The sequence below is a fragment of the Pseudomonas sp. WC2 genome, from assembly GCF_050586545.1.
Lineage (GTDB): Bacteria > Pseudomonadota > Gammaproteobacteria > Pseudomonadales > Pseudomonadaceae > Aquipseudomonas.
This window is the reverse complement of sequence record NZ_JBOBDR010000021.1, coordinates 56564-105913: the sequence shown is the minus strand read 5'-3', so window position 1 is coordinate 105913 and position 49350 is coordinate 56564. Positions and strand designations below refer to the sequence as shown.

Here is a 49350-nt window from a genome sequence, read left to right as displayed (position 1 = left end):
CGTTAATTTGCTTTTTCTATCGACTTGGTAAAAACCGTGGCTATATATAGACGCGAGGGCAGCGAATGCGCAGTATATTGCCCAACACTACAACAATGATCCTGTTCTTATCCTGGACGAAGCCACGCAATGAATGACCAACCCCGCTCTCTTGCCTCAATGCTGTTTCCGGTTGGCCTGCTATTAATAGCCATGGCATCGATCCAGTCCGGCGCCTCTCTGGCCAAAAGCATGTTCCCGGTCGTAGGTGCTCAGGGGACAACCACCCTGCGCCTGATCTTCGCAAGCGTGATCATGCTGCTCCTGTTGCGCCCATGGCGCGCCAAGCTCACCGCCAAATCCTTGCGCACCGTGATCGTCTACGGGATGGCACTGGGAGGCATGAACTTCCTCTTCTATATGTCGTTACGCACAGTTCCCTTGGGAATTGCCGTCGCTCTGGAGTTCACCGGCCCTTTGGCCGTAGCCATTTACTCGTCGCGTCGGGCCATCGATTTTCTCTGGATTGCTCTGGCCGCCGCCGGCCTGCTGCTGTTGATTCCAACCGGAGCCACAACTGCCGGAATCGATCTGCTGGGCGCCGGATATGCCTTGGGCGCTGGCGTCTGCTGGGCGTTCTATATTCTTTTCGGCCAGAAAGCCGGCGCTGACAACGGCGTCACCACCGCCGCATTGGGGGTGATGATCGCCGCTCTCTTCGTTGCTCCGATCGGTATCGTACATGCAGGCGCTGCGCTATTAACGCCGTCCCTGATCCCTGTAGCCATCGGCGTTGCCATTTTGTCTACCGCGCTGCCCTACACGCTGGAAATGGTCGCCCTCACCCGCCTGCCCGCAAGAACCTTCGGCACCTTGATGAGCATCGAACCCGCATTCGGTGCGCTGTCGGGCTTACTGTTCCTGCAGGAGTACCTCACATTGTCACAATGGATGGCGATCATGTGCATTATTCTGGCCTCCGTTGGCGCAACCCTGACCATGGGCAGTGCCGCCAAGCCTGCCATCCCGGCAGATTGAAACAGGATTTGACGAAGGTCTGGCAATTGGCGCTTTTTTAGGCCATGTTTAGGCCTCTAACTCAGTGCCAGACATGGATTTTTTCGCATACGGATATCAGAACGCTTCACGCGCGATCGAACACTTGCAGACCCGAGCGACAGACTCGCGGCTGCTATAAGGACGGTAATGAAACGATTTTTGATACTGGTCGCCATACTGGCAGTTGCGGGTTGTGCGGCAACCTCGGAAACACAGGTAAAACGCGGAAAGAAAGGGTTGCACATCAACTGTTCGGGACTTTCGTCCTCTTGGGACAAGTGCTACACCAGCGCTGCCAACGCCTGTGCTCCAAAAGGCTACAAGGTCATCGCCAAATCCGGCGACACCGTGGAAGAGCCGGGTGATTATCCGTTCGGCCTCAACCCTGCCGGCTACACCAGCCGAAGCATGATCGTCATCTGCAAATAGGTCAGCGCGGCTCGGCCAGCTGACGACTGATCTGTTCATGACTGGACTTCAGCACGGTGCGCTGAATGTCCAGTGTGGACAGCATTCGCGCTACCACCAATGCGCCGACGCATTGCGACAGAATCGACCACGCCAGGCTGTCGCTGCCCAGTATTCGTGCCCAACTCTCCTGAAGCCGACAGATCCACAACTGCGCCTGCTCGCGCACCTCAACGCCTGATCGGGCGATTTCTGCGCCCAGCGCCGGCAGCGCACAACCGACCTCCGGTTGCTCGACGTGAGCCATGCTCAAATAGTGCTTGAGACAACGCTCCAATCGCTCACGATCCTGCGCACCCTCCCCGCCCAACCGCTCAAGGCTTTGAGCCAACTCGCGCTCGACGATGGCTGTGAACAATTCATCCTTCGACGAAAAATGACTGTAGAACGCCGCGCCGCTCAGGCCGATAGCCTTCATCAAACCATCCACGCCGACCGTCGAAAAACCTGCTTTCTTGGCGGACAACGCACTGCTCTGCAGTAACTTCTCTCGGGTTTCAAGCTTGTGAGTGGCGGAATAGCGCATGCGGTTTGACCTCGTTTTGAGCGCCTTGACGTTGTGCAAATCCTAGCATAACGTTCGTTCACTTAACGATCGTTTAGCAAAGGGACCTACCCATGAATAACAAGAAGATCGTATTGGTTGTCGGTGCGGGAGATGCCACTGGTGGAGCGATTGCCAAACGCTTTGCCAAGGAAGGATTCGTCGCCTGCGTCACCCGACGCAGCGCCGATAAACTGCAACCATTGGTGGAAGCGATTCAAGCTGAAGGCGGCGAAGCCCATGGATTCGCCTGCGATGCCCGCAAAGAGAAAGACGTGATTGCATTGATCGAGGACATCGAAACCCGCCTCGGTCCGATCGAAGCCTTTGTGTTCAACATCGGCGCCAACGTGCCTTGCAGTATCCTAGAAGAAACCGCTCGCAAGTATTTCAAGATCTGGGAAATGGCCTGCTTCTCAGGTTTTCTCAATGCCCGAGAAGTGGCCAAACGCATGGTCACCCGCCAACGCGGCACTATTTTGTTCACCGGTGCTACCGCCGGGCTGCGCGGGGCCTCCGGTTTCGCCGCCTTCGCTGGCGCCAAACACGGTATTCGCGCACTGGCGCAAAGCATGGCGCGAGAGCTCGGCCCGTTGAACATCCACGTTGCCCATGTGGTGGTCGATGGCGCTATCGATACCGACTTTATCCGCAACAGTTTCCCCGAGAAGTACGCCACCAAGGATCAGGACGGGCTTCTCAACCCGGAACACATTGCCGAAAATTACTGGTATCTGCACAGCCAGCCACGGGATGCCTGGACGTTCGAGCTGGATCTGCGCCCCTGGAACGAACGCTGGTGAGCCCTCCCCCAAACAACAATAACGAGAGTGCGGCACGATGAAAAAAACCGTGGAGTTCTATTTTGATCTGGGCAGCCCCGCCACTTACCTTGCCTACACCCAGCTGCCAAAGATCTGCGCGCAAACCGATAGCAATCTGATCTACATCCCAATGCTACTGGGCGGCGTGTTCAAGGCGACCGGCAATGCATCTCCCGCGATGATCCCCGCCAAGGGTCGCTACATGTTTGAGGATCTGGACCGCTACGCAAAACGTTATGGCGTGCCGCTCAAATTCAATCCGCACTTTCCGATCAACACGCTAATGTTGATGCGTGCCGTCATGGGCATCCAATTGCGCCAGCCTGAGCGTTTCCGGGCCTTCATCGATTGTTTGTTCAATGCACTTTGGGTGGAGGGCCGCGCTCTGGATGAACCTGCTACCGTTGCGGCGGTGTTGATCGAGCACGGTTTCGATCCACAGGAAGTGCTGGCGCTGACCAACGACGAGTCAGTCAAAACCGCACTCAAGGACAATACCGAGACCGCGGTTAAGCGCGGTGTGTTTGGCGCACCGAGTATGTTCGTCGGCAGCCAGTTATTCTTCGGTCAGGATCGACTCGACTTCGTCGAAGAGGCGTTGCGCCAAGTCTAGTTGGAAGTCATCACTCGGGCGCTGCCAGCAGCGCCCGAGCGTCAATCACTTAAATAGCAGCAGTGCGGGTGTTCAACCACTCCAGCGCCGCGCCTTCCAGCAGCGGACTCAAACGCTCGCGCACTTCGGCGTGATAAGCGTTGAACCACTGTTTCTCTTCCTGAGTCAGCAACGCAGGCACCAGGCAACGGGTGTCGATCGGGCACAGGGTCAAGGTTTCAAACTTGAGGAACTCGCCAAACTCACTGCTGCCAGCCTCGCGGTTCATCGCCAGGTTCTCGATGCGCACGCCCCAACGGCCCGGACGATATGTCCCCGGTTCGATCGAGGTGATCATTCCCGCTAGCATCGCGGTTTGCGGCGCGGGCGCGGCCTGATAGGCAATCACCTGCGGGCCCTCGTGGACGTTGAGGAAATAGCCGACGCCATGACCGGTGCCGTGACCGTAATCCACGCTTTCTGCCCAGATCGGCGCGCGGGCAATTGCGTCGAGCAGCGGCGACAGAATGCCTTTCGGGAACTGTGCTCGCGACAACGCGATCACGCCTTTCAACACGCGGGTGCAGTCGCGTTTCTGCTCTTCGGTCGGCGTTCCGACTGGCACCATCCGCGTAATGTCAGTGGTGCCCCCCAGATACTGACCGCCCGAGTCGATCAGCAACAAACCGTCGCCCTCGATCACCGCGTGCTCTTCTTCCGTGGCGTGATAATGCGGCATCGCACCATTGGCGTTGAACGCAGCGATCGTGTTGAAACTCAGCGACACATAATCCGGACGACGTTCACGGGCCGCCGTGAGTTTCTCGTCGATGGTCAGCTCGGTAATGCGCTCACGCCCCCAGGCCGATTCCAGCCAGGCGAAAAATTCGCACAGCGCTGCACCGTCCTGCTCCATCGCTTTACGGATGTGCTGAGCGTCAGCTTCGCTTTTTTGCGCCTTGGCCAAGGTCGTCGGGTTCAGACCTTCGACCAGCTTCACGCCGCTGTCGAGGTTATCCAGCAAACCGCTGGTGACCCGCGCCGGATCCACCAGCAAACTCGAACCACTTGGCACTGCGCGCAGGGCTGCAGCGACTTCGCTGTAGTCACGCAGGGTAACGCCGTCGGCTTCCAGCACGGCACGCAGCTGCGCATCAACCTTGCTCAGTGCCACGAATAATGTGGCTTGCTGTTGATTGATCAACGCAAAGGAAACAAACACCGGGTTGAACGACACATCGCCGCCGCGCAGGTTGAACAGCCAGGCGATGTCGTCGAGGGTAGCGATGAAGTGCCAGTCAGCGCCGCGTGCCTGCAAGGTTTCGCGCAGTTTGGCGATTTTCTCGCCACGGCTGACGGTCGCCTGTGGCGGCAGATGCTGATAGATCGCTGCATTCGGCAGTGTCGGGCGGTCGCCCCAGACTTCCTGCAACAAATCGATATCCGTACGCAAACGAGCGCCACGCGCTTCAAGTTTGCTGCTTAGCGTGCGCGCCGAAGCCACCGCCATCACCGCCCCATCAACCGCCACCACACCACCTTCCGGTGTCTGTTCGGCGAGCCAGTCGAGCGGGCTCGGTTGACCCGGCTGCAGCTTGACCAGTTCGATGCCGCTGCCATTGAGTTCTTTGGTCGCCTGTTCCCAGTAACGACTGTCGGCCCAGACACCGGCGAAATCACCGGTGACAATCAAAGTGCCCACCGAACCGTGGAATCCCGACAGCCATTGCCGACCCTGCCAGTAACCCGGCAGATATTCCGACAAATGCGGGTCAGCAGACGGCACCAACAGTGCGTGAATGCCTTCGCGGCGCATCAGTTCGCGGGTATGCGCCAGGCGCTGGGGCACCGATCCTTCGGTCAAGGTCTGGGTACTCATCATGTCTCCTGCTAATCACTTGTTCGTTATTGTTCGTAGCCGTTAGGTCGGCGGTTTAAAGCCCTGTCGCCCAGAATGCCGGAGCACTGGCGCAGGCGGTCTTGATCAGTTCGCAAGCCTTTTCGATATCCTCGGCAGTGGTGAAACGGCCGAGGCTCAGGCGGATGGTGCGCCCGGCCAAATGCCCGTCATGGCCCAGGGCCAAGAGCACGTGAGACGGTGCGTTACTCGCAGAATTGCAGGCTGAGGTCGCGGAAAACGCGATCGAGTGGCTCAACGCGGCGCTGTTAAATTCGCCTTCGCTGAACGTCAGGCTCAAGGTGTGCGGAATGCGCTGACTGGCACTGCCGTTCAGGCGCACACCCGGCAGGCGCAACAGTTGTTCGAGCAGACGCTCGCGCAACGCGACGATGGCACCCTTCTCCTCAGCAAACGCGGCAGCGGCCAAGGCGAATGCTGCGCCCATCCCGGCAATCTGGTGCGTCGCCAATGTCCCGGAACGCAGGCCACCTTCGTGGCCGCCGCCGTGAATCTGCGCTTGCAGCTTTTGCTGCGCCCGAGGGCCGACGTACAACGCGCCGATGCCCTTGGGGCCGTAGAGTTTGTGTGCCGAGAACGACATCAGATCGACAGGCAATTGCGCCAGATCGATCGGCACCTTGCCGGCGCCCTGCGCCGCATCTACGTGAAACAGCGCCTCGCGATTGCGCACAACGTCGCCAATCGCCTGAATATCGTTGACCGTGCCCAGCTCATTGTTGACCAGCATCAGCGACACTAGAAAAGTGTCATCGCGCAGGGCTTCGCTGACTGCTTGCGGCGTGATCAGGCCTTCGGCGTCCGGTACCAGATAGGTCACGGCGATGCCGGCGTCCTGCAATTGGCGCGCGGTATCGAGGATGGCTTTGTGTTCGATCTGACTGGTAATGATGTGGCCGCCAGGGACGCCGCGCGCTTGGGCGACACCTTTGAGGGCGAGGTTGTTTGACTCGGTGGCACCGGAGGTCCAGACGATCTGTTCGGCCTGGGCACCCACCAGTTCGGCGACCTGTCGGCGGGCTTGCTCTACCGTTTGCCGGGCCTGCTGACCATAGACGTGGGAGCTGGACGCCGGATTGCCGAAGTTACCGTGAAAACCCAGACACTCGATCATCACTTGGATGACCCGCTCGTCCACCGGGGTGGTGGCGGCGTAATCGAAATACAACGGACGTGTGTTCATAAAAGACTCGCAGAGCGTGTTCCGGGATCAGGAGGCTCGTGTCTGCAAACGGCACAGCGCAGCCTTGTGAGCTGCGCGTCGGTTCGAGAGCGTCATCAATACCTGATCGGAGGCCGTTAAAGAAGAACAACTTCATTTAAAAGTGCGTAGGAACGCTCCTGAAGTCGAGCTTAACAGGCATCGGGCCGGTGGTTGAAGCAATGCGTCAGCGAAAGCTTTCGAGAAGTAACGGGTACAGCGAAATCACCAACAGCGCCGCCATGCCCCAGTTGAATACGCGCAACCAGCGCGGCTCCTTCAATACATTGCGCAACAACGTGCCGCAAGCGGCCCAGACGCCGACGCTCGGCAGGTTGATGATGGCGAACACGGCGGCAATGATCACCACATTGGTGAAATACCCCTGCATCGGCGTATAGGTGCTGATTGCACCAATGGCCATGATCCACGCTTTCGGATTGACCCACTGAAACGCCGCCGCACCGAGGTAACTGATGGGCTTGGCTTCGCCTTGAGCGCTGTCACCGACAGGCCCCGAGTGAGCGATTTTCCACGCCAGATACAAGAGATAGGCCGCGCCGACGTAGCGCAGAACCGTGTAGAGAAGCGGATAGGTCTGAAACACCGCGCCCAGTCCAAAGCCGACCGCCACGACCAGCACGAAGAACCCGCAAGTGATGCCCAGCATGTGTGGAATGGTGCGGTTAAAACCGAAGTTCACCCCCGATGCCAGCAACATGGTGTTGTTCGGCCCCGGTGTGATCGAGGTGACAAGGGCAAACAGGGCAAAGCCCAGCAACAAATCGAGCGAGAGGGTCATGGTGAGGCAATTCCGTCAGGGTCATTCAGGTGTTGACCCTATCCCACGGCGCCCGGCAAACCCACGGACAGTTGGGTAAAACTTCTGGCAGTACAGTTTCAAATCAGCTTGGGCGACCGTGCAGCTGTACGGCACGCTCAGCGCTCATTTCACCCTGCTTGTCGAAACCGAAAGTCTTCTGCGGTTGACCGAGCAATTGGGCTTTTTTCGCGTGGTATTCGTCGAAGGACAGACCACTGCGGTTCAGTGATTCCATCGCCAGTTCGCGAGATTCCTCATCGGTGTAAGGGCGCAGTTCTGGGGAAACATGACTGGCACATCCGGCCAGTACAGAAACAGCGAGCATCAGCGAAACAGTCAGTAAACGATTCATGGGAGCGTCCTGGCGAGCAGTGGTAGTCGATGGACAAAGGCTACGCCCGCGCGCGCTCGGGCAAAAATCACCGCTCTCAATAGTCGCTATCAAGAATTCAGCACCTCAGCCTGATATCTCCGAACGATCTATAAATATCGATTAACGTTCTTTTACGGAATAACAATCAGCCTTTATAAATCCACTCAGGCGCTCGGCACTGTTGCTCCAGCAACTGTTGCTGAGCCAACAGCGGTTCAACAAACCGCGTTGAAATTCACACAGCCGGTCATCTTCAGAGCGCTGAACCCCCCGTAAAACGGGCTCGCCGGGAATTGGTACAGCGCTTGCTCAAGCCCAGTGACTTACTCACTGCTCGCAGAGCAACTGTTGAAAAAGGAACTGATCATGTCGCGTCCCCTGAAAGTCGTCGCCCTGTCCGGTGGCACCTGGCGTCCGTCCCGCACGTTGGTGCTGACCCAAGCCTTGATCGCCGAGTTGGCCGGGCATCTGCCGATTGAGAGTCACTTGATCGAACTTGGCGACATCGCCCGTCCACTCGGCGGTGCCCTCTCACGTCAGGAGCTGAGCGCTGAAGTCGAATCCGAGTTGCAGGCCATCGAACAAGCCGACCTGCTGATCGTGGCCGCGCCGGTCTATCGCGGATCCTACCCGGGCCTGCTCAAGCACCTGTTCGATCTGATCGACCTCAACGCACTGATCGACACGCCGGTGCTACTGGCCGCCACCGGTGGCAGCGAACGCCATGCGCTGGTGCTCGATCACCAATTGCGACCGCTGTTCAGCTTCTTCCAGGCCGTGACGTTGCCGATTGGCGTGTACGCCACCGAGGCCGATTTCGCCGATTACCAGATCACCAGCGAAACCTTGAAAGCACGCATTCGCTTGGCCGCCGAACGGGCCGCGCCGCTGTTCGCCACGCAAATCAAACCTTTGCTGAAAATCGCCTGAGGAGCCGTTCATGGATGTTTTCTGGTTTCTGCCGACCCACGGTGACGGCCACTACCTGGGCACCACTCAAGGCGCGCGCCCGGTCACGCTCAACTATTTGAAACAAGTGGCCCAAGCCGCCGACAGCCTCGGCTATCACGGTGTGCTCATTCCCACCGGGCGCTCTTGTGAGGATTCCTGGGTGATCGCTTCGGCGCTGGTGCCATTGACCGAACGTCTGCGCTATCTGGTGGCGATCCGTCCGGGGATTATTTCGCCGACGGTGTCGGCACGCATGGCGGCGACGCTGGATCGCTTGTCCAACGGCCGCTTGCTGATCAACGTCGTCACCGGTGGCGACCCTGACGAAAACCGTGGCGACGGCAGCTTCCTCAGTCACAGCGAACGCTACGAAGTCACCGACGAATTCCTCAAGATCTGGCGCCGGGTGCTGCAAGGCGAGGCGGTGGATTTCGATGGCAAGCATCTGAAAGTGCAGAACGCCAAAGCGCTGTATCCGCCCGTGCAGAAACCTTACCCGCCGTTGTATTTCGGCGGCTCGTCCGATGCCGCCCATGACCTCGCCGCCGAGCAGGTCGACGTTTACCTGACGTGGGGCGAACCACCCGCGGCGGTCGCCGAAAAACTCGCCGATGTCCGTGAACGCGCCGCGCGGCACGGGCGCCAGGTCAAGTTCGGTATTCGCCTGCATGTGATCGTGCGCGAAACCGCCGAAGAGGCGTGGAAAGCCGCGGACAAGCTGATCGAACACATCAGCGACGACACCATCGAGGCGGCGCAGAAATCCTTTTCCCGCTTCGACTCCGAGGGCCAAAGGCGCATGGCAGCACTGCACGACGGTCGCCGTGACAACCTGGAAATCGCCCCCAATCTCTGGGCCGGCGTCGGCCTGGTACGTGGCGGTGCGGGCACGGCATTGGTTGGCGATCCTCAGCAAGTGGCCGCGCGGATCAAGGAGTACGCCGACCTCGGCATCGAGAGCTTCATCTTCTCCGGTTACCCGCATCTGGAAGAGGCTTACCGCTTCGCCGAGTTGGTCTTCCCGTTGTTGCCGGAGCCGTACGCGAGCCTGGCCGGGCGCGGCGTGACCAACCTCACCGGGCCGTTTGGCGAAATGATTGCCAACGATGTCCTGCCGACAAAGGTCACGGGCTAAACCGAATTCAGGAGTGTTGGTGTGACTGCCAAACCGCAAAATACCCTGTTATCTCCGCTGCAGACCGCGCGCCAACTGGCCGCCGAATTTGCCCTGACCGCCGTCGAACGTGACGAACGTGGCGGCACGCCGAAGGCCGAACGCGATGCCCTGCGCGACAGCGGCCTGCTGGCGCTGAGCATCCCCACGCGTTACGGCGGCCTCGGCGCGAGCTGGAGCGACACCCTGCAGATCGTGCGCGAGTTCGCCAAGGTCGACAGCTCCATCGCCCACGTCTTCGGTTTCCATCACTTGATGTTGGCCACCGTGCGCCTGTTTTCCCGCCCGGAACAATGGCAGCCGTGGTTCGAACAAACCGCCCGGCAGAACTGGTTCTGGGGCAACGCGCTGAACCCGCTCGACACCCGCACCGTGGTCAAGGATCTCGGTGGCTGGCGCGAATTTTCCGGCAAAAAGAGTTTCTGCTCCGGCGCCAGCGACTCACAAATGCTGATCGCCTCGGCGGTGGATGAAAGTGCTGGCGGCAAGCTGTTGATCGCGGCCATTCCCAGTGGCCGCAGCGGCATCACCCTGCACGACGACTGGAACAACATCGGCCAGCGCCAGACCGACAGCGGCAGCGCCACGTTTGAACGGGTGCGGGTCGAAGAATCGGAGCTGCTCCTTGACCCGGGTCCGTTGAGTACGCCGTTCGCCTGCCTGCGCCCGCTGATTGCGCAACTGACGTTCACGCATATGTTCCTCGGGATTGCCGAAGGTGCTTTCGAGGAGGCGCGGCAATACACCCTCAATGAGTCGCGGCTCTGGCATAAATCCACCGCGGGCACGGTGCGGGAAGATCCGTATGTGCTCGCGCATTTTGGTGAGTTCTGGGTTGCGCTGGAAGGCATTCGCTTGCTGGTCGAACGAGCGGCGGCGTTGCTCGATGAAGCGTGGGCCAAAGGCCCCAACCTCAGCGCCGAAGAACGCGGTCATGTCGCCACGGCGATTGCCACGGCAAAAGTCGCAGCCAGCCGTCAGGGCCTCGACATTTGCAGCCGCCTGTTCGAGGTCACCGGCGCGCGCTCGACCCACGCTTCACTGCGCCTCGACCGGCACTGGCGCAACCTGCGCACGCAAACCTTGCACGACCCACTGGATTACAAACTCCATGAGCTGGGCGACTGGGCGCTGAATCAGGCGCTGCCGGTGCCGACGTTCTATTCCTGATCCCCTCTTTTATAAGGACGAGCCCATGCAATTGCTGACCCTACCGCCCTCACCCGCGCTGGCGACGTCGATCCGCGCCACCGCGCAAGTGTTCGAAGACCCGAAATCCCAGGCACTGCTCGCGCATTTGCAACAGGTCGCGCCAAGCGAAGCCAGTGTGCTGATCATCGGTGAAACCGGCACTGGCAAGGAACTGGTAGCGCGGCATATTCACAACCTGAGCAATCGCCGGCATCGGCCCTTTATCGCCGTCAACTGCGGCGCGTTCTCCGAGTCCTTGGTTGAGGCGGAATTGTTTGGCCATGAAAAAGGTGCGTTTACCGGCGCCCTGAGCGCCAAGGCGGGCTGGTTCGAGGAAGCCGATGGCGGCACGCTGTTTCTCGATGAGATCGGTGACCTGCCGATCGCGATTCAGGTGAAGCTGTTGCGGGTGTTGCAGGAGCGCGAAGTGGTGCGCCTCGGTTCGCGCAAAAGCATTCCCATCGATGTGCGCGTGCTGGCCGCGACCAACGTGCAATTGGAGAAGGCGATCAATGCCGGCAATTTCCGCGAAGATCTCTACTACCGACTCAACGTGGTCAATCTGGAATTGAGCCCGCTGCGCGATCGTCCCGGCGATATTCTACCGCTGACCCGGCACTTCATCGAGGCTTACAGCCAGCGGCTGGGCTATGGCCGCGTCAGCATCAGCCCCGGTGCAGAGCACAAACTGCGCGGCTACAGTTGGCCGGGTAATATTCGCGAACTGGAAAATGTGATCCATCACACCCTGCTGATCTGCCGTAACGGCGTGATCGAGCGCGATGACCTGCGGCTGTCAAACTTGCGCATCGACCGCGCCGACGATCATCAGTCCAGTGCCGATGACTCACCGGAAGCGCTGCTGGAACAGGCCTTCCAGAAACTCTTCGCGCAACAGGCCGGCGCCCTCCATGAAAAAGTCGAGGACGCCTTGCTGCGCGCCGCTTACCGTTTCTGCCATTACAACCAGGTGCACACCGCTGCGCTGTTGGGCCTTAGCCGCAATGTCACCCGCACGCGCTTGATCAAGATCGGCGAACTGGCGGTGAACAAGCGGCGAATGACGGAAAATCTGCGAGGCGAGCGGCTGATTCAGTTGTCGATCTAACCGACCGGATTGAAGCGCAGCGCCTCGTCGTGACCGCGCAGTGATGCCCGAACGCAAAGCCGAGCGACTGCTCGTCGGCTGAAAATCCTGGCTGCGCGGACAGTTCTATAGTGATGCTTCCGGTCATCCGGTGAAGCCAAACTCATAGAACAAAAATCAGGGAGAACGTCATGAGCGTCAAACCCATTCCCGAGGGGTATCACAGCATTACCCCGTATCTCGGCATTCACAAAGCCGCCGAGGCCATCGATTTTTACAAGAAAGCCTTCGGCGCGACTGAAGTCATGCGCTTGTCCATGCCCGACGGCGGTATCGGCCATGCCGAACTGCGCATCGGCGACAGCGCGATCATGCTCGGCACGCCGTGCGATCAAGGACCGTTGAGCAATCCGGATCACGTGGTGTCGGTTGGTTTGCATCTGTATGTGACCGACGTCGACAAATCCTTTCAACGCGCACTGGATGCTGGCGCGACTACGGTGTCGGAGGTCAAGGATCAGTTTTACGGTGATCGCAGCGGTACATTGAAAGATCCCTATGGGCATCTGTGGTTTCTCGCCTCGCGCAAGGAGGATCTGACGGAAGAGCAGATCAAGCAGCGGGCGATGGAGATGTTTCAGCAGGGTTGAATTTTGCAGGGTCTGCGATGGCCTCTTCGCGAGCAAGCTCGCTCCCACAGGGATTTCGGCTGTGGTCACGATTTATGTCACACCACAAAACCCTGTGGGAGCGGGCTTGCCCGCGAAGGGGCCCTGACTGAAACGGCAAATCACACTTCATGAACCGGCCCGCCACGCTTTGCGCCTTGCCCCGAACGCCAGACCCTTTCAGGATGCCTCCCACAAGAACCCTGAAAAAGGATCAGCCTGATGTTTGCCGGATTCCTCAAAGACCAGCGTCACGTCAACGGCGTCGACATTACGTATCGCGTTGGCGGCAGCGGCCCGGCCCTGCTGTTGCTGCATGGCCACCCGCAAACCCACGTGATCTGGCACAAGATTGCCGAACAACTCGCCGAGCACTTCACCGTGGTCGCTGCCGACCTGCGCGGTTACGGTGACAGCAGTCGGCCGGCTGCGGATGAGCTGCACGTTAATTACTCCAAGCGCGAAATGGCCCGCGATGGCGTCGAACTGATGCAGTCGCTGGGCTTCGCGCAGTTCTCGATCCTCGCCCACGACCGTGGCGCACGGGTGGCGCACCGCCTCGCCCTCGATCATCCGCACGCCGTGCAGCGCATGATGTTGCTCGACATCGCGCCGACCCTGTCGATGTACGCGCAAACCAACGAAGCTTTCGCCCGCGCCTACTGGCACTGGTTCTTCCTGATCCGCCCAGCGCCGCTGCCGGAAACCCTGATTGAGGCCGATCCCGAAGCCTATCTGCGCAGCGTGATGGGCAGTCGCAGCGCCGGGCTCACGCCGTTCACTGATGAAGCCTTTGCAGAATACCTGCGCTGCCTGCAGCAACCGGGCAGCGCTCGCGGCATCTGCGAAGACTACCGCGCCAGTGCCGGCATTGATCTGGAGCACGACCGCGCCGACCTCGCCGCCAACCGCCATCTGCATCTGCCGCTGCGGGTTTTGTGGGGCGCAGAAGGTACGGTCGGCCGCTGTTTCGATCCGCTGAAGGAATGGCAGCACGTAGCGACCAACGTCAGCGGCCAGGCCCTGCCCGCTGGCCATTACATTGCCGAAGAAGTCCCCGAGCTGTTGCTGGCCGAAGCACTGGCATTTCTGCGCTGAACGGAGACGGCAGATGCCGATGCTATGCTGGCGGCTTCTGCCGCCAGTGCTTGTTTTGCCATGTCCCAGAAGAAAGACACCGTGCCTCTACCCGAAGACTTGCGTGTGCTGCTCACCGTGATCCGCAAGAACGGCTTTGCCGCCGCAGCGGATGAATTGGGCCTGTCGCCGGCGTACGTCAGCAAACGCATCCAGATTCTCGAAACCACGCTGGGCACGCGCCTGCTGCACCGCACCAGCCGCCGCGTTTCGCTCACCGAGGACGGTGAACGCGTGCAGCGCTGGGCGTTGCGCATTCTCGATGATTTCCAGCAACTGCACGACGAACTTTCCGACGCCCACGACAGCCCGCGTGGGCGTTTGCACATCTGCAGCAGTTTCGGATTCGGGCGTAATCACGTCGCGCCGGCGGTGTCGTTGCTGGCTGAGCGTTATCCCGATCTGGAGATCCGCCTGGACCTGTTTGACCGCGTGGTGGACATCATCAACGAAGGCTTCGATCTGGAGATCCGCGTCGGCGATGACATTCCCGGCCAACATATCGGTCGACGTCTGGTCAGTAACCGCCGGGTCTTGTGTGCCGCGCCGGGTTATCTGCAACGCCAGGGCACACCGCAAACCCTCGACGAACTGCAACAGCACGATTGCCTGGTGATCAAGGAGCGCGACAACGCGTTCGGCATCTGGAATCTGGATCGCGATGGCCGTCAGGAAAGCGTGCGGGTCAGCGGGCCGCTGTCATCGAACAACGGTGAGATCGTTCTGCAATGGGCGCTGGATGGGCGCGGCGTGTTGCTGCGCTCATTGTGGGACGTGAAACCGTTGCTGGAGCAAGGCCGCTTGGTGCAGGTGCTGGAAGATTACAGCCAGAGTGCGAATGTCTGGGCGGTGTACCCGACACGGCTGGCGCATTCGGGGAAGTTGCGCGCGTGTGTGGAGTTTTTGCAGGAGCATTTCAAAGGTCTTTCCCTTTAGCTCGCCCCCCCGATATCAAATGTGGGAGCGAGCCTGCTCGCGAATGCGTCCAGTCAGTCAATAATGGTCTCGACTGAACGACCGCTTTCGCGAGCAGGCTCGCTCCCACAAGGGATCAGCGGTGGGTCAGGAAAGCCAAGGGTTGTTGGCCAAGTGTTCGCGTTCGAAATTCTTGATCTGTTCGCGGCGCTGCAAGGTGCTGCCGATGGCGTCCAGTCCCAGCAACAATGCGGTTTTACGCAAGGTATCGATCTGAAAATCGACCACGCTGCCATCCGCGAGGCCAATCTGCTGCGCCTCGAGATCAATACTGATCCAAGCACTTTCAGGCTCGGCAACCAACCGCCCGATCCGCTGCACCTGCGCCTCTTCCAGGGTGATCAACAAAACGCCGTTGCGCTGGCAGTTATCGAAAAAAATCCCGGCGAAGCTGCTACCGATCAGTGCGCGGATGCCCATCTGCTGCAACCCCCAGACGGCGTGTTCACGGCTGGAGCCGCAGCCGAAATTCGGCCCGACCACGAGAAAACTCGCGCCCTGCCACGCGGGCTGATTGAGCACGAACTCCGGATTTGGCGTGCCGTCCGGCAAAAATCGCAGATCGAAAAACAAGCCGCGATCCAGGCCTTTCCTGTCGATGCCCTTGAGAAATTGTTTCGGCATGATCACATCGGTGTCGACGTTGGCCGCCAGCAACGGCGCGGCCTGACCGCTGACCTGGGTGAAGGGTTGCAGGCTCATGGGCGTACTCCAAAGTGACGGATATCGGTCAGGCGGCCATTGATGGCAGCCGCGGCGACCATCGCCGGGCTCATCAGGTGGGTACGTGCACCAGCGCCCTGACGGCCTTCGAAATTGCGGTTGGTGCTGGACGCGCAGCGGTCGCCGGGGGCCAGCACGTCATCGTTCATCGCCAGGCACATCGAACAGCCGGACTGGCGCCATTCAAACCCGGCATCGATGAAGATCTGCGCCAGCCCCTCAGCCTCGGCCTGAGCACGAACCTCGCTGGAGCCGGGGACGATCATCGCGCGCACATGCTCGGCCACGTGCTGACCGCGCACGACGCTGGCGGCATCGCGCAGGTCCTCGATCCGTGCGTTGGTGCAGGAACCGATAAAGGCATGGCTGATGACGATATCGCTGAGGGGCATGCCTGCTTCCAGGCCCATGTAATTGAGGGCGCGACGCATGTCCTGACGCAGAATCGGGTCGCTGATCGCTTGGGGATCGGGAACCGTGGCACCAATCGAAGACGCCTGATCAGGGCTGGTGCCCCACGTGACCATCGGCTCAAGAACAGTGGCATCCAGATTAATTTCGCGGTCGAACACGGCGCCGGGATCAGTGCGCAAATCACGCCATTTTTCCAGCCCGCGCTGCCACAACTCGCCTTCGGGCGCGCGGGGCTTGCCTTTGAGATAGGCGTATACCTTGTCGTCCGGCGCCATGAACGCGCCACGCGCACCGGCCTCGACCGCCATGTTACAGATGGTCATGCGCGCCTCGACGCTCAGCGCATCAATGGTCGAACCACAGAATTCAATCGCATAACCGGTGGCCCCAGAGGCGCCGATCTGGCCGATCAGCGCCATGATCACGTCTTTGGAGGTCAGGCCCGGCGCCAGTTCGCCGTCCACGGTCACGCGCATGCTTTTTAGCCGTTTGTAGACCAGCGTCTGCGAGGCCAACAGATGCTCGATCTCCGAGGTGCCGATGCCGAAACCAAAAGCGCCGAGCGCGCCGTAGGTGGTGGTGTGGCTGTCGCCGGCAGCAATGACCATGCCCGGTAAAATAAATCCCTGTTCCGGTGCGATGACATGTTCGATGCCTTGGCGCTTGTCGAGAATGTCCAGCAACTCAATGCCGAAGTCCCGGCAGTTCTCCGCCAGATACGACACCTGCCGCGCGCCCCCGGCATCGGGCATCGCGGCAACCCGCAGCGGCGCGGTCGGATTGACGTGGTCAACCACCGCCAACGCCGTCTGCGGGCGCCAGACATCACGCCCGGCCTCACGCAAACCGCTGAAGGCTTGGGGACTGGTGTATTCGTTGATCACCTGACGATCGATATAAAGCAGGACATGGCCCTGATCGTCGAGGCGGCAGACCGTGTGCGAATCGATGTGTTTGTCGTAGAGGGTTCGGGCGGTCATCAAAGCGCTCACTCAGGCATTTATTGTGATTTCCATGATAGGGAGCGCGGGCGGGCCATCAATTGGCAGAGAGTGATGGCGTCATCCATGAATCGTGTTTGATCTGCCGATGAGCGAAAACCTTGTGGGAGCGAGCCTGCTCGCGAAGGCGCCAGATCAGGCGACATCTTTGTTGGATGACACATCGCTTTCGCGAGCAGGCTCGCTCCCACAGGGGAATGTGTGGCGAACAGGAATTGCGAAACATTTGCTTTCATATCCTCTTTCGGGATTTTCAGCGCTCATTCGTCTTATAGAGATGCAGGCCGTTCGCGTAGGCAAAAGCCACGAGCGGCTTCTCGGGAACTCCCGTGCTGCGAAGCCCGTAGCCACGCGCCCTTTCACCGAAAACAAGACGCGCAATCATGTCGAAGAAATCCCGCTCCAAACTGTGGTTCCTCGTTCATAGCTGGCTCGCATTACCGATCTGGTTTTTCGTGCTGATCGTCTGTGTCACCGGCACATTGGCGGTGGTCAGCCAGGAAATCGTCTGGCTCGCCAACCCGCAAATGCGCGCCAGCCAGCCGTCGGACGATGCACCGTTGCTCAGCTTCGAGCAGGTGCTGGCCGCGATAAAGAAAGCCGAGCCGCAGACACTGGTTGAAAGCATCAGCCGCCCGGATGAGTCGCACTTCGCCCTCGATGTCAGCGTCAGTTATCCGGACGGGCGCTCGCAGACTGTCTACGTCAACCCGTACACCGGCGTCATTCAGGGCAGCGCGCCCGACTTCGACTTCAAGGCCTTCACCCGAGCCCTGCATGGTTGGTGGCTGGTGCCGTTCACCAACGGTTACAGCTGGGGCTGGTACCTGGTGTCATTCCTCGGTTTGCCGCTGCTTGCGTCCCTGGTGACCGGGCTGGTGGTCTATAAACGCTTCTGGAAAGGATTCTTCAGTCCGACCCTGCGTTTTCGCCATGGTGCACGGATTTTCTGGGGCGACTTCCATCGCCTGAGCGGCATCTGGTCGATCTGGTTCATCGCGGTGATTTCAATTACCGGCACCTGGTTTCTGATTCAGGCGTTCCTGTTCGACAACCAGGTGTCCATCTCGACCGAGCCGATCATTCCGGCGATGTCCCGCGAAAGCGTGCCAATGTCGGCCGATGCGTCGCCGCCGCCACGGCTCAGCCTGGATCGAGCGGTGGAGATCGCCGAGCAGAAAATCCCCGGTCTTGAAGTCAGCTTCGTCAGCATGCCCGGCAATGCCTACAGCCACCTGAGCGTCGGCGGTCGCGGCTGGTATCCGCTGATGTTCCAGACGGCCACGCTCAACCCGTTCAACGGCGACATGGCCGCGTCGCGACTGATCACCGATCGCTCTTCTCTGGAGTTCGTCACCGAATCCATGCGTCCGCTGCACACCGGCGACTTTGGTGGCCTGTGGATCAAGCTGATCTGGTTCTTCTTTGGTTTGCTGTTGAGCATGATGGTGCTCAGCGGTCTGTTGATCTGGACCAAACGCACCGCGCTGGCCACCGCCAATGCACTCAAGCGCGAGAACAAGAAAGCTCGCAGTGCCGCGGCACGACCGGCCCTCGCCCGTGAAACCTCGGAGGCTAATCTGTGAGCCAGTCCAGCACCGCCCCACAACCATCGCGCCTGAGCCGCTTCTGGCACAAATGGCGCTTCCACATCAATGTGCTGTTGTTGCTGATCCCGTTGGGCTTCATGCCCAAGTACTTCGCCGACGCCTCGCTGTTTCGCGGCGACAGCGGCTTGGGCGAGCGTGAAATTGGCGAAGTCCAGGTCGGGCCGTGGAGCGTGCGGCTCGCCGAATTACGTAACGAGGCGCCACGAAAGGACGGCCCCGCGGGCTACATGAAGAGTTTTAATGCCGCCCTCTGCGATGCCTGCATCGACAAAGTGAAAGCCACCTATCTGCGCATCGGCAAGCCGCGCAGCCTGCGTGCCGCCGGGGTGATCTTCTTCGGGACGCCGTATCGCATGGGCAGCCAACTGCCAGTGCCGGAGAAGACCAAACCCGACGCCGAACTGTGGATCACCATGGAAGGCTGGGACGGCAGCATGCACCAGGCCTCGATTCCTTTGAGCCAAGCCTCCCCCGCCACCATTGCCTGGCTGAACCAACAAGGAGCCAAACCATGATTCGCTCTCAACGCCCTCTCCGCCTGCGCCTGAGTGCCATCCTGCTGGTGCTGAGCGCCGCTTTCAGTGCCAGTGCCTTGGCACACAACCCGATGTGCGAATGCAAAGCCATCGATGCCGAACAGATCAAATGCACCGGCGGCTTCTCCGATGGCAGCGGCGCACCGGGGGTAACCCTTGATGTGATCGGCTATGACGAAACCATTCTGGTACCGGGCAAGCTCGGCAGCGATTCAACCCTGACCTTCAAGAAGCCGGGCGCCGAGTTTTATGTGTTGTTCGACGCAGGCCCGGGCCATGTGGTCGAAATCGACCAAGCGGATATCGAAGCCCCATGAGTACGCCAACCACGCAGATCGTGCGTCCGGCCGGTGCCGGCCATGAAACCCTCAATGTATTGCTGTTGTGTCTGTTGATTCTGGCGATTGCCGGGTCAGTCGTGGCCTGGCGAGGGGTTTCCCATGAGCCGGAGCCGGTGGCAACCAATCAACTCGACGCGCGCCGCGACCTCAGTGCTGCCGAGCAAGGCATCTATGCCGACCTGCGGGTAACCCTCGACGAAATCCGCGTGCTGCGCGAAGAACAACAAGCCGTGCCGACCCCGCAGAATCTGGCGGACGAAGGCTTTGCCCCGTTTGCCCAGGATGCGAGTTCGGTCAGCCGTGGCGGGCATGCCTGGCAGTTGTTGGCCGACACCGCATATTTCGGTCAAAGCCAAACCCCAGCCGTCGCCGGTTCGTTCGTGATGCTGCTCGGTGCCGATGACAAGGCTGCGCCGGACATCTGGCTCAACCGTGATGCGGCCATTCAAGCCCCGGCGCAATTCAGTGCTGACGCCCTGTCCGCTGCCGGCTGGAAACAGATCGTCGCGCAATACGATGCCGGCGTGACCCGCGAACATCGCCACTGATTCCTCGCCCCTTTTCGAGAGAAGACCGCTTGCCCATGTCTATTTCATCGCCTCGCCGTCCTTTGTTACGCCTGTTTCTGCTTGGCCTGTGCGCCAGCCTGCTGAGCCCACTGGCCAGTGCCGATCCGGCCAAACGCCTGCGCATCGGAATCACCCTGCATCCTTATTACAGCTATGTGGCGAACATCGTCGGTGACAAGGCCGAAGTGGTACCGCTGATTCCCGCCGGTTTCAACCCGCATGCCTACGAGCCGCGCGCCGAAGATATAAAACGCATCAGCGGGCTGGACGTGATCGTACTCAACGGCGTCGGCCATGACGATTTCGCCGACCGCATGATCGCCGCCAGCGAAACGCCAAACATCAAGACCATCGAAGCCAACGAAAACGTGCCACTGCTGGCCGCCACCGGGGTCGCCGCGCGCGGCGCCGGCAAAGTGGTCAACCCGCACACGTTCCTGTCGATCAGCGCCTCCATCGCCCAGGTCAACAACATCGCTCGCGAACTGGGCAAGCTCGACCCGGACAACGCCAAGACCTACACGCAGAACGCCCGCGCCTATGGCAAACGCCTGCGCCAGATGCGTGCTGATGCCCTGGCCAAACTGACTCAGGCGCCGAACGCCGAACTGCGCGTTGCCACGGTTCATGCGGCTTACGACTATCTACTGCGCGAATTCGGTCTCGAAGTGACGGCGGTGGTCGAACCCGCCCACGGTATCGAACCAAGCCCGAGTCAGTTGAAGAAGACCATCGACCAACTGCGCGAACTGGATGTGAAAGTGATCTTCTCGGAGATGGATTTCCCGTCGACTTACGTCGAAACCATTCAGCGTGAGTCCGGCGTGAAGCTCTACCCGCTGTCGCACATTTCCTACGGCGAATACACCGCCGACAAATACGAAAAAGAAATGACCGGCAACCTCAACACCGTGGTTCGGGCGATTCAGGAGTCGGGCGCATGACCTCCAAAGAAAACCTGATCGCTCAGAACGCCGAGCACCCTGTGGGAGCGAGCCTGCTCGCGAAAGCGCCGGGTCAGGCAACACCTTTATTGAATGACACACCGCATTCGCGAGCAGGCTCACTCCTACAGGTTACGGGGCCGACGCTGGATTTTGCGGGGATTTGTCTGACACTGGGCCGCACTACCATTCTCGACAAAGTCACCTTCCAGGTGCAGCCCGGCACCGTGCACGCACTGGTCGGCCCCAACGGTGGCGGCAAGAGTTCGCTGATCAAGACTTTGCTCGGGCAAATGCCGCATCAAGGCCAGCTCAGTCTGCAGTGGCCCGGCGAGCCCGGCACCATCGGCTACGTGCCGCAGGCGCTGGAATTTGATCGCGGCCTGCCGATGACCGTCGACGATTTCATGGCCGCGATGTGCCAACGCCGCCCCGCGTTCCTCGGTTTGAGCAAGAGTTACGCCGGCGCCATCGGCGGTGCGCTGGAACGCGTTGGCATGCAGGACAAGCGCAAGCGGCGCATGGGCGCGTTGTCCGGCGGCGAACGTCAGCGGGTTCTGCTAGCACAGGGTCTGATCCCTGCACCGCAACTGCTGGTGCTCGACGAGCCGATGTCGGCGCTCGACGAGGCCGGCATTCAAGTCTTCGAGCGGCTGCTCAATGACTGGCGCGCCGCGGGCATCACCGTGCTGTGGATCGAACACGATCTGGAAGCCGTCGGGCGCCTGGCCAATCGTGTCACCGGGCTTAATCGCCGAGTGTTGTTCGACGCGACGCCACAAGAGGCGCTGACTCCGGAACGTCTGCTGACCCTGTTTTCCACCCATCCACGGAGCGCTGCCTGATGAGTTACGAAGCCTTTCGTTTGATGGTGCAAGGCTGGGCCTCCTCCGGTTACTTGCCGGAAGCACTGGCCTATGGTTTCGTGGTCAATGCATTGCTCGCCGGATTGCTGATCGGCCCGGTACTCGGCGGCCTTGGCACGCTGGTGGTGGTCAAGCGCTTCGCATTTTTCTCCGAAGCGGTCGGCCACGCGGCGCTGACCGGTGTGGCCATCGGCATCCTGCTCGGCGAACCTTACACCGGGCCGTACGGCAGCCTCTTCGGCTATTGCCTGCTGTTCGGCATCCTGCTCAATTACCTGCGCAATCGCACCGGTCTGGCGCCCGATACGTTGATCGGCGTATTCCTCTCGGTATCGCTGGCATTGGGGGCGAGCCTGCTGCTGATTCTGGCCGGCAAGATCAACGTGCACATCCTCGAGAACGTGTTGTTCGGTTCGGTATTGACCGTCAACGGCAATGATCTGGCGGTGCTGGCCATCGTCGGTTCGCTGGTCATGGCGCTGGCCCTGCCGCTGTACAACCGCATCATGCTGGCCAGCTTCAACCCGCAATTGGCAGCCGTGCGCGGTGTGGCGGTGAAAACCCTGGATTATCTGTTCGTGATTCTGGTGACGCTGATTACCGTGGCGGCGGTAAAAGTCATTGGCGCCATTCTGGTCGGTGCGCTGCTGGTGATTCCCGCCGCCGCTGCGCGTCTGCTCAGCCAGTCACTGAAAGGTTTTTTCTGGTGTTCGGTATTGATCGCCACGGTCAGCACCTTGTGCGGCATTCTCGCGCCGATCGTGTTTGACCTGCCGATTCCGTCCGGCGCCGCAATCATTCTGGTCGCCGGTATCGGCTTCGCCCTCGCCGCCATCGCGCGCGGCGTCGTCCCCAGCCTCAAAGGGAACCTTGGATAAATGGCTTTTTCAATTCGCAAACTGACTCTGGCCATGGCCCTGTGCGGCGCAGTCTGCATGCCAGTGCTCGCCGCCGAAAGCGCTAAACCGCTGCGGGTGCTGGCCTCGTTGCCCATCACTTATGGTTTGGGCGAAGTGTTGCTCAAAGGCACCGATGTCAATCTCGAACGCGCCGCCCCGGCGAACCTGCCGGGCAGCCGTCAGAGCGCGTACTTCACCGGTCGTGGCGCGCCGGCCCTGAGCAAATTGGCGACTGACGCCGATGCCGTCATCGGCGTGCGCTCACTGTGGCCGGACGATCAGCTGTACCCGATCGCCCGCCGTAGCAATATCCGCATTGTCGAAGTCGACGCGGCGCGCCCGGTGGATGGCGCACTGCCAGGCATCGCCGTGCAACCGCAGCTGAAGGTCGATGGTTTGAACAGCCAGCCATGGCTTTCCAGTAACAACATGGGGCGGATGGCGGACGTGATCGCCGCGGATCTGGTGCGTCTGGCGCCCACCGCCAAGCCGAAGATCGAGGCTAACCTCGCCGCGTTGAAACAGCGCCTGCTCAAACTCAGCGCCGACAGCGAGGCGCGTCTGGCCAGTGCGGATAATCTGAGCGTAGTGAGCTTGAGCGATCACTTCGGTTATCTGATCGGCAGCCTCAATCTGGAACTGATCGGCGAGGATCCACGGCCGGATGCGGAGTGGACGGCTGAGGATTTGAAGAAGCTCACGGCGACGCTCAAGGACAATGATGTGGCGCTGGTGCTGCATCATCGCCAGCCTTCGGACGCGGTGAAAGCAGCGATTAACGAATCCGGCAGCCATCTGCTGGTGTTGAGCATCGATGCGGCGGATCCGGTGGCGGAGCTGGAGGGCAATGTGGATTTGTTGCTCAAGGGTTTGAGCGGGGCTTAGTTTCAGCCGAAACCGCGCTATCGTTCTTCGCGAGCAGGCTCGCTCCCACAGGGTTTGTGCACGACACATATCCAATGTGGGAGCGAGCCTGCTCGCGAAGAGGCCAGCCCGAACTACACAAATCCAAGGCAAGAAAAAACCCGCTGACTGTCACCAGTCCAGCGGGTTTGTTTTTGCCCGGGCGCTTACTGCGCGGCAACCTGCGCTTCCATTTTTTGGCGCAGGCTCAATGGACGCATGTCAGTCCAGACTTCCTCGATGTAGGCCAGGCATTCCTTTTTCAGGCCGCTCTTGCCCACGGTGCGCCAGCCTTCCGGCACAGCTTTGTAGTCTGGCCAGATCGAGTACTGCTCTTCGTGGTTGACCACGACCTGAAAGAGGATGTCCTCGCGGTCGAATACTGACGTCATGCTGGTTCTCCATCGGTGTAAGGGTGGGCTGCACAACAGTTGCAGCCGGGTATGTAGAAAGAACGTTTGGCGCGCTGAAAAATTTACAGCGCGGTCGTCGCGGCAACCAACGCGCGGCCGAAGATTTCGGCAACGCGGTCGATTTCGGCGGCGGTAATCACCAGCGGCGGCAGGAAGCGCACCACGGCGCCATGGCGACCGCCCAACTCCAGAATCAAGCCACGCTTGAGGCATTCGCGCTGTACCAGGGGCGCCAGACGGGCGAAGGCCGGTGGGTGACCGAGTGCATCCGGTGCGCCGTTCGGGTCGACCAACTCGACGCCGAGCATCAATCCACGACCGCGGATGTCACCGAGTTGCGGGAAGTCGCGTTGCAGGATGCGCAGGTGCTCGCTCAGGCGTTCGCCCATGGCGGCGGCGTGCTCGCAGACTTTGTGTTCAACCAGATAACGCATCACCGCAGAACCAGCGGCCATCGCCATCTGATTGCCACGGAAGGTGCCGGCGTGAGCGCCCGGTTGCCAAGTGTCGAGCCAGTCGCGATAAACCACCACGGCCAGCGGCAGACTGCCACCGATGGCTTTGGACAACACCACCACGTCCGGAACGATGCCGGCATGTTCAAAGGCAAACATCTTGCCGGTACGGGCGAAACCGCTCTGGATTTCGTCGACGATCAGCGCGACACCGGCCTTTTCGGTAATACGGCGCAAACCACGCAGCCACTCGATATCCGCCGGAATCACTCCACCTTCGCCCTGCACGGCTTCGACGATGACCGCCGCTGGCAATTGCACGCCGGCCTCGGGATCGTTGAGCAGGTTGTCCAGATAGCTCAGGTTGGCCTTGACGCCAGCCGCGCCGCCGAGACCGAACGGGCAACGATAGTCGTAGGGGAACGGCATGAACTGCACGCCGCTGCTGAGCAAGGCGCCCAATGGCTTTTTCGGTCCCAGGCTGCCCATCAGGCTCAGTGCGCCCTGACTCATGCCGTGATAACCGCCGGAGAACGACAGCACGGTGCTGCGCCCGGTTGCGGTGCGCACCAATTTCAACGCCGCTTCCACGGCATCGGTGCCGGTGGGGCCACAGAACTGGATCTTCGCTTCGGCAGCCAGCGCCGAGGGCAGCAAAGCAAACAGGTCTTGAACAAACTGATCCTTGACCGGCGTGGTCAGGTCCAGCGTGTGCAGCGGCAACTCATCGGCGAGCACTTGCTGGATCGCTTCGATCACCACCGGGTGATTGTGTCCGAGTGCCAGCGTGCCGGCACCGGCCAGGCAATCGATAAAGGTGCGCCCTTCGACGTCTTCAACGTACAGGCCTTTGGCGCGTTTGAGCGCCAGGGGAATGCGGCGCGGATAGCTTCGCGCGTTGGATTCCTGTTGCGCCTGACGCGCGAGCAATGGCGACTCGTTGAACTGATACAGGGTTTCGGCGGGCGCCGAGGTAACCCGGGCCGACGACTCTTCGATAAGGCTGGTGGCGACTGACATCTCTCGACCCCTCAATTCGCTATGGATAGTGACCAAAACAGCACCGGGCAGGTGCGCGTTCCGGTCACGGGGCGCACTTGCAGGTTTTCCTGTTCTGGAGACGCTTAAGCGAGGTGAGGATTTAGGCCCTTGATCGACTCGTTAACCGGCCGGCGCCAGCGGCTTGCTCATCGGCCGTGTTTGCAGGCCACTGTGCAGGAGCGGTAGCGCCGTTTCGCGGTAGCCCAGGTGTCGATAAAAAGCTTCGCCGGTGCGCGTGCTGTTGAGGTGGGCATGAGTCACGCCACAAATTCCCAGCCAACCTTCGAGGTCATCGATCAATGCTCGTCCGACACCGCGACGAAACCACTCGGGCTGAACATGGCAAAGCACAATATCGCCATCAGCACTGGCCATGCCGACGCCAACCGGTTTGTCTTGCAGCAGCGCGAGATTCAGGTACAAGCGCGAATCGGCGAGCCAGCGGCAGAGCTGATCGGCGTTGTGCTGCTCGACCCATTCGCTGACGCATTGTGCGTTGTTGCGGTGATCAAGCGCACAGCCGATGCGGATCGAACGTTCGATGATGCGGTTGATAATGCCGGCGTCGGCCACTGCGGCCGGACGAATGCTGACGCGTGCTTCCATGGCGCTGTCCCCTCAATCCATTGAGTCAAAGCAGCGCTGACCTTAACCGTGCGAGGGCTCGATGACTAATGGAGAGAAGTTACATTTGATGTGCCACGGCATCAGACAGCTTGCAACGGCATGGTCAACTCGACCCGCAGGCCATCCGGGCGGCTGTCGAAATGCAGCGCGCAGTCGCAACGCTGGACGATCGCCTGAACAATCGCCAGACCCAGACCGCACCCGGTGCTTTGGCCGTTGCGCCAGAAGCGCTGGGTCAAATGTTGCAGATCGTCCGGCGCAATGCCCGGGCCATGGTCGCGCACGATAAACCGCACGCGGTTGCCGATGGTTTCCAGGCTCAGCTCCACCGCGCAATCTTCAGGCGTATGGCGCAAGGCGTTATCGAGCAGGTTGCGCAACGCCGCAATCGACAGCACCGCCGGCATTTGCAACGGTGCTGCCGAAAGCTCGGTGGGCAGTTGCAATTTGATCCGCACTCGCTCGCCGCCGGTGGCATCCTGGATCGCCAGTCTGGCCACTTGTTCGGCACTGCATTGCGAGCCGTCATCGAACGACAGGCTACCCTCCACCCGCGCCAGCAACAGCAATTGCTCCAGTGTGCGATGCAACCGGTCGGCGCCCTCCTCGGCCCGCGCCAGCGATTGATCGCGGGCATTGCCGTCGGTCATCCGCGCCACTTGCAGGTGGGTCTTGATTGCGGTCAGCGGACTGCGCAGTTCGTGGGCGGCATCACCGGTCAGGCGCCGTTCGCGCTCGATGGTTTTGCCGATGCGCTGGAACAGCTGATTCTGCGTTTCCAGCAGTGGCTTTAGCTCGCTGGGGAATGACTGCAACTGCAACGGTTCAAGCGAATCAGCGTTGCGCCGCATCAAGGCCTCCCGCAGGCGATTGAGCGGCGCGAGGCCCTGGCCGATACCGAGCCACAACAGACACAGGCAACCCAATAGCGCCACGCCAACCGGCACCGACGCCGCCAGCAGAATCGACATGTTCAGCGCTTCGCGTTCGATCTGCCGGTCCGCCGTGGTGATACGCACATCGCCGCGCGCCAGGGTGAAGCTGCGCCATGGCGCACCGTCGATCATTTGATCATGAAAGCCCATTTTTTCGGCTTCCAGCGCTTGTTCGGGGTTGTTGTGGCTGCGGGCGAGAATCTCCCCGCGCAACGAACTGACCTGACAGGCCATTCCGCCGGGAATATTCAGTTGTTCAGCACTGAAATGCGTGCCTTCGCCTTTGCTCGGCAAAGTCGGCAACTGCTCCAGCAGCCCGGCCACCATCCGCGCCGAAGCGACCAGACGCTGGTCGAGGGAAAACATCATCTGATTGCGCAGATCGCTGAGCATCCAGGCCGCCGCCAGCGCCCAGATCAGCGCGAAAGCAGCGCCGAGGGTCAGGCTCAGACGCAATCGCAGACTCATCACTTGCCTTGATCTCCACCGTCGGCCGGGCCGAGGCGATAGCCCAGACCGCGCACGGTTTCCACGATGCCTTTGCCGAGTTTGCTGCGCAGGTGATGGATATGCACGTTCAGCGCGTTGCTTTCCAGTTCATCGCTGAAGCCGTAGACGCTGTCTTTGAGCTGTTCGGTCGACAGCACCCGCCCGCGATTGTGCAGCAACGCTTGCAGCAGCGACTGCTCACGTCGAGACAGGTCCACAGGTTTGCCGGCCAGGGTGGTTTCACGGCTGCTCGGGTCATAGGTCAACGCGCCGTGCTCGATCAGGTTGACGCTGCGTCCGGCGACTCGCCGCAACAGGGTTTGCAAGCGGGCAAACAGTTCACGCAGATCGAACGGTTTGAGCAGGTAATCGTCTGCACCCGCCTGCAAGCCGTCGACACGGTCGGTGACCGAATCGCGCGCAGTCAGGATCAGCACCGGAATTTCCAGCCCGCTCTGGCGCAACTGCTGCAACAACTTCAGACCGTCTTCGTCTGGCAAACCGAGGTCGAGCACCATCACGTCGAACTCGGCCACCTTGAGCATCGCCCGCGCCTTGGAGGCGGTGTTGACGTGCTCGACGGTCAAGCCCTGAGCCGTGAGACCGGCAACGATGCCGCTGGCAATCAGCTCGTCGTCTTCGCAAACCAGTACGTGCATGGGAGCTCCGCGTGAAAAAACCTGAGTCAAACAGGCGAGGATTAAGGCGTAATTATGGCAAGGGTATCGGTTGCCGCCTAGGGAAGCGTCGGGCCGTGCATTCCCAGAGATGCGCTGAACACTCTTAAATTGCAACAAAACTCAATCACCAGCATTCAAACTGACAAGCCCGATCAACCTGAAATATATATCAACGAAATCCGCGTACAAAAAACAAAAACAACAAACTAAGATCAACTCACCTCAATAACTACACCCCCAAGTTAGCCAGGATTGTAACTAAATAACGACTCACCAACTCAAAAAACAATGAAAGGAATCAAACATGAAAAAATTAAGAAACTTCGTCGCCCTCGACTGGCGAAAAGGTCCGGACTGCATGTATTTCATCTTTAAAGATGAAGATCGTTACTGCCGACTGGACCTGGCCGGCAACAAACTTGCTCCAGAACACCCGACCACCGTCGCCGGTCACTGGGGAGGTTTCGAACCCCATATCAAAAACTTGCGGTTCGGTTTTACCACGAGAGGTCTCCGATTCAACGTCACGGGTGATGCGCACATAAACTGGAACGAACTGGACGACATTCTCTGGTTGTTCTACACCGGCAAAGGTGTCCCGATGGTCTGCCTGTACGACCAGGGCAAAGACCGTGTGCATAGCAAAATGCCCCTTTCCCGATCCATCTGGTCGTCACTAGCGGGCCAGTTCAACAAAATCGTCGGGATCCTGTGGCTGGACAATCGAGACCCAAATGTCCTGAACAAGTTCTTCTCCTACCCCGACGTACTTGGCAACCTTCAGGATTACTTCCTGGTGATACTCGACAACGGAGAATGCCTCGACTTCAGGATGCCAATCCTGCAAGACATCCCTTTAACCAACTCTCAGATCGACATATTCGCGCAAAACAAAGGCAACATCATGACGGTCGTACAAAACGACCAACCGATGTTCCGTACCGAATACTATATTTTCTTGAAGGACGGTACGTATCTGGTCCTGGATGCAAAAACCTGGCAACAGACAAACCACCGCAAGATTGAAACAGACTTCCCATACCTCATGAAAAACGCCTGACCGGGTTCAACACAGTTGAGTTGGAATTCCAACTCAACAGTTGCTAGACCTCTATTTATACGGCTCTTAAATGAAAACACTCAATAATTTCGTCGCCGTTGAATGGCGCGCTTGTGGCGCATCAAACTTGAAGAATGACGCTTGCGAGGGCCATCAAGGCCGTGAGCAGGCGAATGCTGCATGCTATGACGATACGGTTTCATGCCTGTAGAGTGCGGTTAATCAGCGGTTAATCGCCAGCCACCACCATGCACCTCACTTGCACAGGGACAAGGCTCCTCCATGCGTCATTTTTTTCTACTATTTGCTCTGTTGATCTCCAGCCTGGCCCAGGCCGGCAACAATCCGTTCGAGACCAAACCCGAGTTTCTGCCGGTCGACAAGGCATTCGTGCTGACGTCCGAGCGTCTGGAATCCGGTGAGACCCAGCTGTTCTGGCAGATTTCCGATGGCTATTACCTCTATCAGAAACGTCTGAAGTTCGACGGGCTGCCGGCTGAACAGCAGCCGACGCTGCCCGCCGGTGAATCCCACAGCGATGAGTTTTTCGGTGAGCAACCGGTTTACCGGCAGGGTCTGGAAGTAAAAATCCCAGCCTCGGCCAGCGGCCAGATCAAAGTCAGCTACCAAGGCTGTGCCGATGCCGGCCTGTGCTATCCGCCGCAAACCCGAGTGATCGATCTCGGTGGCAAAGCGGCGGTGGCAGCAGGCACTGAAGCGCCGGATCAAGCCTTGGCCAGCAGCCTGCAACAACGTGCCTTGGGCTGGAGTTTGCTGGTGTTTTTCGGCCTGGGTCTGTTGTTGGCTTTCACGCCGTGCACCTTGCCGATGCTGCCGATTCTCGCCGGCATGGTGGTCGGCAGCGGCGCGACACCGCGTCGTGGTTTCGCGCTGGCGGGCAGTTATGTGATCTGCATGGCGCTGGTGTATGCCGCGATGGGGGTGATTGCTGCGCTGCTCGGCGCGAACCTGCAGGCCTGGTTGCAGAACCCTTGGCTGCTCGGCACCTTCGCTGCGATTTTCGTGGTGCTGGCGTTGCCGATGTTCGGCTTCTTTGAACTGCAACTGCCGGTGGCGCTGCGCGATCGTCTGGAACACGCCTCGCGCAGTCGCAGCGGTGGCAGCCTGATCGGCGCCGGTGTACTCGGTGCCTTGTCCGGTCTGCTCGTCGGCCCGTGCATGACCGCGCCGCTGGCCGGTGCGTTGCTGTACATCGCGCAGACCGGCAACGCGCTGCACGGCGGCTTGATTCTGTTTTCGCTGGGCATCGGCATCGGTGTGCCGTTGTTGCTGCTGGTGACGGTGGGCAATCGTTTCCTGCCCAAACCTGGCGCCTGGATGAACCTGCTCAAAGGCGTGTTCGGTTTCCTCTTCCTCGCCACTGCGCTGTTGATGCTGCGTCCGGTACTGGATCCGTCGTTGTGGCTGGGTCTGGGTGGCGCGCTGCTGCTGATCGCCGCTTACAGTGCCTGGAAACAATCCGAAGGTTTCGGCCGGGTGCCGCAGATGTTCGGTGCCGCGTCACTGTTGCTCGGTTTGTGGGGCAGCCTGCTGGTGATCGGCGCCGCTGGCGGCAGCGACGATCCTTATCAACCGCTGCAGGTTTACAGTGCCGGGCGCACCGTTGGCGCCGCGCCCACTGGCCATGACGCGTTCACCACGCTCAAGGAACCTGCCGCGCTGCAGCGTGAACTGGATGCGGCAAAAGCCCAGGGCCAATGGGTGCTGCTCGATTACTACGCGGACTGGTGTGTGTCGTGCAAAGTCATGGAGAAACAGGTGTTCGGCAAGGACCAGGTCATGCAGGCATTGAGCGACGTGCGCCTGCTCAGGCTCGATGTCACCGCCGACAATGCCGCCAGCCGTGAGCTGCTCAGCCGTTACAAAGTGCCGGGGCCGCCGAGTTTTGTCTGGATCGGTGGCGACGGCGAAGAGCGGCGCAGCCAGCGCATCACCGGTGAAGTCGACGCCGACACGTTCCTGCAACGCTGGACTGCCACTCGAGACGCCAATTAATGCTGACTTTCACCCTCGGCACTTTTGCCATCGCGCTTAACCATCTGCTGCTGATCAGTGCTTTGGCGCTGGCGACTTTTGTCGGCTGGCGGGTAGCCAAGCGCGGCGGCGATAACCCCGAGTCGGCGTTGTTCAGCCTGTTTCTGCTCGGCATGCTCGCAGCGCGCATCGCTTTCGTTGCGCTGTACTGGAGCCATTACCGCAATGATCCGTGGCAGATCGTCGACTTGCGCGACGGCGGTTTTCTCGCTTGGCCGGGGGTGGTCGTTCTGTTGCTGGCGGCGGTCTATCGCGGCTGGCGCCGACCGGGTTTGCGCCGGCCGCTCGGTGCGGGCGTGGCCAGTGGCGTGGTGTTCTGGTTGCTGGCGACGTTGTCACTGAATATCTACGAGCAAGGCACACGCTTGCCGGATATCGCCCTGCGCAATGCCGCAGGGGAAACCATCCAGCTCAGCGACTATCAGGGCGGCCCGTTGGTGATCAACCTGTGGGCCACCTGGTGCCCGCCGTGCCGCCGGGAAATGCCGGTACTGGAAAGCGCCCAACAGCAGCGTCCAGACCTGACCTTTCTGTTCGTCAATCAGGCGGAAAGCATGCAAAGCGTGGCGACCTTTCTCGAAACCCAGGGCCTGAGCCTGAACAACGTACTGTTTGATCGACGCGGCCAGCTCGGTCAGGCCGTGGGTTCCATGGCTTTGCCGACTACGCTGTTCTATAGCCCCGACGGTCGCTTGCTGGCCAGTCATCTTGGCGAGTTGTCCAACGCCAGCCTGGCGCGCGCTCTGGAAAATTTTGACGTACCGTCTTCAAATCCGAATCAGGCCATCGCACCGGCCACTTCTTCAAGGAAACTGCCATGCCCCGCCTCCGCCACCTGCTGACGCTGACTCTGGGCTCTGCCCTGCTGCACTTGCCGTCGGTGCAGGCCGCAGAAGAACTGCCTGCGGCGATCAAACAGATCGAAGCCAAAGGCGCGAAAATCGTCGGCCAGTTCGACGCCCCCGATGGCTTGCGCGGTTATGCCGCGCAGTATCAGAACCGCGGCATGGCGCTGTACCTGACCCCGGATGGCAAGCACGTCATTCTCGGCAATATGTACGATGCCGATGGCAAAGACCTGAGCAGCGAGCCGCTGCAAAAAATGGTTTACGCGCCGATGGCCAAGGAAGTCTGGGCCAAGTTCGATGCGAGCAACTGGATTCAGGACGGCAACAAGGATGCTCCGCGCACCGTGTACCTGTTCAGCGACCCGAACTGCCCGTACTGCAATATGTTCTGGGAACAGGCGCGCCCGTGGGTGAAATCCGGCAAGGTGCAACTGCGCCACATCATGGTCGGGATCATCCGCGAAGACAGCCCGGGCAAATCGGCCGCGCTGCTAGCGGCGAAAGATCCGGCCAAGGCGCTGGAAGATCACGAGAAGGCCGGCAAGGGCAGTTCGCTCAAAGCTTTGAAAGACATTCCGGTAGCGGTGCAGACCAAACTGGCGGCGAACATGCAGTTGATGGAAGACCTCGATTTGCAGGCAACACCGGCGATTTTCTATATGGATGACAAAGGCGAGTTGCAACAGCAACAAGGCGCGCCTTCGCCGGATAAGTTGGTGAAGATTCTCGGGCCTAAATAATTTTCGGTGCCTGGATTGGCCCCATCGCGAGCAGGCTCACTCCTACAGGGGAATGCATTCCAAATGTAGGAGTGAGCCTGCTCGCGATTGAACATCACTCGGTTTAACGGTTGCGCTCGCTGAGGAAGGTAAGCAACGCCTCCGTCACGAACTCGGGATTCTCCAGGTTGGAGATATGCCCCGCCTCCGGCACCAGCACCCACGGGCAACCGATCAACTCGGCCATCTCCTTAGCCTCTGACGGCGGACGCGGTTTGTCCTGATCGCCGCAGAGCACCAACATGGTAGCGGCATTCAGCTCGCCCAACCGTGGCAGCAAATCATCCCGGCCAAACGTGATGCGCCCCATCGGCACGATGCTTTCGCGTAGCTGATCGGCGGAGTACGCCGCCAGTTTCGCGCGAAAATCCTGATACAGCGCCGACTGCGGATCGATGCCCGGACGGAAGAAAATCGGTACGACGATGTCCAGCAACTGCTCGGAGATTTCGCCGGTTTCTTCGATCTGTTTAAACAACGAGAAGTAATACTGGCGGGTAGGCTCGGGTTCGACACCCGCGTAAGTGTCCATCAGCACCAGACCGTTGATCCGCTGCGGTGCCGACAGCGCCAGGCGCGCGCCCCACATGCCGCCGACCGATAGCCCAACCAGGCTGACCTGGTCGATGTCCAGGTGATCGAGCAATGCCTGCGCCTGGCGGGCGATGTCATCCAGTGATGAGGTGCGTTCAGGCAATCGCCCCGACTCGCCGTGGCCCCAGATGTCCAGCGCAATCACCCGGTAGTGCGGTGACAACGCCGCAATCTGCGGCGCCCACATGGCCTGATCCCACAAATAACTGCCGGCCAGCAAGACTGCCGGGCCAGTGCCTTGATCAATGTAATGCAGCGCTTGTCCGTCAACCGTGAAAAAGGGCATCGATTCACCTGCGCGGTAAAAAACAGAACCGGCAGACTGAGCTGCCGGTTTCTGATCGTCAACAATGGAAATGATGCCTTTTGTGTTGATGCTGATGCCGCCTTCGCGAGCAACCTTCGCTCCCACATCGGTTCTGCGTACACAGGACCAAATGTGGGAGCGAGCCTGCTCGCGAAGAGGCCAGTGCAGGCACTAAAGAATCAAAGGCCCTCCAGCTCCGCCATCAGATCATTCAACCGATCAACCTTCTCCTCGGTGATGTCACTCGCCGCCAGTCCGTCGATGTATTCGGCCAACTCCTCCACCGTACTGCACTCGAACATCGCGCGCAGCGGCACGTCGCGTTGCAGGGTTTTCTGCACCCGCGAGGCGATCTGCGTAGCCAGCAGCGAATGCCCGCCCAGCTCGAAGAAGTTGTCGCGTACACCGACCTGTTCGACCTTCAACACCTCAGCCCAAATGTCCGCCAGCGTCTGCTCAAGGTCATTGCGCGGGGCCAGATAATCCTGGCTCTGCAACTGGCCGATTTCCAGCGCCGGCAGGGCTTTGCGATCCAGTTTGCCGTTGGCATTCAGCGGCAGCTGATCGAGCCACAACCAGTGCAGCGGCACCATGTATTCCGGCAATTCGGCGCGCAGGCGCTGTTTGATCCGCTCCAGACGTTCGCTCGGGTTGAGTGCCGAATCTGCCGCAACCAGATAGCCGACCAGGTGCTTGCCGTTGACGCCTTCCTGCACCCCGACCGCGCCATCACGCACTTCGGGTTGTTCGTGCAGACGCGCTTCGATCTCACCCAATTCGATGCGGTAACCGCGAATCTTCACCTGATGGTCAACGCGGCCAACGTATTCCAGCACGCCGTCGCTACGTCGCCGCGCCAGGTCACCGGTGCGATACAGACGTTCACCCGGCGCACCGAACGGGTTCGGCACAAACACCGGCGCGGTGCGCAGCGGATCACTGACATAACCGCGACCGACGCCCGTCCCCGCCACGCACAACTCACCCACCGCACCCAACGGCACCAGTTCCAGCGCGCCATCGACCAGATAGAGCAAGTTGTTGTCGGTCGGCGTGCCGATCGGCAAGTAACTGCCGCGCGTCGAGGCCATGTCGACACGGAAGAACGCCACGTCATCCGAGCATTCCGCCGGGCCATAAGCGTTGACCAGACCGATATCCGGGTAACGCAGCAGCCACTGATGCGCCAGCTCCGGCGGCATCGCCTCACCGGTCGGCAACATCCAGCGCAGGCCATTGAGGCTCAGGCGCTCCGCGGCGAGCATGCCTTGAATCAGTGACGGCACACTCTCCAGCACGGTGATGCCCTGCGCCTGCACATGCACCAGCAAACCTTGCGGATCGTGGGCAATCGTATTCGGCACGATGTCCACCCGCGCACCGAACAACGGCGCGGCGAGGAACTGCCAGACCGAAATATCGAAGCTTTGCGAAGCGGTCTGCGCGATCACATCGGCGTCGCTCAGATTCAAGTACGGCACCTTGCTCAACTGATTGTTGAGCATGCCGCGCTGCTCGACCATCACGCCTTTCGGCAGGCCGGTCGAGCCCGAGGTGTAAATCACGTAAGCGAGGTTGTCCGGGCCGCTGTAAATGCCCACGTCCTGCGCCGAAAGCGCCGCCGCTTGAATCTCTTCCCACACCAGCAAACGCGGGCGATTGGCGCAGCTGAATTCATCCAGCAAAGTCTGCGCCTGTTCAAAGCAGGCTTTAGAGCAGACCAGCACCGGCGTGCGACTCAGTTCGATGATGCGTTGCAGACGCTGACTCGGCAGGCCCGGATCCAGCGGCAGATAACCCGCGCCAGCCTTGAAGCTGCCGATGATCATGCCAAGCAGATCCAGATTACGTTCGCCGAGCAGCGCCACCGGTTGATCCATCTGCACACCCGCAGCGACCAGCGCATGGCCGAGTCGGTTGGCGCTGTGGTTCAGCTCGGCATAGCTCAGTTGCTGATCAAGGCAAGTGGCGGCAATGCGTTGCGGATGCGCGGCAACCTGCGCCTCGAACAGCGCAACGTAGCTCTGCTCCAGCGGATAATCGTGGGCACTCTGGTTGCAACCGTGCAGCAGGAAGTCCCGTTCTTCACCGCCCAGCAGCGGCAGATCGGCCATGTCGCCGTGGAAGCCATCGACCAGCGCCAGTAGCAGACGCTTGAACTCGCCGAGCATGCGTTCGATGGTCGATTCGTCGAAATAGCGCTGGTCATACGACAGGTGCAGACCAAGGTCATCGCCCGGGTAGCACACCGCCGTCAGCGGGAAGTTGGTGTGCGTACGGCCGGAGTCGGAGGTCGCGTTCAGGCTCTGCGCCCGATCGAGCACCGAGACTTCCACCGGGGCGTTTTCAAAGACGAACAGGCTGTCGAACAGCGGCTGGCCTTTCGGCAATTCGCTTTGTTCCTGGATGTTCACCAGCGGCAGGTATTCGTACTCGCGCAATTGCATGTTGCTGTCGAGCAAAGTGCTCAGCCACTGACGCACGCTGCTGCGCTGATCGTCTTCGGGCATTTTCACCCGCAGCGCGATGCTGTTGATGAACAGGCCTACGGTGCGCTGCATTTCCGGCATTTCCACCGGACGCCCGGCCACGGTCACGCCGAAGAGCACGTCACGGTCGCCGCTCATACGCCGCAGCACCAAAGCCCACGCCGCTTGGGCGAAGGTGTTGATGGTCAACTGATGCGCCTGCGCCAATTCACGCAGCCGCGCACCGTCCTCGACATTGAGGCGGGTGTAGCGGTCGCCGACGATCATCCCGCCGCTTTCACCGGCGTGTTCGCGCAGGAACGGACGGTCGCTCGGAATCGGCGTGGTGCGCTCGAACCCTTGCAGGTTCTGCTGCCACCACTGCCGCGCTTCAGCCAGGCTCTGACGTTGCAGCCAGCCAATGTAATCGCGATAACGTGGCGGCACGCTCAACTGCGCGTCGCGACCTTCACCAAGCGCGGTGTAAATCTCGAAGAAGTCGTTCATCAGCAACGAACGGCACCAGGCATCGATGAGGATGTGGTGGTTGCTCATCATGAACCAGTAACGCGCCGCGCCAACCTTGATCAGGCGCAGGTGGAACGGCGCCTGATTGAGCAGATCGAAACCGGCCTCGCGCTCGCTTTTCAGCAGCGCTTGCAGCTTCGGTTCCTGCTCGGGTTCGGCGATGGCGCTCCAGTCCAGATATTCGATCGGCGTGCGACCCGGGGCGTGAATCACTTGCAGCATGTCTTCGCCAACGTTCCAGCAGAACGACGCGCGCAGTGCTTCATGACGGCCGATCACCGCTTGCCAGGCCTGGGCGAAACGCTCGGCGTCGAGTTCGCTGTTGATGCGGTAGCGATCCTGCATGTAGTACAGACCGGTGCCCGGTTCGAGCAAGGTGTGCAGCAACATGCCTTCCTGCATCGGCGTCAGCGGATAGACATCTTCAATGTGCGCGGCAGGCACCGGCAAGGCATCGAGTTGCGCTTGAGTCAGTTTCGCTAATGGGAAGTCCGACGGCGTCAGGCCACCGGCCTCGTCTTGCAGGCAATGGGCGATCAGGCTCTGAAGCTCACCCAAGTAAGCATCGGCCAGATCGTTGATGGTCTGCGTGTCGTAACGCTCAGCACTGAAGGTCCAGCGCAAGAGCAGTTCACCGCCGTAAACCTGGCTGTCGACGCTTAATTCATTGGGCAATGGCGCGTGCGGATCGTGGGCGGCACCGACCGGCTCATCCAGCGGACGGAACAGCGCATCGCTGCCAAAACTCTGATCGAACTGGCCAAGGTAGTTGAAGGTGACCGGCGCATGGGGCAGCGCGGCCATGCTGCGCTGGCTGAGATCGTCGGCGAGATAACGCAACACGCCATAACCCAGGCCTTTGTGCGGCACGCCACGCAATTGCTCTTTGATTGCCTTGATCGAAGCGCCCTGCCCGGCGGCTTCTTCGATGTTGTGCGGTGTCAAACGCAGGGGGTAAGCACTGGTGAACCAGCCAACGGTGCGGGTCAGGTCGATCTCGTCGAACAGGGTTTCGCGGCCGTGACCTTCCAGTTGAATCAGTGCCGACGGCTGCCCGCTCCAGCGGCAAAGCACGCGAGCCAATGCCGTCAGCAGCAGGTCATTGACCTGCGTGCGATAAGCGGCCGGAGCCTGTTGCAGCAGCTGTTTGGTGTGCTCGGCATCGAGGCGCACGCTGACAGTTTGTGCATGGCGATTCTGCTGGCCGCCCTGCGGATTTTCGCAAGGTAGATCAGCGTTCTGGCCGGCCAGTTGAGTTTGCCACCAGTTAAGTTCTTCACGCAGGGATTCGCTGCCGGCGTAAGCCTGCAAACGCGCCGCCCAGTCTTTGAAGGCACTGGTTTTCGCCGGTAGCTTCACCGCTTGGTCGGCGTCGAGTTGGCGATACACGGTTTGCAGATCGTCGAGCAGAACCCGCCACGACACGCCGTCGACCACCAAGTGATGAATCGCGATAAACAGGCGTTGCTGACCTTCAGGGCCGTCGACCAGCAAGGCGCGAACCAGCGGGCCATCTTGCAGATCAAGACTGCGTTGCGCATCAGCGAACAGCGCTTCGCACTTGTCCATCGAGGTCACGCGCACTTGCCAAAACACTGCTGCATCGGACACCGGTTGGTGGGTCGCTTGCCACTCGCCGTTGACCTCGGTGAAGCGCAGACGCAAGGCATCATGCTGCTCGATCACCGCCAGCAGCGCCTGCTCCAGACGATGCGGTTCGAGGGTTGCGGTCGGCTCCAGCAACAATGCCTGGTTCCAGTGCTGACGCTCAGGAATATCGGTGTCGAAGAACCAGTGCTGAATCGGCGTCAGGCGCGACTCACCGGCCACCAGTCCTTGTTCGGCGGTCACCTGCTCGGTGCGGCTGGCCACAGCGGCGAGGGTCTGCACAGTCTGGTGCTGGAACAGATCGCGCGGGCTGAAATGAATGCCCTGTTGACGCGCACGGCTGACCACTTGAATCGACAGAATCGAGTCGCCACCGAGTTCGAAGAAGTTGTCGTTGAGGCCGACCTGTTCGACGTTGAGCACCTCGCACCAGATCTGTGCCAGGGTCTGTTCCAGCTCGTTGCTCGGCGCGACGTAGTCCTGACGATTCAACTCAGGATCCGGCGCCGGCAACGCGCGGCGGTCGAGTTTGCCGTTGGCGGTCAGCGGCATGCTCGCCAGCAGAATCAAGTGCGTCGGCACCATGTAATCCGGCAGTTGCGCCTTGAGGTGCGATTTGAGGGCATCGCGCAGTTCGGCCTGCTTGGCTTCGCTCTGCTCAGCGACTTCAGTGACCAGATAGCCGACGAGTTGTTTGCCGCTCGGCGCATCCAGTGCCAGCACTACGGCTTCGCGGATCGAAGCGTGATCGAGCAGACGCGTTTCGATTTCGCCCAGTTCGATACGGAAACCACGGATTTTTACCTGATGGTCGATCCGCCCCAGGTATTCCACCAGACCATCGGCACGCTGGCGCACCAGGTCGCCGGTGCGGTACATGCGCCCGCCATCGGTGGCGAACGGGTCAGCGACAAAACGTTCGGCGGTGATGCCCGGGCGATCGTGATAGGCCTGCGCCAGACCGGCGCCGCCGACGAACAATTCACCGGTCGCACCTTGCGGCACCAGCGCCAGATCGGCGTCGAGAATATAGGCGACACGCGCGCCGATCACGCTGCCGATCGGCACACTGCCGGCGCCCTCCTCCAGCACTTCCGGCGCCAGACTGGCCAGTGGCATGACCACGGTTTCGGTCGGGCCGTAGGCGTTGAAGAACATCGCCGGTTTGAACGCCGCGCGAATCCGTTGCAGGTGTTCGCCGGTCAACGCTTCGCCACCGGTGATGATCATCCGCACCGGGAGGATTTCGTTTTGCGTCGAGAGGAACTGCGCCAACTGGCTGCCGTAGCTCGGGGTGAAACCGAGTACGTTGATGTTGTGCGTGCGGATCAAGCCGCAGATTTCTTCCGCGTCCCACTGACCTTGCGCACGCAACACCACCTGCGCGCCGCTGAGCAGCGGCACCAACAAACGCTCGGTCGCCGCATCGAAGTTGATCGAATAGAAGTGCAGTTCGCAGTCGTCCGGGCGCATGCCAAACCGCTCGATCACCGCTTGGCAGTGCATGGCGATTTCGCCGTGGGAGACCACCACGCCTTTCGGTTTACCGGTCGAGCCCGAGGTGTAAATCAGGTAGGCCTGATGCTGCGGCAGGCTGATAAACGGCAGCTCGCTGGCCGGGTAAGCGGCGAGTGCTGCGTTGTCATCTTCCAGGCACCAGCGCGCCACACTTGGCGGCAGATCGCCGAGAGCGTTGAACATTGCCCGATCACTGAGCAGCAGGCCGATGCGGCTGTCTTCAATCATGTAATGCAGACGGTCGAGCGGGTATTCCGGGTCCAGCGGCACGTACGCGCCGCCAGCCTTGAGAATCGCCAGCAGACCGATGACCATTTCCAGCGAACGCTCCAGCGCCAGACCCACGCGCACTTGCGGGCCGACGCCACGCTCACGCAAGGCCCAGGCCAAGCGATTGGCGCGGGCGTCGAGTTCGGCGTAGCTCAGAGTCTGCCCGGCGAAGGTCAGGGCCGGCGCGTCTTTGCGCGCCAGCGCCTGTTCGGCGAACAGGTGATGGATGCACTGGTCGAGACGATGCTCGCCCGGCTCGATGCCGAGACTGTCGAGCAGCTGCTGTTGCTCAGGCGCATCGAGCAGTGGTAGTTCACTGAGGCGTTGTTGCGGATCGGCGATCAGCGCTTCGAGCAGGTTGCGCCAATGTTTGGCCATGCGCGCGATGGTCGGTTCGTCGAACAGATCGGTGCTGTACGTCAGGCAGCAACCGAGGCGATGATCGAGGTCGGTGACTTCCAGATTGAGGTCGAACTTGGTCGCTCGCGCATCGTTCGCCAGGTACTCGACGGTCATGCCGGCGAGCATGCGGCTCTGCTGGAATTCCCAGCGCTGCACGTTGCACATCACCTGGAACAGCGGGTTGTACGCGGCGCTGCGCGGTGGCTGCAACGCTTCAACCAGATGATCGAACGGCAGATCCTGATGCGACTGGCCTTCGATCACGGTGTGACGCACCTGCTCGAACAATTCGCCGACCGACATCATGCCGTCGAGCTGGCAGCGCAGCACTTGGGTATTGAGGAACGCACCGATCAGCCCTTCGCTTTCCGGGCGGATGCGGTTGGCCACCGGCGCGCCAATGCGCAGATCGGTCTGGCCGCTGTAGCGGTAAAGCAGCGTGGCGAGTGCGGCGGTCATGGTCATGAACAGGGTCAAACCGTTTTGCGCGTTGAACGCCCGAACACGCGCGGCGAGATCGTCGCTGAGGTCGAAGCGGAACAGTTCGCCCTGATGACTTTGCACCGGCGGACGCGGACGGTCGCCGGGCAATTCAAGCAGCTGATGTTCACGACCGAGTTGCGCGGTCCAGTAGTCGAGTTGACGCTGACGCTCGCCGGACTCCAGCCAGTTGCGCTGCCAGACGCTGTAGTCGAGGTACTGCACCGGCAGCGGCTCAAGCGGCGAATCGCGATCGTCGACAAACGCTTCGTAGAGCGCACTGAGTTCGCGGGCGAAAATGTCCATCGCCCAGCCTTCGGTGACGATGTGATGCAGGGTCAGCACGAAGTAATGTTCGTGCTCGGCGGTTTTCACCAGGCAAGCGCGCAGCAGCGGACCGGTTTCCAGATCGAATGGCAGATGCGCTTCTTCGTCCGCCAGTTGCTGGACCTTTTGCTCACGCACGTCGGCAGCGAATGTCGAGAAATCCTTCCAGCCCATGCGCACGCCCGTCTCGGCATGCACTTGCTGGCGAGCGACGCCGTCGACGCTCGGGAACGTGGTGCGCAGGGTTTCGTGACGCTGGATCAGCGCCTGCAACGCGGCCTCGAAACGCTCGACATGCAACACGCCACGCAGGCGCGCCATGCCGCCGACGTTGTACGCAGGGCTGTCCGGCTCCATTTGCCAGAGGAACCACATGCGCTGTTGCGAGTACGACAACGGTACTGGTTGGCTGCGGTCGACCTTGTCGATCGGCGGTTGTTTATTGGTGCGACCGCTGGCCTGGATCAAACGAATCTGCTCGGCGAAATCACCGAGTTCGCTGTGCTCGAACAACGCGCGCAACGGCAGTTCGACGTCGCAGGCCTGACGGGTACGCGAGATGATTTGCGTGGCCAGCAGCGAGTGACCGCCGAGGGCGAAGAAGTCGTCGCGCAGACCGATTTGCGCCAGACCCAGTACTTCGCGCCAGATCGCGGCAATTTGCTGCTCCAGTTCGGTGACCGGCTCGACGTGTTCACGCACTTGCCATTGCGGTTCAGGCAAGGCGCGGCGGTCGAGTTTGCCGCTTGGGCTGAGGGGCATGGCGTCGAGGCGCATCAGTTGCGCCGGGACCATGTACTCCGGCAGCTCGGCGGCCAGTGCGGTTTTCAGCCGAGTGATTTGCTCGTCAGGATTTTCACTGGCATCGGTGGCGGTGAAGTAGCCGATCAATTGCGCGCCGGCAGCGGTTTGGCGCACCAGCACCACGGCTTGCGCGACGCCGTCCTGCGCCAGCAAGCGTGCTTCGATTTCTTCCGGCTCGACGCGGAAGCCACGCAGTTTGACCTGCTGATCAAGACGTCCGAGGTATTCGATCACGCCATCGGATGTCCAGCGTGCGCGGTCGCCGGTACGGTACAAACGCGCACCCTGCTCGCCCAATGGATCAACCACAAAGCGTTCAGCGGTCAACGCTGGACGACCCAGATAACCGCGAGCCAGACCAATGCCGCTGATGCACAGCTCACCTGGCACGCCGGCCGGCACTGGATTGAGGTCGGCGTCGAGCACGCGGCAAATCACGTTGCCCAACGGACGGCCAATCGGCGAGCGTTCGCCGTCGGCGATCGTGCAATGCCAGTGGGTGACGTTGATCGCAGTTTCGGTGGGGCCGTAACGGTTGTGCAATTGCACCGCCGGCAGTTGCGCCAGCACGCGGTTGCGCAGTTCGGCGGGCAGCGCTTCACCGCCGGAGAAGAGCCGGCGCAGGCTGGTGCATTCGGCGCTCAGCGGTTCGTCGATGAACAGCGAGAGCAGCGGCGGCACAAAGTGCAGCGTTGTCACGCCGTATTCTTCAACCAGTTGCGCGATGCGGTGTGGATCGCGGTGTTCGCCGGGGCCGGCGATCAGCAGGCGTGCGCCGGTGATCAACGGCCAGAAGCATTCCCACACCGACACGTCGAAACTGATCGGCGCCTTTTGCATCAGCACGTCGGTTTCATTGAGGGCGTAAGTGTTCTGCATCCATTGCAGACGCTCGGCCAGCGCCGCGTGGGTGTTGCCGACGCCTTTCGGTTGGCCGGTGGACCCCGAGGTGTAAATCACGTACGCGAGGTTGTCGCCGTGCAAGTGCAGGCCCGGTGCCTGGCTCGGCCAGTTTTCCAGGTGCAACGCGTCCATGGCGATCACGCTGACGCCGTCGCTGGCCGGCAAGCGGCCGAGCAATTCGGTCTGGGTCAGCAGCAGTTCGACGCCGCTGTCGCTGAGCATGTAAGCCAGACGATCGGCCGGATAATCCGGGTCCAGCGGCACATAGGCGCCACCGGCCTTGATGATTGCCAGCACGCCGATCAACAGTTGCTGCGAACGCTCGGCGGCGATGGCCACGCAGACATCCGGGCCAACGCCTTTGTCGCGCAAGTAATGGGCGAGGCGGTTGGCCTGCGTGTGCAGTTCAGCGAAGTCGAGGCTGCCACCGTCCCACACCAACGCGGTGCGTTCCGGCGTTTGTCGCGCCTGCTCATTGAGCATTTCCGGCAGCCATTGTTGCGCCGGGGTGCACGAGGCGACGCTCCAGTTTTTATGCTGATCGTGCTCGCCATCGGTGAGCAGTTGCAGGTCGCCGATGCTTTGCTCCGGGCGTTCGCAAACTTCGCGCAAGAGGTTGCTGAAGTGCTCGGCCAGTCTCGCGATGGTTGCGGCGTCGAACAGTTCGCTGGCGTAGTCGAATGACAGCGTCAGGCGACCGTTACGGTCTTCTTCGCTGTGCAGTTGCAGATCGAATTTGGCTTCGCGGCTGTGCCACGGCAGTTCTTCGGCGAGCAGACCCGGCAGGCGTTTCAGCGCGCTGAGGTCGCGTTGCTGATGGTTGAACATCACCTGGAAAAGGCCTTGTTCACGGGCCTGCGGGAAAGCTTCGAGGAGTTGTTCGAACGGCAGATCCTGATTCGCTTGGGCACTGAGGGCGGCCTCGCGAGTCTGTGCCAGCAGCTCCACAAACGACAGGCGCGAGTCGATGTCCGCGCGCAGCACTTGGGTGTTGATGAAGAAACCGATCAGGCCCTGGGTGTCCAGGCGCGGACGGTTGGCATTCGGCACGCCGATGCGGATGTCGCGCTGACCGCTGTAGCGATGCAGCAAGCTCTGGAATGCCGAGAGCAACAGCATGAACGGCGTCGATTGATGCGCCTGCGCCGTGTGGCGGATCGCATCGCTAAGGCTCACGCCCAGACGCACGGTGTGACGTGCAGCGCTATGGTTGTGTTGCGCAGAGCGCGGATGATCGGTGGCCAATTCCAGTGTCGGATGTTCGTCACCCAACTGCGCTTTCCAGTAGGCCAGTTGGCGCTCGCCCTCGCCCTGCGCCAGCCATTGGCGCTGCCAGCTGCCGTAGTCGGCATATTGAGTTGGCAGTGGCGCGAGGTTGGCGGTCGCGCCTTGCGAAGCGGCGGCGTACAGCCGCGAGAACTCGTCGATCAAGACATTCAGCGACCAGCCGTCAGCGATGATGTGGTGCATCGTCACCAGCAGTTGATGATCTTCTTCGTCGAGACGCACCAGCGTCACCCACAGCAGCGGGCCCTTTTCCAGGTCGAACTGGGTGCGGGCTTCGTCTTCGCGGATTTGCAGGGCGCGGGCTTCGCGCTCATGGGCCGACAGGTCGCTGATGTCGATCAGCTGCAGATTGAATTCAGCGGCGGCATCGACTTGTTGCAGGGCCACGCCGTCACGTTCGAAGAAGCGTGTGCGCAGGGATTCGTGGCGTTCGATCAGTTGCTGGAAACTGGCGCGCAAGGTGTCTTCGTCCAGCTCGCCGCGCAGACGCAGGCCGCCGGGAATGTTGTAGGCGCTGCTTTGCGGGTCGAGTTGCCAGGTGATCCACAGACGGTTTTGTGCCAGTGATTGCGGCATCGGCTCGGTGCGCGACAACGCAGTGATTGCACCTTGGGCGCTGCCGCCGTCTTGCTGTTGTTGCGCCACGGCAGCGGCGAATGCCGACAGCGTCGGCGCTTCGAACAGCAGACGCAGGTTCAGCTCCAGCCCGAGTTCTTCACGCACCCGCGCAATCACTTGCGTGGCAGCAATCGAATTGCCGCCGAGCAGGAAGAAGTGATCGTCGGCGCTGACCTGTTTGAGGTTGAGTTGCTCGGCCCAGATCTTGCCGATCAAGGCTTCCAGTTCGGTGACGCTGGTGGTCGACGCTTGAGTTTCGGATGCGGTCGTTGGGAACACCGCGTAGCTGTCGAGGCTGCCATCGGCCAGACGATTGCGACACGCCGAGCGCTGCAATTTGCCGCTGGAGGTTTTTGGCAATGCACCCGGATTGAGCAACACCACCACGCTCGGTGCCTCTTGATACGCCTCGGCCACGGCTTGGCGAATGGCTTTGATCAGTGCTTCCGGCGGCAGGATTTTCTGCACGCTGCGGCTGATCTCCGCGGCGATGCCGATGCCTTCTTCGCCATTCTGATTGATCGCGAAGGCAGCGACGCGGCCTTTGCGCACCACTTCCACTTCGTTCTCGACGGTCTTCTCGATGTCCTGCGGATACAGGTTGTGGCCGCGCACGATGAGCATGTCTTTCAAGCGACCGGTGACGAACAGTTCGCCGTCCCGCATAAAACCCAGGTCACCGGTGCGCAGCCAGGTGCGGCCGGCGTGCTGGACAAAGGTCTTGGCGCTGGCCTCCGGGTTGCGCCAGTAGCCGAGGGCAATACTTGGGCCGGCGGCCCAGACTTCGCCGACAGCGTTGTCGGCCAGTTCAACGAGCGTATTCGGCTCGACGATGAGCACCGCGTGTTCAGGCTGGCTGATGCCACAGCTCATGATCGGGCTGCCCTCGCCCGGTTCGGCGCGGTTTTGCGCCAGCGCTTGATCGTCCACGCGCAGTGCCGGAATACCGGTGCCGCGCGGGGTGCCGGCGACGAACAACGTGGCCTCGGCCAGACCGTAAGAAGCCATGAAATTCTCGGCGCTGAAACCGCACGCGGTGAACTTCTCGGCGAAGCGTTCGAGGGTGTCAAGGCGGATCGGCTCGGAGCCGGAATACGCCACGCGCCAACGGCTGAGGTCGAGGCGCTCAAGGGCCGATTCACTGACCCGTTCGCTGCACAAACGATAGGCAAAGTCCGGCCCGCCGCTGATGGTGCCGCCGTATTGGCTGATCGCTTCGAGCCAGCGCAAGGGACGACCGAGGAAATACGCCGGCGACATCAGGATGCACGGCACGCCACTGAAAATCGGTTGCAGTAGACCGCCGATCAACCCCATGTCGTGGTACAGCGGCAACCAGCTGACGATCACGTCGTCCGGGTTTACATCGATGCCGAAGCCGTGGCGGATCAACAGTTCGTTGGCGACCAGATTGCCGTGGCTGACCTGCACGCCTTTGGGCAACGCGGTGGAGCCGGAGGTGTATTGCAGGAAGGCGATGTGATCGTGCGGCAGGCTCGGTTCGATCCAGCGTTCAGCGAGGGCACTGTCGAGGGTATCGACACACAACAGCGGCGGCGCACCTTCGATCTGCTGCAAAGCGTCGCGCAGGTCGGCGCTGGTCAGCAGCAGGCGCGGCCCGGCGTCGGCGATGATCGACAGCAGACGCTCCTGATGATGACGACGCGCCGATTCCGGCGGATAGGCCGGCACCGCAATCACGCCCGCGTACAGGCAACCAAAGAACGCGGCAACGTAATCCGGGCCACTGGGAAACAGCAGCACCGCGCGATCGCCAAACTCAGCCTGGGCCTGCAACGCCGCCGCAATGGTGCGCGCGCGCTCATCCAGTTCGCGATAACTGAGGACCACAGCCTGCTCTTCGTTTTCGGCGAGAAAACGCAAGGCCAGTTGATCCGGGGTCAGGGCCGCGCGGCGCTGGAGGGCTTGGACCAGGGTGCTGGGGTGTTCGAACGCGTCGGTCATGAGGTTTCCTGCCTGAATTCGGCTTGCGAGTGGAATCGGGTTGCTGTGTCACGCCCTTCGCGGGCATGCAGGGCGCGGTCTACGCCGACCGCGCAAGGCACTGGAATGCTGTCTGGCCGGGACTCGGTACCCGGAACCATTCACCAATGAGAACGGATGACGTCTTGAAATAATTAGTCGGCAGGCTCGATCGCCAATGGGGCTGGGGTGTGGCGGCGTGTCGCAGTTCTCACAACGCACCGATTTGGATCATTACTTCTCTTTCTCATTTGACAATCATTATCATTCAACATAATTTGTCGCTCGATGTGTAGGACGGCCCCGCCCCCCAAGGCGTCCCACTAACCTATTTGGCAGCAAGGTGATTTCCATGACGGAACAAGTATCCACAAGCAGGTGCGATTCACCGCTACTTCAGGCATTCGTTGAAAATCGACTGATTCTGGTCAAGATTGCAGCCCGCATTACCGGCTGCCGCTCGCGTGCCGAAGATGTGGTGCAGGATGCGTTTTTCCGACTGCAGTCGGCGCCACCGATCACATCGTCGATCAAGGCTCAGTTGAGTTATCTGTTCCAGATCGTGCGCAACCTTGCCATCGATCACTACCGCAAACAGGCGCTGGAACAGAAGTACTCCGGCCCTGAAGAGGAAGGGCTGAACGTGGTCATTCAGGGTGCTTCGCCGGAAACCTCGCACATCAATTTCTCGACCCTGGAACACATCGCCGACGCCCTGACCGAGCTGCCCAGCCGCACTCGCTACGCGTTCGAGATGTACCGCCTGCACGGCGTACCGCAAAAGGACATCGCCAAGGAACTCGGCGTGTCACCGACCCTGGTCAACTTCATGATTCGTGATGCACTGGTGCACTGCCGCAAGGTGTCGGGCAGTCGTCGGGATGCGGTGATTGCGGGTCGTCGCTGATCCGCCGAATTCGTAGCGCCTTCAATCGCTAGCTGCTGCTAGCGATTGAAGGCCTCACCATCAGGCCAACTTGCACCGATCAAAAAACCGCTCACGCCCCAGAATCATCAACGCCGCGCGCTTGTGCGGGAAGTCGAATTCCTTCTCGCAGTGGAAGCACTGATTCTGCATGTGACCAATCATCTTCGCGTTATCGGCCCGCGGTTCAGCGACCACACGCTGGGTGCGCGGATCATCGAGAAACAGGTAATGCACCAGCGCCGATAACCAGCTCGCCACTTTGTGCGGACCACGGTGATCTTCCTCGCCGACCAGCATGTGAATGCCACGATCGTAATTGTCGGCCTCGTAGAACGGCGCAATCCGGTCTTCCTTGGCCCAATAGGCTTCGAAATAAGCGAACGGCTGGTCATCGAAACAGCCAATCAACGTCAGCGTGTGCGGATCGGTGTCGAGCTTGCTCAAGTATTCGCGATGCTTCTCGAGACTGCCCTCCTCCTGCCAGAAACTGGCGACACGCGGGCTGTTCTGCCAGCGGTTGAAGCGCGGCAGATCTTCCTCGATTTCCACGGTACGCAAGGAAATCCACGCACCAAGACGCGCATCGAAACGCCGATAAACCTCACCGCGCGGCTTCACCGGTCGCAGCGGATGGCGTTTGCCCTGGCTGATGACCATTTGCTGCGGATAGCTGCCGGTCAGCGAAGCGCCCAGCCACGGTTGCGGCAGTTGCCAGAATAACGTGCGCTCGCAGCGATACTCACCGGCCACTTCAGTGCTCACCAGCAAACCGCTAAGCAAGGCCTCGGTCGGTGGCTGATCCAGCTGCCAGGTCAATTGCTGGCACGCAGGATCGCGGGCGAACAGCCAATAACAGGCCGCCCACAGCGCTTGCCCCGGCGGCAAAGCAAAACGTTCATCGATCTGGATCGGGCCTTTGCCTTCACGATCGAGGCGCAGGCGAATCAGCGGTTGCCCGTCCAGGCTCAGGCTCAGACGGCTTTCAGTGGCATCGGCTACCAAATGACTGCCCGAAGGCAGGGCCAGGGCAGTCAGGTCATTCAGATTGGACATGGGTCGGGCTCACGATAATCGTCGACAGTTCAACGAAGTGACGTGATCCGGGCGGGAAAATTTAGCGTTCGCACGTAAATTGCTAGCTCAGTGATGCGCAACCGGCACCACTGCAATCTT

General features: G+C 60.6%; 40 protein-coding genes (1 of these 40 running past the window's edge). 24 read left to right on the top strand and 16 right to left on the bottom strand.

All coding sequences use genetic code 11. From position 1 onward, the window contains the following. Positions 1-129 precede the first annotated feature (129 nt). The gene (gene rhtA / locus ACQ4OE_RS22890) at positions 130-1017 is read left to right on the top strand and encodes a threonine/homoserine exporter RhtA (protein WP_430948007.1); all 888 of its coding nucleotides are present in this window, start codon (positions 130-132) and stop codon (positions 1015-1017) included. 168 nt (positions 1018-1185) lie between these two features. Continuing rightward, complete coding sequence (locus ACQ4OE_RS22885) at positions 1186-1467, top strand: hypothetical protein (protein WP_122591834.1); 282 nt, start codon at positions 1186-1188, stop codon at positions 1465-1467. A gap of 1 nt (position 1468) precedes the next feature. Here ACQ4OE_RS22885 and ACQ4OE_RS22880 read toward each other — a convergent pair whose 3' ends face one another. Beyond that, positions 1469-2032 carry a TetR/AcrR family transcriptional regulator gene (locus tag ACQ4OE_RS22880; RefSeq protein ID WP_430948006.1) on the bottom strand — a complete coding sequence of 188 codons (564 nt, stop codon included), beginning with the start codon at positions 2030-2032 and terminating at the stop codon, positions 1469-1471. Positions 2033-2124: 92 nt separating this feature from the next. Between ACQ4OE_RS22880 and ACQ4OE_RS22875 the strand changes: the two genes are divergently transcribed. Together ACQ4OE_RS22875 and ACQ4OE_RS22870 are read left to right on the top strand one after the other, a co-directional pair. Further along, positions 2125-2853 (top strand): SDR family oxidoreductase, encoded by a 729-nt coding sequence (locus ACQ4OE_RS22875; RefSeq protein ID WP_430948005.1) that lies wholly within the window; start codon positions 2125-2127, stop codon positions 2851-2853. 37 nt (positions 2854-2890) lie between these two features. Next, positions 2891-3487 carry a 2-hydroxychromene-2-carboxylate isomerase gene (locus ACQ4OE_RS22870; protein ID WP_430948004.1) on the top strand — a complete coding sequence of 199 codons (597 nt, stop codon included), beginning with the start codon at positions 2891-2893 and terminating at the stop codon, positions 3485-3487. A gap of 49 nt (positions 3488-3536) precedes the next feature. On the opposite strand, the gene ACQ4OE_RS22865 is transcribed toward ACQ4OE_RS22870, so the two are convergent. From ACQ4OE_RS22865 to ACQ4OE_RS22850, 4 genes are all read right to left on the bottom strand, one after another. Beyond that, entirely contained in the window at positions 3537-5345 is a 1809-nt protein-coding gene (locus ACQ4OE_RS22865; protein ID WP_430948003.1) for an aminopeptidase P family protein, read from the bottom strand. Positions 5346-5400: 55 nt separating this feature from the next. Then, entirely contained in the window at positions 5401-6567 is a 1167-nt protein-coding gene (locus ACQ4OE_RS22860; RefSeq protein ID WP_430948002.1) for an aminotransferase class V-fold PLP-dependent enzyme, read from the bottom strand. A gap of 205 nt (positions 6568-6772) precedes the next feature. Beyond that, positions 6773-7387 (bottom strand): LysE family translocator, encoded by a 615-nt coding sequence (locus tag ACQ4OE_RS22855; protein ID WP_430948001.1) that lies wholly within the window; start codon positions 7385-7387, stop codon positions 6773-6775. Positions 7388-7490: 103 nt separating this feature from the next. Further along, the gene (locus ACQ4OE_RS22850) at positions 7491-7760 is read right to left on the bottom strand and encodes a hypothetical protein (RefSeq protein ID WP_122591845.1); all 270 of its coding nucleotides are present in this window, start codon (positions 7758-7760) and stop codon (positions 7491-7493) included. Positions 7761-8147: 387 nt separating this feature from the next. Here ACQ4OE_RS22850 and msuE point away from each other — a divergent pair, with 387 nt between their 5' ends. The 7 genes from msuE to ttdR all read left to right on the top strand — a co-directional run bounded on the left by msuE (position 8148) and on the right by ttdR (position 14925). Further along, positions 8148-8711 (top strand): FMN reductase, encoded by a 564-nt coding sequence (gene msuE / locus ACQ4OE_RS22845; protein WP_430948000.1) that lies wholly within the window; start codon positions 8148-8150, stop codon positions 8709-8711. A 10-nt stretch (positions 8712-8721) separates the two neighbouring features. Then, a complete protein-coding gene (gene ssuD / locus ACQ4OE_RS22840; protein WP_430947999.1) occupies positions 8722-9867 on the top strand; it encodes an FMNH2-dependent alkanesulfonate monooxygenase in 1146 nt (381 codons plus the stop codon). A 21-nt stretch (positions 9868-9888) separates the two neighbouring features. Then, positions 9889-11076 carry an acyl-CoA dehydrogenase family protein gene (locus ACQ4OE_RS22835; RefSeq protein WP_430947998.1) on the top strand — a complete coding sequence of 396 codons (1188 nt, stop codon included), beginning with the start codon at positions 9889-9891 and terminating at the stop codon, positions 11074-11076. Positions 11077-11101: 25 nt separating this feature from the next. Continuing rightward, positions 11102-12205, top strand: a complete 1104-nt coding sequence (locus tag ACQ4OE_RS22830; RefSeq protein WP_122591850.1) for a sigma-54-dependent transcriptional regulator — start codon at positions 11102-11104, stop codon at positions 12203-12205. A 170-nt stretch (positions 12206-12375) separates the two neighbouring features. Then, positions 12376-12834, top strand: coding sequence for a VOC family protein (locus ACQ4OE_RS22825; protein ID WP_430947997.1), 459 nt, complete (start codon positions 12376-12378; stop codon positions 12832-12834). A gap of 240 nt (positions 12835-13074) precedes the next feature. After that, entirely contained in the window at positions 13075-13950 is an 876-nt protein-coding gene (locus ACQ4OE_RS22820; protein ID WP_430947996.1) for an alpha/beta fold hydrolase, read from the top strand. Between the two features lie 24 nt (positions 13951-13974). After that, a complete protein-coding gene (gene ttdR, locus ACQ4OE_RS22815) occupies positions 13975-14925 on the top strand; it encodes an L-tartrate utilization transcriptional activator TtdR (protein ID WP_430947995.1) in 951 nt (316 codons plus the stop codon). Between the two features lie 126 nt (positions 14926-15051). Here ttdR and leuD read toward each other — a convergent pair whose 3' ends face one another. After that, complete coding sequence (gene leuD, locus ACQ4OE_RS22810; protein WP_430947994.1) at positions 15052-15666, bottom strand: 3-isopropylmalate dehydratase small subunit; 615 nt, start codon at positions 15664-15666, stop codon at positions 15052-15054. Next, complete coding sequence (gene leuC, locus ACQ4OE_RS22805; RefSeq protein WP_430947993.1) at positions 15663-17081, bottom strand: 3-isopropylmalate dehydratase large subunit; 1419 nt, start codon at positions 17079-17081, stop codon at positions 15663-15665. The genes leuD and leuC overlap by 4 nt, the downstream gene beginning before the upstream one ends. Before the next feature lie 404 nt (positions 17082-17485). On the opposite strand from leuC, the gene ACQ4OE_RS22800 reads away from it, so the two are divergent. Genes ACQ4OE_RS22800 through ACQ4OE_RS22765 form a run of 8 tightly spaced genes read left to right on the top strand, consistent with a single transcriptional unit; the run spans position 17486 to position 23752 of the window. Further along, the gene (locus ACQ4OE_RS22800; protein ID WP_430947992.1) at positions 17486-18688 is read left to right on the top strand and encodes a PepSY-associated TM helix domain-containing protein; all 1203 of its coding nucleotides are present in this window, start codon (positions 17486-17488) and stop codon (positions 18686-18688) included. Continuing rightward, positions 18685-19227 (top strand): thiamine pyrophosphate-binding protein, encoded by a 543-nt coding sequence (locus ACQ4OE_RS22795; RefSeq protein ID WP_430947991.1) that lies wholly within the window; start codon positions 18685-18687, stop codon positions 19225-19227. Before ACQ4OE_RS22800 ends, ACQ4OE_RS22795 begins: the two co-directional genes overlap by 4 nt. Then, positions 19224-19565, top strand: a complete 342-nt coding sequence (locus ACQ4OE_RS22790; protein WP_430947990.1) for a hypothetical protein — start codon at positions 19224-19226, stop codon at positions 19563-19565. The genes ACQ4OE_RS22795 and ACQ4OE_RS22790 overlap by 4 nt, the downstream gene beginning before the upstream one ends. After that, positions 19562-20137 carry a DUF6162 family protein gene (locus tag ACQ4OE_RS22785; protein ID WP_430947989.1) on the top strand — a complete coding sequence of 192 codons (576 nt, stop codon included), beginning with the start codon at positions 19562-19564 and terminating at the stop codon, positions 20135-20137. The genes ACQ4OE_RS22790 and ACQ4OE_RS22785 overlap by 4 nt, the downstream gene beginning before the upstream one ends. Before the next feature lie 35 nt (positions 20138-20172). Further along, positions 20173-21102 (top strand): metal ABC transporter substrate-binding protein, encoded by a 930-nt coding sequence (locus ACQ4OE_RS22780; protein WP_430947988.1) that lies wholly within the window; start codon positions 20173-20175, stop codon positions 21100-21102. After that, entirely contained in the window at positions 21099-21947 is an 849-nt protein-coding gene (locus ACQ4OE_RS22775) for a metal ABC transporter ATP-binding protein (protein ID WP_430947987.1), read from the top strand. The genes ACQ4OE_RS22780 and ACQ4OE_RS22775 overlap by 4 nt, the downstream gene beginning before the upstream one ends. Next, complete coding sequence (locus ACQ4OE_RS22770) at positions 21947-22846, top strand: metal ABC transporter permease (RefSeq protein ID WP_114884478.1); 900 nt, start codon at positions 21947-21949, stop codon at positions 22844-22846. Before ACQ4OE_RS22775 ends, ACQ4OE_RS22770 begins: the two co-directional genes overlap by 1 nt. After that, a complete protein-coding gene (locus ACQ4OE_RS22765; protein ID WP_430947986.1) occupies positions 22847-23752 on the top strand; it encodes a metal ABC transporter substrate-binding protein in 906 nt (301 codons plus the stop codon). Between the two features lie 185 nt (positions 23753-23937). On the opposite strand, the gene ACQ4OE_RS22760 is transcribed toward ACQ4OE_RS22765, so the two are convergent. From ACQ4OE_RS22760 to ACQ4OE_RS22740, 5 genes are all read right to left on the bottom strand, one after another. Beyond that, on the bottom strand, positions 23938-24162 hold the full coding sequence (locus ACQ4OE_RS22760; protein WP_053122206.1) for an MbtH family protein: 225 nt from the start codon (positions 24160-24162) through the stop codon (positions 23938-23940). Positions 24163-24245: 83 nt separating this feature from the next. Then, positions 24246-25658, bottom strand: a complete 1413-nt coding sequence (locus ACQ4OE_RS22755; protein WP_122591873.1) for an aspartate aminotransferase family protein — start codon at positions 25656-25658, stop codon at positions 24246-24248. A 141-nt stretch (positions 25659-25799) separates the two neighbouring features. Next, complete coding sequence (locus tag ACQ4OE_RS22750) at positions 25800-26285, bottom strand: GNAT family N-acetyltransferase (RefSeq protein ID WP_430947985.1); 486 nt, start codon at positions 26283-26285, stop codon at positions 25800-25802. Positions 26286-26386: 101 nt separating this feature from the next. Next, positions 26387-27709 (bottom strand): ATP-binding protein, encoded by a 1323-nt coding sequence (locus ACQ4OE_RS22745; protein WP_430947984.1) that lies wholly within the window; start codon positions 27707-27709, stop codon positions 26387-26389. Beyond that, the gene (locus tag ACQ4OE_RS22740; protein ID WP_430947983.1) at positions 27709-28389 is read right to left on the bottom strand and encodes a response regulator; all 681 of its coding nucleotides are present in this window, start codon (positions 28387-28389) and stop codon (positions 27709-27711) included. Before ACQ4OE_RS22740 ends, ACQ4OE_RS22745 begins: the two co-directional genes overlap by 1 nt. A 325-nt stretch (positions 28390-28714) precedes the next feature. Here ACQ4OE_RS22740 and ACQ4OE_RS22735 point away from each other — a divergent pair, with 325 nt between their 5' ends. The 4 genes from ACQ4OE_RS22735 (at position 28715) to dsbG (ending at position 33113) form a co-directional block, all read left to right on the top strand. Continuing rightward, positions 28715-29470 carry a hypothetical protein gene (locus ACQ4OE_RS22735; protein ID WP_430947982.1) on the top strand — a complete coding sequence of 252 codons (756 nt, stop codon included), beginning with the start codon at positions 28715-28717 and terminating at the stop codon, positions 29468-29470. Positions 29471-29752: 282 nt separating this feature from the next. Next, complete coding sequence (dsbD, locus tag ACQ4OE_RS22730) at positions 29753-31486, top strand: protein-disulfide reductase DsbD (RefSeq protein ID WP_430947981.1); 1734 nt, start codon at positions 29753-29755, stop codon at positions 31484-31486. Further along, positions 31486-32367, top strand: a complete 882-nt coding sequence (locus ACQ4OE_RS22725; RefSeq protein ID WP_122591885.1) for a TlpA disulfide reductase family protein — start codon at positions 31486-31488, stop codon at positions 32365-32367. Before dsbD ends, ACQ4OE_RS22725 begins: the two co-directional genes overlap by 1 nt. Next, positions 32343-33113, top strand: a complete 771-nt coding sequence (gene dsbG / locus ACQ4OE_RS22720; RefSeq protein WP_122591887.1) for a thiol:disulfide interchange protein DsbG — start codon at positions 32343-32345, stop codon at positions 33111-33113. Before ACQ4OE_RS22725 ends, dsbG begins: the two co-directional genes overlap by 25 nt. Before the next feature lie 103 nt (positions 33114-33216). Here the strand turns inward: dsbG and ACQ4OE_RS22715 are convergent, their stop codons facing one another. Next, the gene (locus ACQ4OE_RS22715; protein WP_430947980.1) at positions 33217-34032 is read right to left on the bottom strand and encodes an alpha/beta fold hydrolase; all 816 of its coding nucleotides are present in this window, start codon (positions 34030-34032) and stop codon (positions 33217-33219) included. A gap of 200 nt (positions 34033-34232) precedes the next feature. Further along, positions 34233-47231, bottom strand: coding sequence for a non-ribosomal peptide synthetase (locus ACQ4OE_RS22710; protein WP_430947979.1), 12999 nt, complete (start codon positions 47229-47231; stop codon positions 34233-34235). A gap of 370 nt (positions 47232-47601) precedes the next feature. Between ACQ4OE_RS22710 and ACQ4OE_RS22705 the strand changes: the two genes are divergently transcribed. Continuing rightward, entirely contained in the window at positions 47602-48156 is a 555-nt protein-coding gene (locus ACQ4OE_RS22705) for an RNA polymerase factor sigma-70 (protein WP_122591893.1), read from the top strand. 60 nt (positions 48157-48216) lie between these two features. Here the strand turns inward: ACQ4OE_RS22705 and ACQ4OE_RS22700 are convergent, their stop codons facing one another. Both ACQ4OE_RS22700 and ACQ4OE_RS22695 read right to left on the bottom strand, forming a co-directional pair. Continuing rightward, positions 48217-49230 carry a GNAT family N-acetyltransferase gene (locus ACQ4OE_RS22700; protein WP_430947978.1) on the bottom strand — a complete coding sequence of 338 codons (1014 nt, stop codon included), beginning with the start codon at positions 49228-49230 and terminating at the stop codon, positions 48217-48219. Positions 49231-49317: 87 nt separating this feature from the next. Then, a protein-coding gene (locus tag ACQ4OE_RS22695; RefSeq protein ID WP_430947977.1) for a substrate-binding periplasmic protein crosses the window boundary here: on the bottom strand, positions 49318-49350 show its 3' end. Its footprint extends 765 nt past the window's final position; only the last 33 of its 798 coding nucleotides appear in the window; its start codon lies beyond the right edge, outside the window; its stop codon occupies positions 49318-49320.

Coding starts and splice junctions, on each gene's coding strand:
- rhtA (WP_430948007.1), top strand. CDS start 130: ATGAATGACCAACCCCGCTCTCTTGCCTCAATGCTGTTTCCGGTTGGC.
- ACQ4OE_RS22885 (WP_122591834.1), top strand. CDS start 1,186: ATGAAACGATTTTTGATACTGGTCGCCATACTGGCAGTTGCGGGTTGT.
- ACQ4OE_RS22880 (WP_430948006.1), bottom strand. CDS start 2,032: ATGCGCTATTCCGCCACTCACAAGCTTGAAACCCGAGAGAAGTTACTG.
- ACQ4OE_RS22875 (WP_430948005.1), top strand. CDS start 2,125: ATGAATAACAAGAAGATCGTATTGGTTGTCGGTGCGGGAGATGCCACT.
- ACQ4OE_RS22870 (WP_430948004.1), top strand. CDS start 2,891: ATGAAAAAAACCGTGGAGTTCTATTTTGATCTGGGCAGCCCCGCCACT.
- ACQ4OE_RS22865 (WP_430948003.1), bottom strand. CDS start 5,345: ATGAGTACCCAGACCTTGACCGAAGGATCGGTGCCCCAGCGCCTGGCG.
- ACQ4OE_RS22860 (WP_430948002.1), bottom strand. CDS start 6,567: ATGAACACACGTCCGTTGTATTTCGATTACGCCGCCACCACCCCGGTG.
- ACQ4OE_RS22855 (WP_430948001.1), bottom strand. CDS start 7,387: ATGACCCTCTCGCTCGATTTGTTGCTGGGCTTTGCCCTGTTTGCCCTT.
- ACQ4OE_RS22850 (WP_122591845.1), bottom strand. CDS start 7,760: ATGAATCGTTTACTGACTGTTTCGCTGATGCTCGCTGTTTCTGTACTG.
- msuE (WP_430948000.1), top strand. CDS start 8,148: ATGTCGCGTCCCCTGAAAGTCGTCGCCCTGTCCGGTGGCACCTGGCGT.
- ssuD (WP_430947999.1), top strand. CDS start 8,722: ATGGATGTTTTCTGGTTTCTGCCGACCCACGGTGACGGCCACTACCTG.
- ACQ4OE_RS22830 (WP_122591850.1), top strand. CDS start 11,102: ATGCAATTGCTGACCCTACCGCCCTCACCCGCGCTGGCGACGTCGATC.
- ACQ4OE_RS22825 (WP_430947997.1), top strand. CDS start 12,376: ATGAGCGTCAAACCCATTCCCGAGGGGTATCACAGCATTACCCCGTAT.
- ACQ4OE_RS22820 (WP_430947996.1), top strand. CDS start 13,075: ATGTTTGCCGGATTCCTCAAAGACCAGCGTCACGTCAACGGCGTCGAC.
- ttdR (WP_430947995.1), top strand. CDS start 13,975: ATGCTGGCGGCTTCTGCCGCCAGTGCTTGTTTTGCCATGTCCCAGAAG.
- leuD (WP_430947994.1), bottom strand. CDS start 15,666: ATGAGCCTGCAACCCTTCACCCAGGTCAGCGGTCAGGCCGCGCCGTTG.
- leuC (WP_430947993.1), bottom strand. CDS start 17,081: ATGACCGCCCGAACCCTCTACGACAAACACATCGATTCGCACACGGTC.
- ACQ4OE_RS22800 (WP_430947992.1), top strand. CDS start 17,486: ATGTCGAAGAAATCCCGCTCCAAACTGTGGTTCCTCGTTCATAGCTGG.
- ACQ4OE_RS22790 (WP_430947990.1), top strand. CDS start 19,224: ATGATTCGCTCTCAACGCCCTCTCCGCCTGCGCCTGAGTGCCATCCTG.
- ACQ4OE_RS22785 (WP_430947989.1), top strand. CDS start 19,562: ATGAGTACGCCAACCACGCAGATCGTGCGTCCGGCCGGTGCCGGCCAT.
- ACQ4OE_RS22780 (WP_430947988.1), top strand. CDS start 20,173: ATGTCTATTTCATCGCCTCGCCGTCCTTTGTTACGCCTGTTTCTGCTT.
- ACQ4OE_RS22775 (WP_430947987.1), top strand. CDS start 21,099: ATGACCTCCAAAGAAAACCTGATCGCTCAGAACGCCGAGCACCCTGTG.
- ACQ4OE_RS22770 (WP_114884478.1), top strand. CDS start 21,947: ATGAGTTACGAAGCCTTTCGTTTGATGGTGCAAGGCTGGGCCTCCTCC.
- ACQ4OE_RS22765 (WP_430947986.1), top strand. CDS start 22,847: ATGGCTTTTTCAATTCGCAAACTGACTCTGGCCATGGCCCTGTGCGGC.
- ACQ4OE_RS22760 (WP_053122206.1), bottom strand. CDS start 24,162: ATGACGTCAGTATTCGACCGCGAGGACATCCTCTTTCAGGTCGTGGTC.
- ACQ4OE_RS22755 (WP_122591873.1), bottom strand. CDS start 25,658: ATGTCAGTCGCCACCAGCCTTATCGAAGAGTCGTCGGCCCGGGTTACC.
- ACQ4OE_RS22750 (WP_430947985.1), bottom strand. CDS start 26,285: ATGGAAGCACGCGTCAGCATTCGTCCGGCCGCAGTGGCCGACGCCGGC.
- ACQ4OE_RS22745 (WP_430947984.1), bottom strand. CDS start 27,709: ATGAGTCTGCGATTGCGTCTGAGCCTGACCCTCGGCGCTGCTTTCGCG.
- ACQ4OE_RS22740 (WP_430947983.1), bottom strand. CDS start 28,389: ATGCACGTACTGGTTTGCGAAGACGACGAGCTGATTGCCAGCGGCATC.
- ACQ4OE_RS22735 (WP_430947982.1), top strand. CDS start 28,715: ATGAAAAAATTAAGAAACTTCGTCGCCCTCGACTGGCGAAAAGGTCCG.
- dsbD (WP_430947981.1), top strand. CDS start 29,753: ATGCGTCATTTTTTTCTACTATTTGCTCTGTTGATCTCCAGCCTGGCC.
- ACQ4OE_RS22725 (WP_122591885.1), top strand. CDS start 31,486: ATGCTGACTTTCACCCTCGGCACTTTTGCCATCGCGCTTAACCATCTG.
- dsbG (WP_122591887.1), top strand. CDS start 32,343: ATGCCCCGCCTCCGCCACCTGCTGACGCTGACTCTGGGCTCTGCCCTG.
- ACQ4OE_RS22715 (WP_430947980.1), bottom strand. CDS start 34,032: ATGCCCTTTTTCACGGTTGACGGACAAGCGCTGCATTACATTGATCAA.
- ACQ4OE_RS22710 (WP_430947979.1), bottom strand. CDS start 47,231: ATGACCGACGCGTTCGAACACCCCAGCACCCTGGTCCAAGCCCTCCAG.
- ACQ4OE_RS22705 (WP_122591893.1), top strand. CDS start 47,602: ATGACGGAACAAGTATCCACAAGCAGGTGCGATTCACCGCTACTTCAG.
- ACQ4OE_RS22700 (WP_430947978.1), bottom strand. CDS start 49,230: ATGTCCAATCTGAATGACCTGACTGCCCTGGCCCTGCCTTCGGGCAGT.